Genomic DNA, 54,211 nt, shown 5'->3' with positions numbered 1-54,211 from the left:
CGAGGTCGAGGGTGGGCATGTGCGGATCTACCGGGAACGTGAACTGCTCGGCAAGCTGGCGGCGGCGGGCCTGCGCCGGGTCGGCAGGGATCACGCGCACGCGCTGCACTCGCCCTACTGGTGGCTCAAGTGCGCCGTCGGGGTGGATCGAGAGGATCACCCGCTGCCGAAGGCGTATCACCGAATGCTGGTGTGGGACATGATGCGGGCGCCGCTGGTCACCCGCACCGCGGAACGGCTCCTCAACCCGTTGCTCGGCAAGAGCCTGGTGCTCTACCTGGTCAAGCAGGAGGCTACGGTTGTCGGCCGCTGAGCCTCCCGCCGTCGCGGGGGTGCTCTCCGCCGACGAGGTCGTCGCCACGGCACGGTCGATCGCTCGCGAGCAGGAGCCAACTGGGGCGATCCCGTGGTTCAGCGGCGGGCACGTCGATCCGTGGGATCACGTCGAGTCGGCGATGGCGCTGGCGAGTGCGGGCCTGCTCGCGGAGGCGGAGGCAGCGTACGAGTGGTCGCGACGGACCCAGCGGCAGGACGGTTCGTGGCCGGCGAAGATCGTGCGTGGTCGCGTGGTGGATGCCGCCGCCGAAACCAACTTCTGCGCCTACCTCGCCGTCGGTGTGTGGCACCACGTGCTGCTCACCGGGGACGAGTCGTTCGCGAGGCGGATGTGGCCGTCGGTGCGTGCCGGGATCGATTTCGTGCTGCGGTTCCAGGGCGAGACCGGGCAGATCGGTTGGCTCGGCGGTGAGCGGGAGGCGCTGCTCACCGGGTGTTCGAGCATTCACCACAGCATGCGCTGCGCGTTGGCGCTGGCCGCGTATGTCGGTGTGGAACAGCCGGAGTGGGAACTGGCGCTCGGCAGGCTCGGGCACGCGTTGCGCCGCCACCCCGAGGTGTTCCTCGACAAGGGTCGCTACTCGATGGACTGGTACTACCCGGTGCTCGGTGGTGCCGTGCGCGGCGAGCAGGCGCGTGGTCGGCTGCGCGAGCGGTGGGGTGACTTCGTCGTCGACGGTCTCGGTGCCCGCTGCGTCGACGACCGGCCGTGGGTCACCGGAGCCGAGACGTGCGAGCTGGTGCTGAGCCTTGACGCGATCGGTGAGACCGATCGTGCGCACGAGTTGTTCGCCGCGATGCAGCACCTGCGGGAGGAGGACGGCTCCTACTGGACCGGCCTGGTCTACACCGACGGCAAACGCTGGCCGGTGGAGCGAACCACCTGGACCGGAGCCGCCGTGATCCTGGCCGCCGACGCGCTCTCGGCCACGACACCCGCCTGCCGCATCTTCCGCGCGGACGACCTGCCGAAGGGCATGGCCGTCGACGCCGAGGGCTGCCGTTGCAGGGGCGAGGCCTACGCGACGGGTGTTCCCGGCTGACCGGCGGGGCTTGCTCGAAAAGGCAGCGGGTGTTTCCTTGAGTCGAACAGCTCCGGCCACTACGGGTGGCCGGAAGCCCGGACCGGGGCGCCGATCACCACGGCCATGGCTGGACTGCTCACACAGCCAACGGGACGCCCATGACCAGCATGACCACGAACCTCGATTGGGAAGCACTTGCCGCACGGCTCGCCAATGAGCTGGCCGCGGCGGGCAGCTCACCGACCCCCGTCTCGCCGAGGCGGTCCGGACTGTTCCTCGGCACGTGTTCGTCCCCAACTTTCACCAGCAGACCCCGGACGGCGGCTGGGTCGAACGCGCCTGCGCCGACGACCTTTCAGTGGTCTACACCAATGCCGCGCTGATCACCACTCTCGCTTCGACCGCGGAGGGTTCTACGGCGGTGCTGCCGTCGTCGATCCAGCCAGGGCTGACGCCCCGCATGATCGAAGCCCTGCAACCCGTCGACGGGGCGCGGGTGCTGGAGATCGACAGGTGCCGAAGGCGGACCACGGCGGCTCTGGCACCTGGTTGAACACGCGCATCGCACCTGGGCCGACCTCGGCCGACCCGGCTGGGAATCCTTCGGGCTCACCGTGACACCCGACGCGCACACCGTCTGGTTCGACCAGCCCGGCATCGACCACACCTGGCAGCTCGCCGCCCGCTGACTGCTTCGAACCCGCATCTGGGGCGAGGATTACGCCAGCGGTGTGCCCGGCTGACCGGCGACTCGGCGTAGCACGCGTAGCGAGCCGGTGGCCGACACCTCGGTGAACTGACCGCCTGCCAGCGCGCGGCGGTAGATGTTGTACGGCGGTCTTCCTCCGTCGCGTGGATCGGGGAACACGTCGTGGATCGCCAGCGCCCCGCCTTCGGTGACCCAGGGGGCCCAGCCGTCGAGGTCGGCGTCGGCCGCAGCTTGGCTGTGGCCGCCGTCGATGAACAGCATCGAAAGCGGGGTTCGCCAGAAGTCCGCGACGGCAGGTGAACTCCCGACGACGGCCACGACGTGGTCCTCCAACCCGGCGTCGGCGATCGTGCGCCGGAAGGCGCCGAGGGTGTCCAGGCGCCCGGTGTGCGGGTCTACCAGCGTGGGGTCGTGGTACTCCCAGCCCGGCTGGTGTTCCTCGGAGCCGCGATGGTGATCGACGGTGACGATCCGGCCACCGCACTCGCGTGCGGCCGCGCCGAGGAAGACAGTTGACTTGCCGCAGTAGCTCCCGATCTCGACGGCGACTCCGCCCGCGAGGTGCTCGACGGCCGCCTCGTACAGCGCCAGCCCTTCCTCGGTGGGCATGAAGCCAGCGGCGCGAACGGCGTGTGCCAGCAGTTCCTCGGGCATTCGAGCGGTCGGGGCGCTCATGAGCCGGACTTCTCGTGCTCGCCGACGCGCTTCTCCACCGTCATGTTGAACTTGGTGCCCAGCGGCCAGCCGACGTAGTGGGTGAGAAACAGCGCGGCTTCCTTCAGTTCCTCTCCGGTGAGTTCCTCGTTGCGCAGCGCGGCCTGGACCTGGATGTCGGCGACGTCGTCGAGGCCCTGCGCGGCGAGTGCTCCCAGTAGCAGCAGGCGGCGGTCGCGCAGGGAGAGGCCGGGCCGCGACCAGATGTCGGCGAAGAGGTGGTCGACGGTGGCCGCGAAGAAGTCACCGGGACCGTCCTTGAATTCCCAGCCGTAGACCTTGCGCATCATGTCCAGCCCACGGCTGCGCTTGTCGCTCATCGGGTGCCTTCCTCCGTCCGTTCGGCCACGCCGAGACCTTCCGCGAAGTGTTCCAGTGCGTACCCGGCGAGCGGAAGCTCGACGCCCAGCCGCGTTCCCAGGTCCAGCGCCAGCCGCAGGTCCTTCTCGCCGAGGTCGCGTACATGCGTCAGGATCGGGTACCAGTCGTCGTCGGGGGCCAGCGCAGCGGTGGAGGAGCGAAGCATGATGGCGCCGGGGCCCCCGGTCACCGAGTCGGAGTGCCGGACCACCTTGCCCAGGTCCACCAGATCGATCCCGGCCGCCTCAGCCAGCCGTTGCGCTTCGGCCGCGGCCGTGAACGCGACGAAGTGCAGCAGGTTGCGGGCGAGCTTGGCGCGGGTTCCCGATCCCGGCTCTCCGGTGTGGACGACCAGCTCGGCCCACCGGCGGAATGGTTCCTCGCAGCGCGCGAAGGCGGCTTCGGAGGCTCCGACCATCGTCGCGAGCCTGCCCTGTGCGGCCCCGCCCGCGCCTCCGCTGACCGGCGCGTCGACGATCTCCACTCCGGTGCCCTTGGCGGTCTCGGCAAGGCGCTGCGCGGTGGTGTCGCTGATCGTGGAGTGCACCGCGATCACGGTGCCAGGCGCCGCGGTATCCAGCAGCCCTCGCGGGCCCGCCACGAGCTGTTCTACCTGCTGATCGTCCAGCACCATGATCGAGATAACCTCGGCGGACCGCGCCACCTCCTCGGCGGTGCCCGCGGCCTTCGCGCCCTGTTCTGTGAACGGCAGCATCGCTTCCTGGCGGCTGTCGTGCACGACGAGGCCGCCAGGCCAGTCGAGCAGCGTGCGTGCCATCGGGGCGCCCATCTGACCCAGCCCGATAAAGCCGACGGGTTTCATTTGCTGGCTCCCTTCCTCGGTCAGGACCGCACGACCTGGCCGCCGTCGACGTTGAAGATCTGGCCGGTGATCCAGCTCGCCTCCTCGGACAGCAGGAACAGGCACATTCCCACCAGGTCGCCTGGCGTGCCCATGCGCTTCAACGCGAAGCCCTTCACCATGTCGGCGACAAGCTTGCTCGGCGTGACGGTCCTGGTCGCCTCGGTGTCGATGGGGCCTGGTGCGATGGCGTTGATCCGGATGTTCGAACCGCCGAGTTCGTGCGCGAGTTGCTGGGTCAGCCCGTTGATGCCGACCTTCGCGAGCCCGTAGAAGCCGGAGTAGACCCACGCTGCCGTGGACGACTGGTTCACGATCGCGCCGCCGCCGCGTGCGGTGAGGTGGGGTGCGACCGCCCGCGTGCAGGCGAGCGCGCCGTCGAGGTTCACGCTCATGAACTTCTTGTAGTAGTCCCAGTCCACGGTGAGCAGCAGGTCCAGCTTCATGTCGCCGTAGATGGCGGCGTTGTTCACCAGGTAGTCGATGCCGCCGAATCGCTCGACCGCGAAGGCGGCCATGGCCGCCGCCGACTCCGGCTGAGAAACGTCCACTTCGGTGCAGGCGGCGGTTCCGCCGTCCGCCACGATCTGCTTGGCGACTCGATTGCCTGCCTCGGTGTTGCGGTCGGCGACCACCACGCTCGCGCCTTCCCGCGCCAGCGCGCGGGCGTAGGCCTCGCCGATCCCCTGTGCGGCTCCGGTAACGATCGCGACCTTGCCTTCGAAGCGGCTCATCCCTGCTTTTCCTTTCCCGCGGGCTCGGCGACGAGCTTGGTCTCCAGGTATTCCTCGAACCCGGCCACGCCCATTTCCCTGCCGATTCCGGACTGCTTGTAACCGCCGAACGGCGCGTCGACCGAGTACCAGACACCGCCGTTGATGCTCAGCGTTCCGGTGCGGATACGCGTGCCGACCTCGCGCGCCCGGTCAAGGTCACCGCCGTAAACGGAACCGGACAGCCCGTAAGGCGAGTCGTTGGCGATGCGCACGGCGTCGTCGTCGCCGTCGTGCGGCAGGATCGTCAGCACCGGCCCGAAGATCTCCTCCCTCACAACCCTTGACGTGTTGGGCAGGCCCGCGATCAGCGTCGGCTCGACGTAGAAGCCGTTGTCGAGTCCGGAAGGTCGGTCGCCGCCGCAGACGATCTCGCCGCCCTCGGCGCGGGCGAGCCGCAGGTAGCCCTCCACCCGATCCCGTTGCTTCGCGGAGATGACAGGACCACAGATGGTGCCCGGGTCATCGGGAGGGCCGGGCTTGATGCCGTTCAACGCCGACGCCGTTGCCTCAAGCGCTTCGGCGTAGCGGGTCCTCGGCACGAGCAGCCGGGTGGTGATCGCGCACCCCTGCCCGGCGTGTGTCGCCACGGTGAACGCGGCCAACGCGCAGGCGGAGGCGATATCGGCGTCGTCGAGCACGACGAACGCGGACTTGCCGCCGAGTTCGAGGAAGACCTTCTTGATGGTCTGCGCCGCGGTTGTCATCACCGATCGACCGGTGGCGGTTGACCCGGTGAACGAGATGAGGTCCACCCTGGGGTCCTCGGCGAGTTGCGCGCCGAGCGCGTGGTCCCGCGAGGTGACGATGTTGACCACGCCGGGCGGGATGTCGGTGTGTTCGGCGATCAGCCCACCGACTGCGGCGGCACACCAAGGGGTGTCGGGAGCGGGCTTGAGCACCACGGTGTTGCCGGCGGCCAGTGCGGGCCCGAGCTTGGCGAAGTTGATCTGGTGCGGGAAGTTCCACGGCGTGATGGCGCCGACCACTCCGGTGGGTTCCCGCAGCATCCTTCGGTGGGTCGGGATGCCCATCGGTTCGGCTCTGCCGAGGTCGCTGACCCACTCGTAGGAGGTCGCCAAGTCGGCGAACCACGCCAGATCGGCCACCGGGATGTCCAACTGGGGTCCGTGGGTCAGCGCGACCGGCACGCCCGCTTCGGCGACCGTGATCTCGCGAAGCCGTTCGTTGTGCTCGGTGAGTACCCTGCTCAGTTGGCGCAGACAGTGCGCGCGAAACTCGGTGTCGCGCGCCCAGCCGGACTCGTCGAAGGCCCGCCGCGCCGCCGTGATCGCCCGGTCCAGGTCGGAACTGTCCGCGTTCGCCGCAGTGCCAAGAACCTCCTCGGTGGCAGGGTTGATCGTCTCGAACGATCCCGCGTTGCCGGGTTCCAGTGAGCCGTCGACGAGAAGTGGTGACGCGCTTGTGGGCCAGAGGCTCATGGCAGTCTCCTCATCGTGTTGGACATGTGTCCAGACTCTAGTCTGGCCATTCGCGCCCCGCAAGGGTCCTAGTCGGTAGAACGAGTTCTTCGAGGCTAGGGCATTGCGTCGCTTGTCACGCAAGATATTCTCGCCTGACGATGTGAAACCTGTTCTAGTTGATGGAGTGGTCGGGCAATGACGACACAGCAGGCTCTGCTGGCGGAGGAGATTCGGCGACTCATCGAGGTAGCTGTGTGCACCGGTGCCGACGAGCAGCAGCTGGCAGTGGCCACCGAGCGGATCAGGTCGGTGACGGCTTCCCTCAACGCGCAACGGACGAGTGGTCCTGGCTCGGACGTGCGGTCACTCACCTTTCACAATCCCGTCCAGGGGGCGGGTAACCCGCTCGCGCCGCCGCTGACGCCGTTCGGCGGCGGGGACGGTGTCGTGACCGCGCGGGTGCGGTTCGGCGTCGTTCACCAGGGCGCGCCCGGTCGGGTCCACGGCGGCTGGCTCGCCGCGGTGCTCGACCACGCCGTCGGCCATGCGGTCGCCAGTGCGGGCTGGCCTGCCATGACGGTTTCGCTTTCTGTCGAGTACCACCACGGAACCCCGTTCGACAAGGACCTTGACGTCGAGGCCGCCTTCGTGGGCAAGGACGGCAGGAAGGTCTACGCCACGGCGAAGCTGCGCGCCGAGGGCTCCGTCACTGTCACGGCTTCGGCGGTGATGGTGACCGTCGAGGGACTGCTGGACGGAGGCAATGGAGCAGCCGAGAACGCGGCTCAGGCGTAGCTGATCCGCACGACGTCCGTCACCGGGACCGCCTGGCAGGCGAGCATGTAGCCCTGTTCGAGATCGTCGGCCTCGAGCACCCGGTTGTCGACCATCCGCACCTCGCCTGCCACCACCCTGCACTCGCAGGCGGCGCAGACACCCTCGCCGCAGGACGACGGTGCGTTCAGGCCCGCGGCGCGCAACACGTCGAGCAGTCGAGCGCCCTGCGGCCAGCACAGCTCTCGCGTGCGGCCTTCCAGCTCAACCTCGACAAGCGCGGTGCGCGCCCGGTCTCCGTGCGGCAGGGTATCGCTGCCCGCGAAGGGATTGCCGGACAACGAGGTGAATCGTTCGAGGTGGATGCGGTCGCGGGCCAGACCGCGGTCGGCCATGGCCGTTCTCGCGGCCAGCATGAACGGCTCGGGTCCGCACGCGAAGCACTCGGTCGCGGGCGCGTGGTCGACCAACTCACGCAGGGCCGCCGCGTCGGGCAACCCTCGCTTCGATTCGAGCCAGTGCACGACGGACAGCCTGGGTGCGAACCGGGCACGCAACTCGTCGAGTTCGGCCGCGAAGATGACCGACTGCTCGTCGCGGTTGGCATAGCAGAGGGTGACGTTGCCCGAACCGGCGAACAGCACCGATTTCAGAATCGAAAGCAACGGAGTTATCCCACTGCCGCCAGCGAAGAGTACGAGATCCCCTTCGAGCCGCTCCGGGGTGAACCTGCCCGCCGGTGGCAACACCTCCAGCTCCATGCCCGCTCGGGCGTTGTCGCACAACCAGTTCGAGCCTGTGCCGCCGCTCACCCGCTTCACGGTCACCTTGGGGTCCGCATCGACGTGCGGTGAGCTCGGCCAGCGAGTAGCAGCGTGCTATCGAGCCGGTCTCGGCAGGTACGCACAAGGTGAGGAACTGGCCGGGGCGGTAGAAGAACCACTCCTTGTCTTCCTCCGTCAGGTCGAACACCAGCGAGCACGCGTCGGCGGTCTCGGTGATCACCCGCGCTACCCGCAGGCGGCGAACCGAATCAGTCATGGCGAGACACCTCCGGTTTCGCGGTTGTCCGCGCTTCGTCAGAGATCGAGAAATGAACTGAAACGTGTTACAGTTTTGCCGCGAAATGGTTCGGTGACGAAGGCGGCCAGGGGCTTTCGAAGACCCTGCTGGACTATAGACCAGACAGGTGTCCAGATCGCTGGCAAGGGCTCAGGCGACTGCCCTGTCGCCAGAAGCGGAGCGGTTCATGGTTGAGCAGTGGGATGCCGAGGCGGACATCGTGATCGTCGGTTTCGGCGGCGCGGGAGCCTGTGCGGCGATCGAAGCCACCGATCGTGGCGCGGAGGTGCTGGTCGTCGACCGGTTCCGAGGTGGAGGAGCCACCGAGATCAGCGGTGGCATCGTGTACGCGGGCGGCGGCACCGAGCACCAGGTGCGGGCCGGCTACTCCGACACCACGCAGGCCATGCTCGACTACCTGCGGCTGGAGGTCGAGGACGTGGTCTCGGAGGAGACACTCGCCCGCTTCTGCGAGCAGAGCGTGGAGAATCTGCGCTGGTTGGAGTCCAACGGGGTGCCGTTCGAGGGCAGCATGTCCCCGCGCAAAACCTCCTACCCGACCAACGACTACTACCTCTACTACTCGGGCAACGAACTCGCTCCGCCCTTCCGCGACAAGGCGACGCCCGCGCCGCGCGGTCACCGCACCAAGGGGCGGGGAACGTCGGGGAAGGTGCTGTTCAAGGCATTGCGCTCGGCTGTGGCCAAGCGGGATATCGCCGTGCGGTTCCAGACCAGGGTCACCGAGTTGGTGACCGACGAGTCCGGCCACGTCGTCGGCATCGAATGCCGGGAACTCGCCAACGGCCTGCCCAGGCTGTTTCACCGGCTGCTTTCGCAGTCGAACCGCAAGCTCAACATCTACTACCGTCCGCTCGGCAAACTGCTGGACAAGCCGATCAGGCGGATCGAGCGCAGGCACGGGAAGGTGCGACGGTTCCGCGCCCGCAGGGGCGTGGTGCTCGCCGCGGGCGGGTTCGTGTTCAACAGGAAACTGGTTTCCGAGCACGCACCCGCCTACCGAGGCGGATCGTCGCTGGGCACGATCGGTGACGACGGCAGTGGGATCGAACTGGGCCGTTCGGTCGGTGGCAGGACCGACTGCATGAACCGGGTTTCCGCGTGGCGCTTCTACAACCCGCCGTTGGCGCTGGTGGAGGGCGTGCTGGTCAACACGGCCGGTGAGCGCATCTGCAACGAGCTGTACTACGGCGCCAGAATCGGCGACCACATCGCGCGGCAGGAGGGGGCGAAGGCTTACCTGGTCGTCGACAGCCGGGTGCTGGAGGAGGCGAAGCGCCAACTGCCGAGCCAGACGCTGTGGTTCCAGCGGTTACAGGCGACCTACCTGTTCACCATCGGACACCACAAGGGTGGCCAACTCGAGGAGGCCGCGCGGCGTGCCGGGATCGACCCCGAGGGACTGCGGCGCACGATCGAGGACTACAACGCCGACGCGTGCGCGGGGGCGCCAGACCGGATGGGGAAGGACGGCGACCACGTGCGTCCGCTGGAGCGCGGGCCGTACTACGTGTTCGACTGTTCGCTTCGCGCTCAGCGGGGCTACCCCTGCCCGATGATCACTCTGGGCGGGCTGGCCGTTGACGAGCGCACCGGCGCCGTGCTCGCCACCGATGGTTCGACGGTGCCGGGGTTGTACGCCGCGGGGCGTAATGCCGTGGGTGTGTGCTCACACTCCTACGTCAGCGGGCTCTCCATCGCCGACTGCGTGTTCTCCGGTCGCCGGGTGGGTGCCGCGCTCGCCGGGGCCGACTGACCGTACTCCTCGCTGGACTTTCATCTGGACAGTTGTCCAGCAACGCGAGAACGTGTTACATTTTTCGCGTCGAGGACGACAACTGATGGGATTTCAGTGATGAGTGTTCCCTCGGTTCGGCTCTATGATCCGGACGTCTATCAGCAATCCGTTCCGCACGAATTCTTCTCCGAACTGCGCCGCTGCTCGCCCGTGTACTGGCAGGAGGAGGAGCCGCCGAGCAAGGGCTTCTGGGCGGTAACCCGGCACGCGGATGTCGTAGCGGTGTCCAGGGACGCGCAGACCTTCTCCTCGTACGTGGGAACCACGTCGTTGACGGACTTCTTCGACGAGGAAGTCCTTGCCAAGCAGCAGGCCATGATGGTCAATATGGACGCGCCGGAGCACACCAGGCAGCGAAACCTGGTGAACCGGGGGTTCACACCGCGCATGGTGGACAAGCTGGAGCCACGCATCAGGTCGGTGTGCTCGTCCATGATGGACAGTCTTGAGAGCCGAACCGAGGTGGATTTCGTCCACGACATCGCGGCCCAGTTGCCGCTCGCTGTGATCGCGGAACTGATGGGCGCTCCGCAGCAGGACCGGGAGAAGCTGTACGACTGGTCCAACCGCATGATCGGCTTCGACGACCCCGAGTTCCAGACCACCGAGGCCGACGGCGAGCAGGCCGCCTTCGAGATCTTCGCCTATGCCAACGAGTTGGCCGAACAGCGGCGGTCCTGCCCCCGCGACGACATCGTGACGAAGTTGCTGCAACCCGACTCCGAAGGCGACGTGCTCTCGGAGATGGAGTTCAACATGTTCTTCGTCCTGCTCGTGGTTGCGGGAAACGAGACCACTCGAAACGCCGCGACCGGCGGGATGCACGCGTTACTGGAGAACCCCGATCAGTACCGCAAACTGGTCGCCGACCCCGGCCTCGCGCCGAGCGCGGTGGAGGAGATGCTGCGCTGGGTCAGTCCCGTCATGGACTTTCGCCGCACCGCGACGAGGGACACCGAGATCGGCGGTCAGCCGATCAAGAAGGGCGACAAGGTCGTCATCTTCTATCCCTCGGCGAACCGGGACGAGACCGTCTTCGACGATCCGCACACCTTCGACCTCGAGCGTGACCCCAATCCCCACATCGCCTTCGGTGGTGGCGGGCCGCACTACTGCCTCGGCTCGCACCTGGCCAGGCTGGAGCTTCGCGTGCTGTTCGAGACCATCGCGCAGCGGCTGCCCTACATCGAACTCCTCGCACCGCCGCGCAGGCTGCGTTCCAACTTCATCAACGGGATCAAGGAAATGCGGGTGAAGCTGCGGTGAGCACGACGGGACTCCCAGAGATCGTCGTCGACTACGACATGTGCGAAGCCAACGGTGTGTGCGAGGCGATCGCACCGGAGGTGTTCGAACTGGACGACGACGAGCAGTTGCACATCAGGGCGAGGCCGGACCGGGACAACGAGCACCGGGTGCGGCAGGCGGTCGCCTCGTGTCCAAAGGTCGCGCTGTCGCTGCGTGAGTAGCCACTCGCGACAGTCCAGCGAGCCGACCTTCGAACAGGTGGAGTCATGTCGCGTGCGAATGTCAGTGGAGGCCGGGGAGCCGACGCGGACGAGGTGGAAGGCGACCTTGTCGGCGAGGCCACCCGGCGGCGGCTGAGCAAACGCCAGGCCGACATGGTGCGGCGACTGACCACTGCCGCGCTCGAGGAACTGCGGGAGACCGGGTACTCGAACCTGACCGTACGAGGGGTCGCCGCGCGGGCCGAGGTCGCGCCCGCCACCGCGTACACCTACTTCGCCTCGAAGAACCATCTGATCACCGAGTTGCTGTGGCGGCGGTTGCGGTCGTCGCCACCGGCCGCCGAGGCGGGTCAGAGCACGAGCGAGCGGGTGGTGGGGGTGTTGCGTGAGCTCGCGCTGCTCATGGTGGACGAGCCGGAACTCGCCGCCGCCTGCACCAGCGCCATGCTCGGCGACGACTCCGACGTGGCGCACCTGCGGCTGCGGATCGGGATGGAGATAAGGCAGCGGCTGGAGGCCGCACTCGGGCCGGGGTACGACCCGGCGGTGCTGCTGGCACTGGAGTTCGCCTACGCGGGCGCACTCGTGCACGCGGGCATGGGAGCCGCTTCCTACGAGGCGATCGCCGACGGGCTGGCGGCTACCGCGGAACTGATAACGGAGGGCAGGTCATGAGCAATGTGGCGCGGGCAGAGGCGGTGTCCAACCGGGAGTCGAACCGGGTGTTCAACCCCTACGACTACGCCTTCCACGAGGACCCGTACCCGACCTACCGGTGGCTGCGGGACGAGGCGCCGCTGTACCACAACAGCGAGGTCGGCTTCTACGCCCTGGCCCGCTACGACGACGTCGTCGCGGGATTCCGGGACAACCGGGGGCTCTCGAGCGCCAACGGTGTGTCGCTCGACCCGGCCGCCTACGGTCCGCACGCGTCGAAGACCATGTCGTTTCTGGCCATGGACGACCCGAGGCACCAGCGGATGCGCTCGCTCGTCTCGCGAGGGTTCACCCCGCGCCGGGTGCGCGAGCTGGAACAGCGCATCGTCGAACTCACCAGGCAGCACCTCGACTCCGCGCTGGAGACCGAGGAGTTCGACTTCATCGCCGAGTTCGCGGGCAAGTTGCCGATGGACGTCGTCTCCGAACTGGTCGGTGTCCCGGAGGCCGACCGAGCGCAGACCCGCCGCCTCGCCGACGCCGTGATGCATCGCGAGGAGGGTGTGCAGGACGTGCCGCACTCGGCGATGGACGCGGCGCTGCGGTTGGTGCAGTACTACTCCGACATGGTGGCCGCCCGACGCGCGGAGCGCACCGAGGACCTGACCTCGGCACTGCTGGAAGCCGAGATCGACGGGGACCGGCTGGCCGACGACGAGATCATCGGTTTCCTGTTCCTGATGGTGGTGGCGGGCAACGAGACCACGACGAAACTGCTCGGCAACGCCCTGTACTGGGGCTGGCGAAACCCCGGGGAACTGGCCAAACCGATGGCCGACCCGGGACGGATCGAAGACTGGGTCGAGGAGACGCTGCGCTACGACACTTCCAGCCAGATCATCGCAAGGACCACGACGCGGGAGCTGCGCTACCACGGCGAGGACGTGCCGGAGGGGTCGTTGCTGTTGCTGCTGCCCGGTTCGGCAAACCGCGACGAGCGGGCATTCGACCGGGCCGACGCCTTCGACCTGGACCGCGACAGGTCCAAGCAGCTCACCAGCTTCGGCGGTGGCAGCCACTTCTGTCTCGGCGCGCACCTCGCGCGGCTGGAGGCGCGGATCGCGCTGAGCGAGTTCACCAGGCGGGTGCGCGCCTACGACATCGACGAGCGGAACGCGCAGCGAGTGCACTCCACCAACGTGCGGGGGTTCGCGACGCTGCCGGTGCGGGTGGAGGTGCGCTGACATGCCAAGGTTCGAGCCACATCCGGAGCGCAGGCCCGCCATCGTGAGCGGCGCGTCCTCCGGGATCGGTGCCGCGACGGCAAGGGTGCTTGCCGAGGCGGGCTTCCCGGTGGCGCTCGGGGCGCGCAGGGTGAACGTGTGCGAGAAGCTCGCGGCCGAGATCGTGGAACAGGGCGGCGAGGCGATCGCGCTGCCGCTGGACGTCGGCGACGCTGACTCGGTCAACGAGTTCGTCGCGGGCGCCACGCGCGAACTCGGGGACATCGAAGTCGTCGTGTCGGGGGCGGGCGATCTCGACGCGGCGCTGATCCACGAACTCGACTCCGACACCTTCGCTCACCAGTTGCAGGTGCACCTCGTCGGCGCGCACCGGCTCGTCTCGGCCGTCGTGCCGGGAATGGTGCGCCGCCGCAGGGGCGACGTCGTGTTCATCGGGTCCGATGTGGTCCGTTCGCCCCGGCCGAGGGTCGGCGCGTACGTGCCCGCCAAGTCCGGGGTGGAAGCCATGGCGAGGACCATGCAGATGGAACTGGAGGGCACCGGCGTCCGGGCCTCCGTGGTGCGGCCGGGCCCGACGCAGACCGCGATGGGCATGGACTTCGACGAGTCGAAGGTGGGTCCGCTGCTTGAGGACTGGGTGAAGTGGGGATTCGCCCGCCACCCCTACTTCCTGCGTGCCAGCGACATCGCGAACACGGTGTCGACGATCGTGACGGCGCCTCGCGGCGTGAACATCGCGCTTGTTGAGGTTCAGCCGGAGGCACCCCTTGGGGAGGAGAAATGAACCTTCGTGAACCCGTCGAGGTATCCGGTTCGTCCGGCGAGCACGGCCACCTGGAGGAACTGCGCAACGACCCGATCGGGCTGATGAATCGGGTTCGCTCGGAATGCGGCGACGTTGGCCGCTTCCGCCTCGCCGACAAGGACGTGGTCCTACTGTCCGGTGCGAGCGCCAACGAGTTCTTCTTCCGCTCGCCGGACGAGGAACTGGACCAGGCCGAGGCCTACCCCTTCATGAAGCCGATCTTCGGCGAGGGCGTGGTGTTCGACGCCAGCCCGGAGCGGCGCAAGGAGATGCTGCACAACCAGGCCCTGCGGGGTGAGCACATGAAGGGCCACGCCGCGACGATCGCCGAGGAAGTCGAGCGGATGGTGGCGTTGTGGGGAGATGAGGGACAGATCGACCTGCTCGACACCTTCGCCGAGCTCACCATCTACACGTCCTCGGCGTGCCTTGTCGGCAAGAAGTTCCGTGAGGAACTGGACGAGCGGTTCGCGAACCTCTACCACGATCTGGAGCGTGGCACGGACGCGCTGGCCTACGTTGACCCGTACGCGCCGATCGAGAGCTTCCGCAAGCGCGACGAGGCGCGCAAGGGCCTGGTCGCGCTCGTCAGCGAGATCATGACCAAGCGGGCGGCCGGACCGGCGCCCACCAAGCAAGACCGCGACATGCTCGACGTCCTGATGTCGGTGAAGGACGAGGACGGCAACCTCCGGTTCGACGCCAGCGAGATCACCGGGATCTTCATCTCGATGATGTTCGCCGGTCACCACACCAGTTCCGGCACGGCGGCGTGGACGCTGATCGAGTTGCTGCGCCACCCCGACATCCTCGCCGAGGTGGTGGCCGAACTCGACGAACTCTACGCCGACGGCTCGCAGGTGAGCTTCCGCGCGTTGCGCCAGATACCGCGGTTGGAGTCGGTGATCAAGGAGGCGCTGCGGCTGCACCCGCCGCTGATCCTGCTGCTGCGGATGGCCAAGGACGACCTGGAGGTCAACGGGTACCGGATCCCGAAGGGTTCGCTGGTCGGCGCGACGCCCGCCGTGTCCAACCGGATTCCCGAGGACTTCCCCAATCCGGATGCCTTCGACCCGGACCGCTACGTCGAGCCCCGCCAGGAGGACATCGTCAACCGGTGGACCTGGATCCCGTTCGGTGCCGGGCGGCACCGCTGTGTTGGCGCGATGTTCGCGACCATCCAGCTCAAGGCGATCTTCTCGGTGTTGTTGCGCCAGTTCGAGTTCTCCTTCGCGCAGCCGCGGGAGACCTACCGCAACGACCACAGCAAGATGGTCGTGCAGCTCGCCCAGCCGTGCCTTGTCTCCTACCGGCGCAGGAGCCGCCGATGAGGATCAGCGCGGAGTTGGACCTGTGCCAGGGGCACGCGATGTGCGAGCTGGAGGCACCGGAGGTGTTCACGGTGCCGAAGAAGGGAAAGGTCGAGGTTCTCGACCACGAACCACCCGAGGAACTGCACGCGGACGTGCGCCGAGCCGTGCGGTACTGCCCCACCCAGGCGTTGCGGATCGACTCGTGACCGAGCACCCCGCCCCACCACACCCAGGAGGATGCGATGCCCGCGTTTCCCCGTGCTGAACTCGACGAGATGGTCAGCCGCTGGCTGGCGGAGAACGAACGCTGCGAACAGGCGGGTGACTGGCGCCCGCTGGCGCTGATGTACACGGAGGACGCCACCTACGGCTGGAACGTCGGGCCGGAGCAGGACTTCATGGCTGTCGGTCGGGACGAGATCCGCGACATCGCGCTGGGTCAGGAAATGGAGGGCCTGCAAGGGTGGCGCTACCCGTACCAGAAGATCATCGTCGATGACCGGCAGGGCGAGGTCATCGGCCTGTGGAAGCAGATCGCCGAGGCCACGAGACCGGACGGCACCGCCTACGAGGTGCCCGGCATCGGGGGAAGCTGGTTTCGCTACGGCGGCGACGGGATGTGGTCCTGGCAGCGCGACTTCTTCGACTTCGGCAACGTGTCGGCGATCTACCTGGAAATGATGAAGAACGACGCGCTTTCGGACGGCATGAAGAAGCGCATCGAACGAGCGACGTCCGGCCAGCGTATCCCCGGCTACTTCCGCAGGGGACAGGCGCCGGTCGCGATCTGGTGAGGGCCGATGAGCTTCAACATCGCCGACCTGTTCGAGCACGCCGTTGATCTGATGCCCGACCGGCTCGCCGTGATCGACGGCGAGCGCAGGTTCACCTTCGCCGAACTGGATCGGCGGGCGAACCGGCTTGCCCACCATTTCGCCGCGCAGGGTCTCGGCTGTGGTTCACATATCGGCTTTCAGCTGCGAAACTCGGCCGAGGCGATGGAGACCATGCTGGCCGCCTACAAGCTGCGAGCGGTCGCCATCAACGTCAACTACCGCTACGTCAGCGACGAGTTGCGCTACCTGTTCGACAACGCCGACCTGTCGGCACTCGTGCACGAGCGCCGGTTCAGCGATGCGGTAGCCCCGGTGCTGCAGGATGTGCCAGGGCTGCGTCACGTCGTGGTGGTGGACGACGAGTCCGGCCACGACTACGAGCCCTACGGCGGCGTGGAGTACGAATCCGCGCTCGCGGGCGCGAGTGCCGAGCGCGATTTCGAGGAACGCAGCAGCGGCGATCGCTACATCCTCTACACCGGTGGCACCACGGGTGCTCCCAAGGGGGTGCTGTGGCGGCACGAGGACATCTGGCGGGTGCTCGGCGGCGGGTTCGACTTCCACACCGGCGCGGCGATCGAGGACGAGTGGGAACAGGCCCGCAACGGGGCGGCAGGCGATGGCGCCACCTGGCTGCCGATGCCACCGCTGATCCACGCCGCCGCGCAGTGGCCGTCGCTTTCGGCGCTGTTCACCGGCGGCACGCTGGTGTTCACACCACGGTTCGACCCGGACGAGGTGTGGCGGCTGGTGCAGCGGCAGCGGGTGAACATCGTGGTGATCACGGGTGACGCGATGGCTCGGCCGCTGGCGGATGCGTTGGCCAACGGCGGCTACGACACCTCGTCGCTGGTGGCGATCGGCAGCGGGGCGGCGCTGTTCTCGCCGAGCGTCAAGCGGCAACTGCTCGACGCGCTGCCGAACGTGATGATCAGCGACTCGATCGGCGCGTCGGAGACCGGCTTCGGCGGCATTTCCGTCGCGACCCGGGACGATCTCGACGACGGCGGGCCCAAGGTGCGGCCAGGCAGGGAGACGGTCGTGCTGGACGACGAGGACCGGCCGATCGCGCCCGGCTCGGGGATCGTTGGCAGGCTCGCCCGAGGGGGCCACCTGCCGATCGGGTACTACAAGGACCCGGAGAAGACGAAGTCGATGTTCGTCGAGGTCGACGGCAAGCGGTATGTGACGCCGGGCGACTACGCCACGGTGGAGGCCGACGGCGCGATCCGGTTACTCGGGCGCGGGAACATGTGCGTCAACACCGGCGGGGAGAAGGTCTTTCCCGAAGAGGTGGAGGCCGTGCTCAAATCCCATGCCGATGTCTTCGACGCCGTGGTCATCGGCGTTGCCGACGAACGCTTCGGGCAGCGGGTCGCGGCGGTGATCCAGCCAAGAGACGGCAGGCAGCCCGAATTCGCCTCGCTGGCCGATCACGTGCGGGAGCGGCTCTCGGGCTACAAGGTGCCGCGCACGGTGTGGTTCACCGAGTGCGTCGTTCGCTCCCCGACGGGCAAACCCGACTACCGCTGGGCGCACGGGTACGCCGACAACCACCCCCCGGCACACCGGGAATGACCGCTACTCGCGGACCCGCAACTGGGCGCGGCCGTCCGGCAGCGGCTCTGTGGTCCAGCCCGCCGGTAACTGCACGTCCCGCTCGGGGTTGACAAGCGTGTTGAACAGCGAGACCCCCGCAGGCGCGGTGCGCCAGCGAAGGTCGACGAAGCTGTCGAAGGTGGCCCGCCGAAGATCCAGCCCCGCGGCGAAGGAGGTGTCACGCAGTACGGCGTCACCGAGGAACGTGGCATCGGCGAACCCGGTCTCGCCTTCGAAGCTCGTGCCCGTGAAGTCGGCGAGCGAGTTGAACGTGGTCTTGCTGAACCACGCCCGTTCACGGAAAACGGTGTCGCGGCAGCGGAACCGGCCGGACAGCCTGCCGTCGCCGGTGGTCGTCGAGGTGAACCAGGCGGGTCCGGTGAACTCGCACTCGCTGAGATTGGTGCTGCTGTGCAGGTAGGCGTAGCGCAGCACCACGGTGCCGAGCCTGCGACGGGAAAGGTCGAGGTATTCCAGGGCGGCGCCGGTCAGGTCAAGGTCGTAGGCAGGTGCGTCATCCGATCCCGCCGCCGGCAGCAGGTCGTAGATGAGCCGCTGTGCGGTCAGCCGCACCTGCAACTCGCGTTCGGCTTCGGCATCAGGTGGAGCCTGCGAACCGGTGAAGCGGGGGTGGGAGTAGGGCCTTCGTAGGTAGGAACACAGCACGTCGAGCACGGTCTGGGTGTAGTCCGGTCTGCCGCGAGCGAGGCCGGCGAGCGCGTGCAGCGCGCCGACGCGTACCTGATCGGTCTCGTGGCCGAGCAGTTCGATGGCGCGGGCGAACCGTTCGTCGGCGACCCGGTGACTCTCCAACTCGTGCCTGCTGCGCTCGACTTCCTGGCGTGCCTCCTCGACGCGGCGGCGCCGGTCGTTCAGCCACAACGCGTACAGCGCGACCACGGCCCCACCGGCGAGGCCACCCGTGCGCAGCGCCTCGCTGCGGCTGGTGCCGCTGTCGGTCAGCAGCCATCCGCTGATGGCGACGAGCAGCAGGATCGAGGACAGCACCGTGGCGTACAGCGGGGAGAACCAGCGCCGGGCCAGCCTGCGGAACACCCTCACGCCTGCCCAGTGAGTGTTCGCTGTAGCAGCACGGTGTCCAGCCACCGGCCGTGTTTGAACCCCACCTCGCGCAGCCGTCCCACCTCCGCGAAGCCGCGGCCGGTGTGCAGCGCGGGCGAAGCCGGGTCGCCGGAGTCGGCGATCACCGCCAGCACCTGCCTGACGCCCGCCTCCACGCAACCGGCCAGCAACCGGTCCAGCAGCGCGCCACCTATGCCTCGCCCTCGCGCGTGCGGGTCGAGGTAGACGGAGTCCTCCGCGGTGTGGCGGTAGGCGGGCCTCGCCTTCCACGGTGAGCAATAGGCATAGCCCGCCGGCCCGGGAGGTAGGTCGGGGTGTTCGGCCACGAGGAACGGCAGACCGGCGGTGGTCACGGCGCGGTAGCGACGCAGCCAATCGGCGTGGTCCGGGGGTTCGAGTTCGAACGTGGCGACGCTGTTGGTGACGTAGTACGCGTAGATGTCGGCGATCGTCGGTATATCGTCGCCCGTGGCGGCACGCACGGTGGGACCGGACACCGTTTCCTCTATAGGGGAAGGAATCACTATCATAGTGTAGATGGATCTGGCTGCTCTTGGTCAACGCATTCAGCGCCTGCGGTTGGAGCGCGCTCTGACGCTGCAACGGCTCGCCGAACTGTCGTCGGTGAGTGTCAGCATGCTGTCGGCGGTGGAGCGCGGCGACAAGGCCGCGACGGTGGTGGTGCTCGATCGCATCGCTGCGGGCCTCGATGTCCGGTTGACGGAACTGCTCACTGAGCCGGAGGCCGAGCGGATCATCGTTCGCCGCGCCGCGGAGCAGGACACCGTCGCCGAGCCGGGCGGATGGCACCGCACGATCCTTACGCCCGTGGTGCCGGGCGTGAACTTCGAGTGGGTCCGCTCCACGCTTCCGCCGGGTTGCGTTCCCGCCGACTACCCGCCCTACGCACCCGGGTCACACGAGTTCATCTTCGTGGAGAGCGGGACCGTGACGTTGACCATCGACGGCGACCGCACGGTGGAACTGACCCGCGGCGACTCGGTCTACCTCGCCGCGGACGTCACCCTGCGCTACGCCAACCACACGGCTGAACCGTGCACCTACTACGTTGCCGCGCTCGTGATGCGACCGAGGCGCGCCCGGCAGGCCGCGAGGAGGCCACCTGCTCCGGTGGCCTCCTCGCGAAAGGCGGCTGGAGAAGGTCAGGAGACGTAGAGCGCCGCCACACACAACTCGCCGCTGATCTCGACCACGGCAACCGCGCCGTATGCCTGCTGTCCGTCCACAGTGCCCTCGATGGTCGAGGTGTAGGTGGAGCCTGAAGCGCTCCCCTCCTCGTTCACGGGGTCCGCGCTCAGCTGGGCGGAACCGGTGAAGACCTTGTCCAGCGAGCTCTTGCTCATCTCTCCCGCACCCGAGCACAGCATGCCGGTCGCGGTCGCCTCGTCGCCGTTGTTGATGGCGTCGATGAACTCCTGGATCAGTGTTTCGGCGTCGGCTGCACCCCCGCTACCACCTGAGGTGTCGTCGCCGGTTCCGGCTGGCTCACTCGGATTCGTGGTGGGTCCTGCGGCCGTGCCACCCATGCTCAGGTTCTGCCAGCACCAGTTGCCGCCGTTCTTGGCCAGTTCGCTGACCACGTCGTACTCGTCGCCGGATACAACGACTTTGGCCTTCGCGGTCGCGGTGTTCCCCGACTCCTTGACCTCTCCCAGGGTCGCCTTCTCGATGTCGTTGACCGAACCGATGGCTTCCGAGACGTCCTCGTCGGCGCCGGAACAGGTCAGCTGGTTGAGCGAGGCGGTGTCCTTGTTGTTGAGACCGTCGATGATCTGTTGCGCGACCGCGGCCGCGCCGCTACCGCCCGCGCCCCCACCATCCTCCTTGTCGGACAGCAGGAAGCCGGGCGCCACGAACGCGGTGATCACGAACGCGATGACCACAACAGCACCCGCCGAAAGCCCGACCCACAGGCCCGTCTTCTTCTTCTTCGGTGGTGGCGGGCCGAACCCGCCACCCTGCGGGTAGCCGAACTGCCCGCCCTGCTGGTAGTAACCTTGCTGGTACTGGCCCTGCTGTGGGTAGCCCGCCGTCGGGGGGTACTGGGCACCTTGCTGGGGGAACCCTCCGGATTGGGGATAGCCACCCTGGCCGTAGGGGCCCGGCTGTTGCCCGTAGGGCGGCTGGCCGGGTTGCGGTGGATACGTCATGGTTATGCCTTCCGTGGATCGCGGCGCCCCCAGAGGTGCGCTCTCCCGCCAGTTCCGACGCGCGCACTACGGGTGCTGGTTCCCCAGACGCGATGTCGACCTGGAATTCTGCCTCGCGATCAACACGGCACGGCGATGGGCTCCCACCCGGCCACCACCTGAACGGCCGGGTGAGAGCCCGCATACGCTCAGCTCAGCCTGCGGCGAGGACCCGCAGCCGGTCGTAGCTTCCGTTGAAGGAGTTCTGGTCGATCGGACTGGAGGTGTACTGCCAGAAGGTGTGGTAGTTCCAGCCGTTCGGCAGCGTGCCCACCGATGACGCGTATCGAGCCACCCAAAGCGGGACCGTGCTGCCGAAGCTCTGCGCCGTGCCGACGCACTGGTTCCACCAGCTCGTGGAGGTGTAGATCACCGGCCAACGGCCGGTCCTGGCTTGGTAGGTGTCGTGGAAGTCCCTGATCCAGGCGGCCATGGCGGATTGGCTCTTGCCGTAGCAGGTGTCGCCGTAGGGGTTGTACTCCATGTCGAGCGCACCGGGCAGCGTCTTGCCGTCCGGCGACCAGCCACCACCGTTGTCGACGAAGAAGTTGGCCTGCGCGGCACCGGAGGAGCGGTCGGGTAGTGCGAAATGGTAGGCGCCACGAATCATTCCGACGTCGTACGAGCCGTTGTACTGCTGGGCGAAATACGGGTTCTCGTATCCGGTGCCCTCCGTCGCCTTGACGTAGGCGAACCGCTTACCCTGGTTCCACCAGTCGGTCCAGTCGACATTTCCCTGCCACCCACTGACGTCGATACCGGGTACCGTGGCCATCGCCCGCATCCCATCCGAATCGCGCCCCTGCGGTAGCAGCGCCATCCGCTTGCTCTCGTCGGTGGAGTGGTCACCTTCCACTCTGGCAATCTGTGACCCCATGGGGTGATCGTTTGTTCTGATGTACTCGTGCAGCCGGTCGTCGCCCTCGGCTGCCGCGGTCACCGGGGACAGCGCGCCGAGCAGGAGCGCGCTGGCCGAGCCGAGCGCCGCGGCGGCGATCAGCCGTTTCCACATTCTTCGTCCGGTGGACATTTGCAGTTATCCCTTCACGATCAACAATGTGCCCTCGCTGTGAACGGCTTCATGGGGAAGCCATTCGGGCGCGTTTTCTATCGCAGGACGGCGGAGTTTGTCACTACTTGTCGTGAAATAACTGATATGAGTGGGTGATTCACGACCGAAACCATTCGCTGGATGTGGCCCGAATGGCGCATCCGACATCAGCCGGTTGCCAACGTGGCCAGTTGCTCGACCGCACCGTTGAAATAGTTCTGATCACCAGGAAGGCGCCCGGAGTCGGAGAACTGCCAGATGGTGTGAGTGCCCCAGCCGGGCGGCAGTGGACCGATCTCAGGGGCGTAGCGTGCGAGCCACAGCGGATTGGTGTCCCCGAAAGCGGCGCTGCCCCCGGTGCAGCGTTGCCACCAACTCGTGCTGGTGTAGATCACCGGAGCCGTTCCGGTGCTGCGCGTGTAGGTGTCGGAAAAGGCCTTGATCCAGGCGACGAGTTGGGCAGGCGACTTGCCGTAGCAGGCGTCGCCGTGGGGGTTGTACTCCATGTCGAGCGCACCGGGAAGGGTCCTGCCGTCCGGGCTCCAACCGCCACCGCCTGCGACGAAGTACTCGGCCTGTTCGCCTCCACCGGAGACATCGGGGCGCGCGAAGTGGTACGCACCGCGCAGCATGCCGACCTCGTAGGAGCCGTTGTACTGCTGAGTGAAGTGTTCGTTGCGGTAGCCGGTACCTTCGGTGGCCTTGACGTAGACGAACCGCGCGCCACCTTCGCGTGCCGAAGGCCAGTCCACATCGCCCTGCCAGCCGCTGACGTCGTGACCGAGTACCTGTTCGCCCGCCATCCTCGCGGCGGGCCGGGGTTGTCCGTGGACCCCCTCGTGCAGGGCGATCTGGGATCCAGCATGTCTGTCTGCCGCGCCCGCGTACTCGTCGGCCGCCGATGCCTGCGCGCCCGTGGCGACGAGACTCGCCGAGGCGAGCACCGTGCAGGCGAGCCAGGCGAAAGGTCTGCGAACTGTCACGTTGACTCCCGCTTCGTTGGCGTCCCCACAGGCACCATGCCTGTGGGGGCTACCGCCCGCGAACCGGGTGTCACACGGCAGAGTCGGAAATGGTGCGCGGTCAGCCTCGCCCGCGCAGCGCCTCCTCCAGGTCCTGCGCAGGCACGACGGCCGAGACGAGGTCGTGAGGGTTCAGCACGACCGGGTGACCGCCGAGCAGCTCGACGAGCTCGCGGCCCAACACCGCTCGCGCATGCGGCCAGTCGGCCGGGACCAGAGATTTGGTCGTGTACGCGGGCACCGCCACATCGCCATCGGCGCCGTGGAAACCGACCACCGTCCGCTGCGCGGGTGACCACGCGTAGACGAACAGCGTCGAGTCGAGCACGGCGCGCGGCAGGTCCTCGGCGGGGCGGTGCCGGGCATACACGAGTTGCAGCAGCCGCTCCAGGTCGTTGCGCGGCTCTGGCAGGCCGAGCGCCTTCGGGGAGGGGCGGTAACGGTCGTTGGGATGAAAGTCCTCGATGATCTCACCGTCGGAGTTGACCGGGTATGCGCCGACGACCGCCCAGGAAGGGACACGCCCACTGGGATCGAAAGCCTCGTCGATGACGTAGAGCCAACTACCGGGGTTCGCCCTCGCGTTGGCCCGCATCTCAGGCGTGATCTCCGGCGTCCTGATGACCGCGGTCCCGTCGGGCACCAGGCGGTCTGCGTCATCCCGCTGCGCCATGTGCTTCCCCACGTCGTGCCGTGTGTTCGTACCTAGGTGGCCACTCTACTGTTGAGGCATGCCCACTTCGCGCCAGGTGGACCCCGGCGAGTTGAGAGCCGCGGTGGCGGCTGTTTCGTCCTGGCTGGACGGTGCGGACCCGGCTCCCTCGCGTGCCGAGCTGGCCTCGGCCGTACGGCTGAGTCTGCGCACGCTAGCCATGATTGCCCCCGGACGAAGCGTCGAGGTAAGGGTTCCGCCGTTCGCCGCCGTCCAATGTGTAGCCGGTCCTCGCCACACCAGGGGCACACCCGGCAACGTGGTCGAGACCGACGCCCGCACGTGGCTCGAACTCGCCACCGGCCGTCTGGAGTGGACCGAAGCTGAGCGGCAAGGACGGGTCAGCGCCTCCGGTACCCGCGCCGACCTGTCCCGCTGGCTTCCCATCGTGCGGGTGTAGCAGTCCGAGGCCCGCGTGCGGTCAGGGCTTGCGGCCGACCGCTCCGACGATGCAGTGCCCGGCGGCGGGAAGCGGCTTGATCCTCGGTCCGTCCGGCCACCAGTCGTCGTTGACGACAAGGCCCGGTTCGACCAGTTCCAGCCCCTCCAGCATCTTCATGATCTCGCCTCGGGTTCGGAAGAAGCCCTTGTTGATGCTGGAGTTGAGGATGCTCTGCACCCGGTGGGCCACCTCGCTGTGCTCGTCCTCCGGGTCGAAGAAGTGAGTGAAGGCGACGTAGGAGCCGGAAGGCAGCGCGTCGATGTAGTACCGCATCACTTCGGCGGGCGCGAGGCCGAAGTCGGCGCTGTGGTGGTGCAGGGTCGCGACCTGGAGCAGGCCGAGCGGTCGGGTTAGGTCCAGCAGGCGCCGCACGGGTTCGGCCTCGAGCACTTCCTGCGGGTTGAAGATGTTCGCGCCGAGGAAGGCGGTGTTCTCGTTCTCCTCGAGCAGCGCGCGGCCGTGGGCGAGGACGACGGGGTCGTTGTCCACGTACACCACACGCGCCTCCGGATTGAGACGCTGTGCGACTTGGTGGGTGTTCTCGGCAGTGGGCAGGCCAGAGCCACAGTCGAGGAACTGGTCGATGCCCGCCTGCATCGAGAGGAACCGGACGGCTCTGATCAAAAACGATCGGTTGGTGATCGCGATGCTGGCTACCTCGGGCACCGCGGCGTTCAGTTGCCTGAGCAGCTCGCGGTCGACCTCGTAGTTGTCCTTCCCTCCGAGGGCGTAGTCGTAGGCTCGTGCGATGCTCGGCATCGTGGTGTCGATCGCCGTCGAAGGGGGACGCTCGGATTCCGGAATCGTGGCGGGCATCGGTGGGGTACCTCGCAAGGCGTCGGATGATCGTTGTCGCCGGACACACGTAGCGTATGCGTTCGGTTCGCTCGGGTAAACGGCGGTATCTCCTTGACTGCTCGCGGCCTCGGTGTACTTTCGGTGATCGGGCGGTTTTGCTCCGGTACGATGTCCCGCCACGTGTCTTAGCTGGTAGTGCGTTACTGGTAGTGAGAGGGATGGACTGCGGACATGGCAGCGCATGAGGCGTCCGCCGGCGAGCACGCCACGGGCCCCACTGCCCGGCGGATGATCCTTGGCGCTCAGCTGCGCCGCCTCCGCGAGCAGGCCGCTGTCAGCAGGTCTGACGCTGGCTACCACATCCGCGCTTCGGAGTCCAAGATCAGTCGGCTCGAACTCGGTCGCGTCGGCTTCAAGGAGCGCGACGTCGCCGACCTGTTGACCCTCTACGGCGTCGGGGACCCCGCCGAGCGCGAGAGCTTCCTTCGCATGGTGAAGGAGTCCAATCAGCCGGGCTGGTGGCAGAAGTTCAACGACTACATGCCCAAGTGGTTCGACGACTATGTGGGTCTGGAAGAGGCGGCCTCGCGAATCCAGACCTACGAGCTGCAGTTCGTGCCGGGGCTGTTGCAGACCGAGGACTACGCCAGGGCAGTCGTAACCCATGGGCTGCCGGAGACGGCGAGTGACGCGGCCGAGGGCAGGGTGGCGTTGCGCATGCGGCGGCAGAAGGTGCTGTTCCGCCCGAACGCCCCCAAGCTGTGGGCGGTCATCGACGAGTCGGTGCTGCACAGGCCCATCGGCGGCAGGAAGGCGCACAGAGCGCAGCTGGACCGGTTGCTCGAGTTGACCTCGCTGCCGCACATCTCCGTGCAGGTCGTCCCCTACGAGCGCAGCGGCTACGCCGCCGAGGGGGCGTTCACGTTGCTGCGGTTCGCCGAGCCGGAGCTGCCGAACATCGGCTACATCGAGCACATCGCGGGCGGGCTGTACCTGGACCGTCCCGACGAGATCGAACTCATCGGCCGCTCGCTGGATCGGCTCGCCGTCGACGCCGAGACGCCCGACAGGTCTCGGCAGTTGCTGACGAAGGCTCGCGCCGAAAGCTGAGCTCATAGGGCCCGATCACCGAAGGCCTGTACCCCCGATCGGAGAGGTACCGCCTGTCCGATCGTGCGACGACGATCACATGATCGAGCATCTGCACGTGCATTCACACCTGCATGGGCACGTGCTACGGTCTGTGCACGATCGGTTGCACGTGCAGATGCATCCTCCAGCGGTTTGGTCGGGAAGGTGAGGATCATGGCGAAGCGGATTCCCAACGGGGTCTCTTCGGAACTGTTGACGGACGCGGCCTGGCGCAAGAGCACCTACAGCGGTGCGATGGGAAACTGCGTCGAGCTGGCGCCACTCGGTACCGGTGAGGTAGCCGTGCGCAACTCGCGTGATCCCCGAGGTCCCGCGCTGGTCTACACGCGCGCCGAGGTGGAGGCATTCCTCGCGGGAGCGAAGGACGGCGAGTTCGATGACATTGTCGCCTGAACTGACGGTCGAAGAGGTTTTGGGAACCCTGATTGCCAGGGGCTACCGGTTCGTACATCCGCGCGACGCCAACGGTGAGGTCGTCACCGTGGTCGGCATTCGGGCTCACGGCACGGTGATCGACGTGGTCCGCCTTGACGGCGAGGACGACGTGACCGCCATGCGGATGCCGCACGACGAGGACGACGTTCTCCAACCGGAGACGGTGCTGTGGAGCGCCTCCGGTGCGATGCATTCCGTCGTCGGCGACCTGCTCGCCCTCGGCGACCACGACTACGCGCAGCGCTACTCGCACCGCGGCGGCGGCTGCTGGGTGCGGGGTGAGTCGGGCCGGGCGAAGTGGTTGATGGCCACGGCGTGAGCCCTACGTCACCGGGTCGGGCCACTACCGTCGACCTACACTGGTAGTGGCCCGTTCTCTTGTTCAGGGGAGCCATTCGGTGAATCAGCTCGAGGCCGAGCCTCGCGAGGAGTGCGGCGTGTTCGGCGTCTGGGCGCCGGGCGAGGACGTCGCGAAACTCAGTTATTACGGCCTTTACGCCCTCCAGCATCGAGGGCAGGAGGCGGCGGGCATATCCGTTTCCGACGGCAGCCAGATCGTCGTGTTCAAGGACCTGGGCCTGGTCAGCCAGGTCTTCGACGAACAGGTGCTCTCGTCGTTGCAGGGTCACGTCTCGATCGGGCACTGCCGTTACTCCACCACCGGAGGCGGTAGTTGGGAGAACGCCCAGCCGACGTTTCGGACCACGGCGGCAGGCACCGGCCTCTCGCTGGGCCACAACGGCAATCTCGTCAACACCCACGAACTGCACGAGCGGGCCCGTGAACTCGGTGTAATGGACTCGGCAGGGGCTACGACGGATTCCGACCTGATCTGTGGCCTGCTTGCCGCTGCCGCCGCGGACAAGGGCATTGAGGCCGCGGCCGTCGAACTGCTGCCCACCATCCGCGGTGCCTTCTGCCTCACCTTCGCCGACGAGAACACGCTCTACGCCGCCCGCGATCCACATGGGGTGCGCCCGCTCGTGCTTGGCAGGTTGGAGCGGGGCTGGGTTGTCGCGAGTGAGACCGCCGCACTCGACATTGTCGGCGCCTCGTTCGTCCGCGAGGTGGAGCCGGGTGAGTTGATCGCCATCGACGCGGGTGGGCTGCGGTCCACGCGGTTCGCCAACCCGGAGCCGAAGGGCTGCGTGTTCGAGTACGTCTACCTTGCCAGGCCGGACACCACCATCGCCGGTCGCAGCGTGCACGCCACCAGGGTGGAGATCGGTCGCAAGCTGGCCGAGGAACATCCGGCCGATGCCGACCTCGTCATCCCGGTACCGGAGTCGGGAACTCCGGCGGCCATCGGCTACGCACAGGCCTCCGGCATCCCTTACGGCTCGGGACTGGTGAAGAACGCCTACGTCGGCCGCACCTTCATCCAGCCTTCGCAGACCATCCGGCAACTGGGCATCCGGCTCAAACTCAACCCGCTGCGCGAGGTGATCCGGGGCAAGCGACTCGTCGTGGTCGACGACTCCATCGTGCGCGGTAACACGCAGCGTGCGCTCGTGCGGATGCTGCGTGAGTCCGGCGCGTTGGAGGTTCATGTCCGGATCGCCTCACCGCCGGTGCGGTGGCCCTGCTTCTACGGCATCGACTTCGCGTCCAGGGCCGAGCTTGTCGCCAACGGAGCCGACCTCGACGGGATCAGGCGCTCCATCGGCGCGGACTCGCTCGGCTACCTCTCGCTCGACGGGCTCGTCGCCGCCTCCGAACAGCCGAGGTCGAGGCTGTGCACGGCGTGCTTCGACGGCAATTACCCCATCCCGCTGCCCGAGGACGCCTTGATCGGCAAGCACCTGCTGGAGAACCTGGGCAGTGGTGCGGCTGGCTCGGCGGGCAGCGGGTCCTGCTTGCCGCAGACCTCGGCCGGGTACGGTGCCGAGGATGCCGTCAGGCGTCCATAGCCGTCGCAGCCCCAGGATGGAGACCGCTTCGTGAGCGAGCCCACGAGCGCTACGTACGCCGCCGCCGGTGTCGACATCGACGCAGGTGATCACGCTGTCGAGTTGCTCAAACCTCACACCGCTCGGGCAGCAAGGCCCGAGGTGGTCGGCGGTGTCGGCGGGTTCGCCGGACTGTTCTCCCTGAAGGCGGGACGCTGGAAGGAGCCGCTGCTCGCGGCGTCCACCGACGGTGTCGGCACCAAGATCGCCGTGGCCAGGGCGCTGGACAAGCACGACACGGTGGGCATCGATCTCGTTGCCATGGTGGTGGACGACCTTGTCGTCACCGGTGCGGAGCCGCTGTTCCTGCAGGACTACATCGCCGTGGGCAAGGTCGTTCCTGAGCGGGTTTCCTCGATCGTCTCCGGGATCGCCGAGGGCTGTGTGCAGGCAGGCTGTGCGTTGCTCGGCGGGGAGACAGCCGAGCATCCGGGAATGATGGGTGAGCACGACTACGACATCTCGGCCACCGGGGTCGGTGTGGTGGATGCCGCCGACGTGCTCGGCCCGGCCAAGGTGCGCCCCGGTGATGTCGTCATCGCAATGGGTTCGACCGGGCTGCACTCCAACGGGTACTCGCTGGCTCGTCACGTGCTGCTCGACATCGCGCGGATGCCGCTGGACGGGCACGTCGAGGAGTTCGGACGCACGCTCGGCGAGGAGTTGCTCGAGCCGACCCGCATCTACGCCAAGGACTGCCTCGCGCTGGCGGCCGAGGCCGAGGTGCGCACGTTCGCGCACATCACCGGTGGCGGGCTGGTGGCCAACCTCGCCCGTGTGCTGCCGCGCGGCCTCGTTGCCCACCTCGACCGGCACACCTGGACACCCGCGCCCGTGTTCGCGCTGATCGCGCACCGGGGCAAGGTGGAATCACAGGAGATGGAACGTACCTTCAACATGGGCGTCGGGATGGTCGCCGTTGTCTCCCCGGAGGATGTCGACAGGGCGCTGGCCGTGCTCACCGCCCGGCACGTACCCGCATGGGTGCTCGGTGACGTTCGGCCAGCCGATGACCCCGACGGCCCGAAGGCCACGCTGACCGGTGACCACCCCCGGTTCTGACCTCCGAGTCAGCAAGCGGCTGGTCATCCCGGACGCTGAGCTGACAGAGCGGTTTTCCCGCGCCTCCGGGCCAGGCGGGCAGGGCGTCAACACCACCTCATCGCGGGTGGAACTCTCGTTCGACCTCGCCCGCTCGCCCGCCGTACCTGAGGACCTGCGGCCACGGCTGCTCGCGCGCCTCGGCAACCGGTTGAGCGGCGGAGTGCTCACCATCGCTGCGAGCGAGCACCGAGCACAGCTGGCCAACCGGCAGGCCGCCCGCGAGCGGCTCGTCGCGCTGCTGCGGGAAGCCGCGGCTCCACCCCCACGCAAGCGTCGCCCGACGAAACCCACAAGGGGTTCGCGGGAGCGGCGAATCTCGGCGAAGAAGCGGCGGGGAGAACTCAAGCGCGGGCGTCGCGGGAAGTTCGAGGACTGAGCCGAGGGTGCCGACGGTCGGTGTCGCCGTTACGGCAGCCGACGAAGGCAGTCGGCGATCACCCGTTGCAGGTGCACCCCTCGGCGCACGTCGCACGGGTGGTCCAGGGTGGCGCTGGCGACCATGGCGGCGAAGTCGTCGAGCAGTGAGGTGTAGGAGTCGGCCTGCGAGTGCGGCTTCCCGGCCAGCGATCGGAACCCAGGTTCCCCGTACACGGCGAACTCTACGACCGTCGGTCGTATCGGCAGCCGGTTGGTGAGGGTCACCGTGCTTGTCGCGCCACCCGAATGTTCGAGCAGCACATGCCACAGGTCGTTGCTGTCGCGCCTGGCGGCGAGCACGCAGGTGATCTCGCCGAGTGCGGCGTCGAGCAGGTCGAAGGCGTGCGGTCCGATGTCGGCGAGTGCGCCTTCGGCGTGCCGCCACGGCGAGTTGCCATACACCTCGCCCAGCAGCGCGCCGGAAAGCCAGCGCGCGCTACCGCCCGCCCAGCCGCCCACCTCGGCCAGACCGGCCAGCCAGTCACGAGTCTGTAGCGCGTAGCGCAGGGTGAGCATCATCAGCGCGACCACACCGTGCTCGCCGACCGAGTCGGCGATGCGGCGCGCGCCGTCGAGGTCGGTGGCGAGCGGCCTCTCCAGGATCAGGTGCTTGCCCGCTGCCGCCGCCTGCGGCGCGAGTTCGGCCTGTATCGAAGGCGGTACCGCGAAAGCGACGGCGTCCACCGAGTCGAGGAGTTCGGCGAAGGAGCCGAACACCCGCGTGCCGAACCGCTCCGCGAGTGCGGCTGCCGGGTCGGGTCGGCGGGTCCACACGCCGGTCAGTCGCATGCCGGGGTGGTCGGCGAGGCCAGGGGCGTGCACCGTCCGTCCCCATGCTCCCGCGCCGACGAGTCCGACTCCTAGCCGCGCCCGCACGCCGCGCAACCTAGTCGTAGCCGTAGAAGCCCCTACCGGTCTTCTTACCGAGCAGTCCGGCGTCGACCATGCGCAGCAGCAGCGGAGGCGAGGAGTACAGCGGCTCCTTGAACTCGGCGTACATCGAGTCCGCGATGGCCTTGATCGTGTCCAGCCCGATCAGGTCGGCCAGCCGCAGCGGACCCATGGGATGCGCCGTGCCCTTCTCCATGCCCTGGTCGATGTCCTCGGCCGAGGCGAAACCGGACTCGAACATCCGGATCGCGGACAGCAGGTACGGCACGAGCAGCGCGTTGACGATGAATCCGGCCCGGTCCTGCGACCTGATCACCGTCTTGCCCAGCGCGTCACAGATGTGCGCCTCGGCTCGGTCGGCCGTCTTGTCGCCGGTCAGCAGTGAAGGCACCAGTTCCACCAGCGGCAGTACCGGCACCGGGTTGAAGAAGTGGATGCCAACCACCTGTTGCGGCCGCTCGGTGGCCATCCCGAGCTTCATGATCGGGATTGAAGAGGTGTTCGACGCCAGTACCGCGTCCTCCCGCTCGACGATCTTGTCGAGCGACCTGAACACCTCCACCTTGGCCTGCTCCTGCTCGAGGACGGCCTCCACGACGAGGTCGCGGTCGGCGAACGCGGCGGTGTCCGTTGTGAACGTGATCCTGCCGAGCGCCGCGTCGGCCTTCGCCTCGGTGAGCTTGCCGCTGCGGACCGCGCGCCGCAGTGACTTCTCGACGCGGCCCTTACCCGCATCGAGCGCGGGTTGGCTGACCTCGGTGACCACCACGTCCAGCCCGGCCCGGGCGTGGACCTCGGCGATACCGGAGCCCATCAGGCCCGCGCCGACGACACCTACCCGCTGGATGTCAGGCATGACAGCTTCTCCTCACGTTCCGGGCCGATGCCGCGACGGGCACCTCCCGGTACGCGACATCAAACCGCCTGCGCGACGGCACCGACATGACCACAGGCGGAACGCGAGGGTGGAGTCGGGGCTGTTCGGCCCCACCCCACCCTCGCGTCACGCCTGTGTCAACGGCGGTAGTCGTCGTACCCGTCGTCGTACGGGTCCTCGTACCGGTCCTCGTTCTCGCGACTGTCATTGGATGAGTTACCCGACAGCTCGCGCTGTAGTGCATCGAAGTCCGTGGTGGGAACGCTGTACTTGAGCTCCCGGGCCACTTTCGTCTGCTTGGCCTTAGCTCGGCCGCGCCCCATGGCTCGACCCCCTTGCACAGGGGCGGGGCGGCCGGGGGAAACGGCGGCCCCGCGTCGTCTCGACAACTATTTCCTGCACACACCGTACCGTGCCGGTGGGCCTCTGTGCGACGTGGCACGGTGTGCGAACCGTGACAGTATCCCCATCGAGACACGCGACGGACCAGCCGGTGCGGGCACATCCGGAAGGCCGTGCCACGATTCATGAGTGCTTCGTCCGTTCGTGGCCTACCTGCGGGTGTACGAACCGCTTTCGGTGTTCGGCGACCCCCCAGATGAGCTGTTGGTCAAGGCCGTCGAGGCGGCGGAGTTGAGCCGTGCCGGCGCGGCCGAACGGGAGCACCTGCTGTGGCTCAAATCACAGATTTCAATACCGGTTCGGTTGCTGCCCGCTGAGCGCGCCGACCGCAGGCCGTCGCCGAGCGCGAAGACGGATGTGCTGGTGCTCGATCCGGCCGAGGTGCCAGGACGCGAGGGCTCCGACCGGGGCGCCGAGCCGCTCGTGTGCCCGCTCGAGCTGCGGGCGCGGTCGGCGGCCGCTCTCGTTGGCTTCCTCGACGAGGCGCATCCGGCACTACGGGCCGCCGTACTGGAGGCGTACGACCTGTCGGCTGAGACGGTCAAGGTGCGGGCCAACGGAGCGCTGCGCGACCTGCACGGCCCGACCATGCACGTGCTTTCGACCACCTGGACGGTGCCACTGCCCTGGTTCTCTCTGATCGAGCCGGACCAGCGAAGGCTCGTTCTCGGCTCCGGTCCCAGTGACCCGGCAAGGGAGCTTTCGTGGCGGGCGACCATGGAGGACGCCCGCAGCCGGATCGCCGAGGCGGAGGAGCTCGTTGAGGGCGCCCTCGGCGACGCGGGCCCGACCCGAATCCTGGCCGAGACCAGCAGGTGGCTTTCCAACTTCCACCCCGGCTCGGCTGTCGAACTGGACTACGGCGGTCTCGTGCAACTCATCGAGGACCCGGTGTTGGCGATGGACACCTCGGCCGACGAGGTACACGCCATCTTGAACGCACTCCGGCAGGAGGCGGTCGAGGAAGTGGCGGAGGCGTTCGAGACGCTGCGGGACTACTGGGGCGAGCTTGCCGCGCGGGAACGGTTCAACTGACAACCCGGTCAGCCGCTGCCCGGCGCGGTGGTGGGCTGAGCGGCCGACTCAACGGCGGCCTCGAGTGCGGCAAGGCAGTGTCGGGATACGCGCAACTCGCCGACCTCGCGCCCGCCACCGAGTACGGTGCCCGCTGCGTTGCCCAGTCCTTCGACTACCGCCCGTGCGGCCGGGTTCTCGGGCAGCCAGCCGAACGCCCGCAGCGCCGCGACCAACAGCGGAGCCCTGCCCCTGCCAGCGCCGTCGTCGATCTTGAGAGCCACGGCCGAGCCGTCGGGCAGTGCCATGGCGTGCACGCCCTCGGCGCCGCCCTTGGTTAGCAGGCCCGGTACCGCCAGCATGAGTAGGGTGTCCTCGCGGCCGGTGCCAGCGACGAGCCACGGGTAGGACCGCATGGCGTCACCCACCCGAGTACTGCTCGCCGAGGAGAAGGCCCGCGCCAGACCCGTCAGGGAGAACGCGAAGAGTGGGGCGCCACAACCGTCCACACCAGTTGCCGCGATGGGCTCTCCGGTGAGCTCCTCGATCGTCGCCGCGATGGTGCGCTGAAGTTCGTGCGCCGCCTTGGTGTAGCCGGCTGTGGCCCAGCCGCGTTGCACACAGGTGGTCAACATGCCCGCGTGCTTGCCGGAACAGTTCATCGCCGCGCGGCGCGGCTCCGGCGGGCAGCGCAGGTCCGCCTCACCAAGCCCCACCCGCTCCAGCATCGCCAGCGCACGGGCCACATGACCCGTCTCGCCGCTGTGTGATGCGCAGACCAGGGCCAGCGCGTCGTCGGTCACCCGCAGGCCCGCGTTCAGCATGCCGAGCGCTTGCAGTGGCTTGTTCGCCGAGCGCGGGAAGATCGGCCGGTCCACATCGCCGAGCGCCACGCGCACGGTGCCGTCCGGGGCGGTCACCACGAGCGCGCCGCGGTGCACGCTTTCGACGAACCCTGAACGGACGACCTCGACGAGAACCGGCGAGGGTCCGTCGTCAGCCATCGTCGGCTTCGTCCCCGCCTCGCTGGCTGGCCAGCAGCTCGTCCACCGATGCGGTGCCCTGCGCGTAGCGCTTGGCGATCTCGGCGTTGAACGCGTCCACGACGGCCTGCACCTGCCTGCGTCGCGACGAAACGGAAGACTCGTGGTCGCGTAGCGTCCGCAGCGTTACCCGCAGCCGCTCCTCGGTGAGCGAGGAGACGTCGGAAAGATCGGCGTCGCCGAGCAGTTCCTCGGCCTTGCGCCGGTACTCGCCCGCGCGCGAAGGCTCAAGCGTCTGGTGCCGTCCCGAGCCCATGGCGGGACCAAGCGCGTTCTCGGCGAGGATCGTGGTCAACTGCTCGACGATGCTGGTGGCGCCGCCCGACTGCCTGCGCTGCTGCTCGGCGCGCACGATGTCGATACGTGCGTGCAGCAGCCTGCGCAGGTACGACAGGTCCGTCTCCTCCTGTGCGGCCTCGTCGCGGCGCTCCCGCAGTGTCGGCAGCGGCATCGTCTCCAGGTCACGCGCATAGTCGGCGGCGAGGACACGGTCGATGCGACGGCGTCCGCCTGGCCGGACTTCGATCACGGGATCATCCTGCTCTACGACGGTCTGTGGCACCAGGGTGGGACACGATCATGTCATCTTCTCACCCGCGCAGGCGCTGGACCGCCTCACGTCCGGGCGCGGCGCGTTCCTCGGGGACCGAATCGGGGTCGATGGCGGCCTGCACGGCGCGATCGTCCTCGCCCGCGATCAGCTCCGCGTCCACCGGGGTGGACCGTTTGACCAGTGCCAGGGCGATCGGCCCCAGCTCGTGGTGTTGTGCCACGCTGCCCACCCTGCCGACATTGCGCTCACCCAGCAACACGGGGTCGCCGGGCTCGGGGTAGATCTCCGGTGATCCGTCCAGGTGCAGCAGCACCATGTGGCGGGGTGGCTTGCCCACGTTGTGAACTTTCGACACCGTCTCCTGGCCTCGGTAGCAGCCCTTGGCTACGTGCGCAGCCGTGCCGATCCAGTTCACCTCGTGCGGAATCGTGCGTTCGTCGGTGTCGACGCCGGTCCTTGGCCGCAGCGACTCCACCCGCAGCGCGTCGAACGCCCACGTGCCCGCGGGGCGAGCTCCCGCACCGGTGAGCTTCGCCCACACCTCGGCCAGCTTGGCCCTGGGAACGATCAGGTCCATGGCCGCCTTGCCTGGCCACGGCATCCTGCGCGCGAAGCCCCCTTCGAACGCGGTCACCGAGTACGGCTGCTCACCGACCTCGACATCGAGCACGGCGGGGATGTCCGGGCCGAGCAACGTCAGCACGGCCAGCTCCCCGGTCGCGTCGTGCAGGTCGACCTGTGACCAGAACTTCATGGCCTCGAAGTACGCGAGCAGACTCTGCTTGCCACCCTTCGGCAGCGCACTCGTGGCCTGCGCTCCCGGATCGGTGTCGAGGTACACGGTGCCGCCGGTGTAGCCGAGCACCATGTGGGCGTCGACGCGCCCGTAGCTGTCCAGCACCAACGCCTCCGTGCCGGACCCCTCGGACAACTCGGTGACGTGTTGCGAGATCACCAGGTGCAACCAGGAAAGCCGTTCCTGGCCGCTGACCGTGATGAGTTCCCGGTGTGACCTGTCCACCACGACCACACCGCGTACGGCGGCGCGCTGCTCAGCGAACGGATCGCCCCAGTGCCACGGCACCCCCGACTCGGGGTGACCTTCGGGTGGCGCTACCGCGCCCGGTCGGTGCAGCAGCGGAGACTCGTAACTCATGGCGTCGATCGTAGGTGAGTACGGTGGTGCCATGCGCGTGCTCGCTTTCCTGGACGGCACACTGGCCGACCCCGATGCCGCCCACGTCCGTGTCGACGACCTCGGTTTGCTGCGTGGCGACGGGATCTTCGAGACGATCCTCGTCGTCGACGGCAAGCCGAGGGAGTTGGAAGCGCACCTGGACCGGCTGGCCCGCTCGGCGGCGATGATGGACCTGCCGAGGCCGGACCGGTCGGCGTGGGAGCGCACGACCAGGCAGGTGATCGACAACTGGCCGGACCCCTCTGAGATCGCGATCAAGCTCGTCTACACCCGAGGCATCGAGGGCGACCCCGACTCCACTCCGACCGCGTTCGCCCTCGGCATGGAGATCGACGACAAGGTCAGGCGTGCGCGCGCGGACGGCATCGCGGCCGTCACGCTCGAGCGTGGCATCGACGCCGGGCTGGCCGATCGGGCGCCCTGGCTGCTGCTCGGGGCGAAGTCGCTCTCCTACGCCATCAACATGGCCGCCGTGAGGGAGGCCAACCGGCGTGGAGCCGCCGACGTGATCTTCACTGCGACCGACGGTTCGGTGCTCGAAGGACCCACCTCCAGCGTCGTGGTGGCAAGGGGGCGCACTCTCTACACGCCACCACCGGCACTGGGAATCCTTCCGGGCACGACGCAGGGCGCTGTGTTCCGCGCCGCCGAGAGTGCGGGTTGGACCACGAAGGTCGAGCCGGTGGATGCCGCCGAACTGCGTTCGGCCGACGGGGTGTTCCTAGCTTCATCTGTGCGCAAGCTCACCCGCGTGCACACCCTGGACGGCGAGCGACTGCCCGACTCGACTTCGCTGCACGCGGAGTTGGCGAGGGCCTACGACGCGTTGTACGAGTGAGCGTCGTCAGCCGACGACACGGTGCAGCAGCGCGGAGACGTGTGGGGTCATCGGCTGACCGACCATCGCACGCTCCTCGACGTAACCGAGGTCGCCGCCCGCGACGATGCCGTACAGCCGCTTCGCCGCGGTGACCTCCTTGGCCGTGGTGGAGCGCACCACCGCGTCGGTGCCGAGTTCCCATGCCGTCTGGCTCCTGGGCCTGCCATAGAACAGTTCCAGGATGCCGCTGGAGTGGCATAGCAACAGCTCGATGGTGTCGTCGGCCTGTGGCCGCCACCATCCGGTCTCGCGTGCGGCGGGACGGATGACGTTGCCTTCGGCGTCGAGCAGCCAGGAACGTGCTTCGTGGTGCAGGAACGGCCTGCCGTCGTGGGAGATGGTCAGTTGCTGGGCGAAGCGGTAGGGCCCGTCGATGGTCGGGTAGTTGACCTCGCCCTCCCCGCGCCAGACCCCGACGAGCGGTAGCAGCGCCAGGCAGGCGTCGTTGAGTTCGGGGCCCTCGCGCAGGTTCGCCGTGTCGCCGGGAATCGGCAGATCCGCCAGCTGCGGGATGTTGCGCTTCGCCGTGGTCTCGGCGCGTTCCGCCGCCGCCCGAATCGCCTCGTCACCACTCGTGGGCATCAGTGCTCAGCGGTTCCTCAGCGGTGGTCGGAGTACAGCCGGTAGACGACGTAGCCGCCGAACCACAGCACGCCCACCACGGCCAAGATCAGCAGCGTCGTAAACAGAATCTCCACGGCGAAAGGATAACCCCTGGCACGCGAACGCCCCCGAGGCCACCGGGTCGGCGGTGCCGGGGGCGTTCGTCGCGGTCGGCTCGCGTGCGTGGCGAGTGACTCACCCCACGGCGATCGGTACCCGGTGCACACCCGGGCCCTCCGCGATGATCGACGCCTCCCCGTTGCCGCTGCGGTGCAGCGCGCGCACCGTCCAGCTGCCGGGTGCGGCGTAGAACCGGAAGTCGCCCTCCGCGGAGGCCTGCACCTCACCGGCGAACTCGCCGTCGGCGTTGAGCAGCCGCACGTAGGCTCCGCCGAGTGGGCCGTCCCCGCCGGTGACCTTGCCAGCCAGCACCACCTGGCCGCCGGTGTCGGCGGCAGCGGGAGTCGCCTTCTGCTCCGGCGCGCCGCATCCGTCGGTCATCACTTCGCGCCCGTCTCGATCGGCACGCCGACCAGCGAGCCGTACTCGGTCCACGATCCGTCGTAGTTCTTCACGTCCGGCAGCCCGAGCAGCTCGTGCAGCGCGAACCAGGTGTGGCTGGAACGTTCCCCGATCCTGCAGTAGGCGATGGTGGGCTTGGAGGTGTCCAGGCCCGCGTCGCTGTAGAGCCGCTCCAGTTCCTCGTTGGACTTGAAGGTGCCGTCCTCGTTGGCCGCCTTGGACCACGGCACGTTCACCGCGCTGGGGATGTGGCCAGGGCGCTGCGCGGTCTCCTGCGGCAGGTGCGCGGGTGCGAGCAGCTTGCCGGAGAACTCGTCCGGTGAGCGCACGTCCACCAGGCTCCTGGTGTTGATGGCCTGCACGACCTCGTCGCGGAACGCCCGAAGCGAGCGGTCCTGTTCGGCCGCCTTGTAGTTGGTGCGCCCGCGCTCGACCTCGCCGGTGCTCAGCGTGCGGCCGTCGAGTTCCCACTTCTTCCGCCCGCCGTCGAGCAGCCTGACCTTGTCGTGGCCGTAGAGCTTGAAGTACCAGTAGGCGTAGGCGGCGAACCAGTTGTTGTTGCCGCCGTAGAGGATCACCAGGTCGCCGTTGCCGATGCCCTTGCTCGACATCAGGTTCTCGAAACCGGCCCTGTCGACGAAGTCGCGGCGGATGGGGTCCTGCAGCTCGTTCTTCCAGTCAATCTTCACCGCGCCGGGGATGTGCCCGCCGTCGTAGGCGGTGGTGTCCTCGTCCACCTCGGCGAACACCGCCCCTGGGGCGTTGAGATTCTGCTCCGCCCAGTCGGTGGTGACCAGAACATCTTCACGGCTCATGGAGCTGGCACTCACTTTCTTGTCGTGGGAAAGGAAGCTGGGAAAGAACGCGTCGTCGCCTTACGCGCGCTCGGCACGGCGGGTGGACCGGCGCAGCAGCAGGTACACCTCGCAGCCGAGGCAGAAGTTGAAGGCCGCGTTGAGGAGAGCGGCGAACAGGGCGAACGCCGTCGCGACGAGGGCGAGCGCGCCGACGCCCGTCGCGTAGCCGACCGTGCCCGCCAGGGCGAACGCGAAACCCACCGCCTGGGCGAACCGAAGCGGTGCCGCTTCCTCACGTTCGGCGGTCGGCTTCAGGCGTGGTGCGACGAGCAGGCGGTACAGCAACGAGTACGGGGCCGCGCGCGGCCCAACAAGCGCGCCTGCCGCGAAAACCACCGTCTGCGCTGCGAGCAGCGGCCACCATCCGGTGACCAGGACCAGCGCCAGCACGACAGTCGTGACTGCGGCCGCGAACCGGGGACCACGAGGGTCCACCGCAGCGCCTGCGGACATCCATCCTCCTGGGGTGATCGCCGGGCCGGGTTCAGCGGCTGGGCGAACACAGGCTGCTGCGCACCCTGCACAGGTCCACAGCGCGTCGCTGCGTCAGAAGGTGGGGAACGAGCCTGTCCACGGCGGCAAGGCTACTCAGGCCGATTCGGGGTGGGAACCGTGTTCATTCTGTGAGACAAGGTGTGTCCGCAGTGCGGTGAGCAGCTCATCGGTCTTCGGCACGCCGCTGACCCGCAGCAGTTCTTGCCCCGCCGCCGTGAACGCCACGGTGGTAGGTGTGCGCAGCACCCCGATGGCCCGTGCGACCTCCGGCTGGTCGGTCACATCCAGGTTCACGTACCGCAACCCGTCGGTTCGCTCGGCGAGTTCGGACAGCACCGTCTTGGCGTGCCTGCACGGCGCGCAGTAGCTGGTCGACACCTGCAGGAGGGTCACCGTGCCCTGCTCGCTGGGCAGGGCCGCCGCGACGGGAGCCGGCAGGTCTTGCCTTGACTTGTGCCCCGCCCGCGCGCGCTTGGCGAAGCGGTAGCGAATCCGACCTTCCCTGGTCGCCACCAGTACACCCACGAATAGGGCAGTGCCGATAGCACCCACCGTTAGCCATACGCCGGTCACCGCATCCGCTCCTTACTACCGCCCGGTCGCCGGTGTCCCCGTGGAGGAGAACCGCACGTTCTTGGCCTCGCCCTTCACCGTGATCGAGCCCGAGTCGACGTGCACCGCCGTCGGGGTCACCGTGAACGGAAGCTGGCCGGTGTTGATGTCTGCCTCGAAGTTCGGGAGCAGGGCGCGCTGCACGTCCTTGGGAACCACGGTCGTCTCCTGATCATTCCCGAACTGCAGCCGGTGTGGTGTGATGCGGATGGTGGTGCCGTCGAGCTCGATAATGGCGAAAGCGAAGATCTCCATCCGTTCGCCCGCGATCTGCACCTTCCCGGCCAGCCGCACGCCTGCCGTCGAGTCGTCCTGCTGCTGGCCGTCCTCACCTTCGGCTCCACTGCCGCCGTCGCCGTCCTCGGTGGCGTTGCCCGCATCGGGGTCGGTTCCCTCCCCGTTGCGCACGTAGGACTCGGTGGACGGATCGATGCGCAGATCCTCGATGTTCGTCAACGGAGGGACGCGGGCGATGTCGCTGGCCTTCAGGGTGACCTGGGCCTCCAGGTCTGCGATGGTGATGGCCTGCACGTTGCCGCCCGCGAGGTCGGAAAGCGGTGCCTTGACGTCTCGCAGCTCCGCGCTGAGCGAGACGTCCCTGAGCACGTCCTGCACCGGCACGCCGTCCGCGGAGACGCTGATGTGGTCGTACTCACCAGACAGCGCCTGGGTGGTGAACGGGAAGCCGTGGACGGTCACCGCGGGGTCCTGCGAAAGCCCGAGCTGCTCTCGAGCCTGCTGCGAAACCGTGTGTTCGGCGAACGCCGCCGCGGCGAAATCCGCGCCGACGAGCAGCCCGAGCAGCACCACGAGGACGATGACAATCCTTTTCCCGCGGCGTCCGCGCTTGCGCCCCTGCTGCGGTGTCACGGTTGTGCCCACGATTGCGTCCGTTCTGTTAACTGCATGTTTCCGGTGTTGCGACCTGGTGTGATGCGGGTTTCAGGACTAGGGCCGTCCGGTACCCAGCGGTTATCGTCGATTGGGTAGCGGCCCTGATTCTCCGTGAGGGCGAACCGAATACTTGAGGTGGTGGCGATGAGCCTGGATTTGCTGGTACTCACTGGAGAATCCGATGCCACCTCGGTGCTGCCCGCTCTTGATCTGCTGCCGCATACCGTACGCGTGCGCGCGCCGGAGGTCACAGCCCTCCTGGACGCGGGTCACCGCGATGTCATCCTGCTCGACGCCCGAAGCGACCTGGCCTCGGCCAAGAGCCTGTGCAGGCTGCTGAAGGGCGCGGGCGACGACGACGCGACGACGCCCGTGATCGCGGTGGTCGGCGAGGGCGGGCTCGTGGCCGTGAGCTCGGAGTGGCGCACCGACGACATTCTGTTGCCAACGGCCGGTCCTGCCGAGGTGGACGCCCGGCTGCGGCTGGCGACGACCAAGGACGGCGCCACTTCGCACGTTGATGCCGAGCTGCGGGTCGGCGACCTGGTGATCGACGAGGCGACCTACACCGCGCGGTTGCGCAAGCGCACCCTCGAGCTGACCTACAAGGAGTTCGAGCTGCTCAAGTATCTCGCACAGCATGCGGGCAGGGTCTTCACCCGGGCCCAACTGTTGCAGGAGGTGTGGGGTTACGACTTCTTCGGAGGCACCCGCACCGTCGACGTTCACGTGCGGCGGTTGCGTGCCAAGCTCGGCCCCGAGCACGAGCAGATGATCGGCACCGTACGCAACGTCGGCTACAAGTTCGAGCGGCCAAGCAAGTCGGCAGGCGCGGCCAAGACCGGCATGCCCTCGGCGATGCGGCCCCCGGAGTCCGAGGAGCTTTCCGCTCACTGAGCGGGCCCGCTGACGTAGCCTCGACGCATGCTGAAGCTGGTGTGGGTCGACGAGCTCGACCCCGCGCGTACCGACGACGTGCGCCGACTGCTGCTGGCGGCGCGCGAGTCCGACGGCAGGCCGCAGGTGCGGCCGACGGGGCCGTTGCCGGAGGAGTTCCACGGCGGACGGCACCTGCTCGGACAGCTCGACGCAGCCGAGGACGACCTTGTCGGCTACGCGCATCTGGACACCGCTGGTGACGCGTTCGGCAGGCAGGTGGCCGAACTGATCGTCCACCCATCTCACCGTGGCCGTGGCCACGGCGCCGCGCTGCTCGACGAGCTGCTCCGGACGGCGTCCCGCCCCCGGGTGTGGTCCCACGGCGACCACCCGGCCGCCGCCGCACTCGCCAAGCGCTTCGGGCTGGAAAGGGCGCGGGAACTGCTCGTGATGCGAGCCTTGACGACCGGCGCCGACTGGCCGGAGCCGAAACCGATGCGGGGCCTGAGGTTACGCACCTTCGTGCCCGGCGAAGACGAGCAGGGCGTCATCGACGTCAACGCGCGTGCCTTCGACTGGCACCCCGAGCAGAGTGCCTTCGGGGTCGAGGACCTGCGGCGAGCCGAGCAGGAGGACTGGTTTGATCCGGACGGGTTCTTCCTCGCCGAGAACGAAAGCGGGCGGATCGTGGGCTTTCACTGGACGAAGGTCCACGAGGCCAACCCCGACCGGTTCGGTGGTGAGCCGGTCGGTGAGGTGTACGTGGTCGGGGTGGACCCGAGCGCGCAGGGCGGTGGCCTTGGCAAGGCGTTGACGCTGGCCGGTCTGCGTCACCTGCGGGCACTGGGGCTGCGCCAGGTGATTCTCTACGTCGAGGGCGACAACGCGCCCGCGGTGGCGGTCTACCGTGGCCTTGGCTTCGAGACCGTCGAGACGGACGTGCAGTACGCCCCGTGAGCGTGCGGCCCGGCGATGATCCCCGCCGGGCCGCCGCGTCCAGCAGGTCAGCCGAAGCGTCCGGAGATGTAGTCCTCGGTGGCCTTCTGGCTGGGGGTTGAGAAGATCTTCGCGGTCTCGTCGATCTCCACCAGCTCACCGGGCTGGCCCACACCACGCAGGTTGAAGAAGCCCGTGGTGTCGCTGACCCGCGCTGCCTGCTGCATGTTGTGCGTCACGATCACGATGGTGTAGTTCGCCTTCAACTCGAGCATCAGGTCCTCGATGGCCTGTGTCGAGATCGGATCGAGGGCCGAACACGGCTCGTCCATCAACAGCACCTCCGGCTGCACCGCGATGGCCCTCGCGATGCAAAGACGCTGCTGCTGCCCGCCGGAAAGGCCAGAACCGGGCTTGCCGAGCCGGTCCTTGACCTCCTCCCACAGGTTCGCCGAGCGCAGCGATCGCTCCACCAGGTCGTCCAGTTCGGATCGCTTCATGCGCCTGCTGTTCAGCTTCATGCCCGCGGCGACGTTGTCGTATATCGACATCGTCGGGAATGGGTTGGGGCGCTGGAACACCATGCCGATCTGGCTGCGGACCCGCACCGGGTCTACCCCGGGCGCGTAGAGGTCCTGGTCGTCCATGAAGACCTTGCCCTCGACGCGGGCGTTCGGCACCAGTTCGTGCATCCGGTTGAGCGTGCGCAGGAACGTCGACTTGCCGCAGCCGGAAGGGCCGATCAGCGCGGTGACCGCCCGTGGCTGGATCGTCATCGACACGCCCTGCACGGCGAGGAACTTGTCGTAGTAGATGTCGAGATCCTTGACCTCGATGCGCTTTGCCACAGTGCTTTCCTATCCTGTGTCCCGCTCACCCGCGGGTCTTCGGTGCGAACAGCCGGGAGATGAGCCGCGCGACAAGGTTGAGCAGCATGACGATGATGATGAGCAGAAGCGCTGCCGCCCATGCCCGCTCCAGTGCCGGTTCCGGTGGGTAGCCAGGTGTCACGTACTGGTAGTACGAGAATACCGACAGGGTTGCCATGCGGCCGTCGAACGGATCGAAGTTGTCGCTGCTGGTAATGCCCACCGTGACCAACAGCGGTGCGGTCTCGCCGATGACCCTGGCGATGGCCAGCGTCACACCGGTGGCGATTCCGGCCAGCGCGGTGGGCAGCACCACTTTGAGGATCGTTCGCCACTTCGGCACCGCTAGCGCGTAGGACGCCTCCCGCAGCTCGTTGGGCACCAGCTTGAGCATCTCCTCGGTGGATCGGACCACCACGGGAACCATCAGCACGCTCAGCGCGATGGCACCCATGATGCCCATGCGTATCCCGGGGCCGAAGATCAGCGCGAACAGCGCGTACGCGAACAGACCTGCCACGATCGAGGGGATACCGGTCATCACGTCGACGAAGAACGTGATGGCCTTGGCGAGGCGGCCTCGCCCGTACTCCACCAGGTAGATCGCGGTGAGCATGCCGACGGGCACCGAGATGACGGTGGCGAGCCCGGTGATGATGAGCGTCCCCATGATGGCGTGGTAGACACCACCGCCCTCGCCGACGACGCCGCGCATCGAGTAGGTGAAGAACTCCACGTCGAAGCGGGCGATGCCCTTCGAGACCACCGTGACGATCACGGAGATCAGCGGCAGCAGCGCCAGCAGGAACGCGCACGTCACAACGGCTGTCACCAGCCGATCGACGGCCTTCCTCCGACCCTCGACGGCACGCGACCACACGTAGATCGCGACGGTGTAGGTCACGGCGGCGAGAACCGCGGTCGCCGCCACGTTCCAGTCGCCGAACAGCACGAGAGCGCCCGCCGCCAGCACCGTCGCGGCGAGCGTGCCGACGGATGCCCCTCTTGGCAACTGACCGTGGGTCAGTGGGACACCGGTCAGTGGCGCGTACAGGTCGGGTTGCCCCGGTTCGCGGGAGGTTGTCGGAGTGGGCATCAGTTGGCTCCCGAGAATTCCTTGCGCCGCTCGATCACCGCACGGGCAGCCATGTTGACCACCAGCGTGAGGGCGAACAGCACGAGCCCGGACGCGATCAGGGTGTTGACGGCGATGCCTGTCGACTCGGGGAACTGCAAAGCGATGTTGGCGGCGATGGTCGAGGGGTTACCCGTGCCGATGAGGTTGAAGGTGACGCCGCCCGACACCGACAGCACGATCGCCACCGCCATGGTCTCGCCGAGCGCTCGGCCGAGCCCCAGCATGGACGCACCGATGATGCTCGACCTGCCGAAAGGCAGCGCCGCCATCTTGATCATCTCCCAGCGGGTCGCACCGAGGGCGAGCGAGGCTTCCTCGTGCAGCCGAGGTGTCTGCCGGAACGCCTCCCTGACCACGGCGGTGATGATCGGCAGGATCATCACCGCGAGCACGAGGATCGCCACCAGCATGGTGCGGCCGGTCGCGGAAGGTGGTCCCGCGAAGAACGGGATGAAGCCGAGGTTTTCCGAAAGCCAGGTGGTCGGTTCGACCGTCAGCGGCGCGAGCTGGGTGAACCCCCACAGGCCGTAGATGATGCTGGGCACGGCGGCGAGCAGGTCGATGAGGTAGCCCAGCGCTTGGGAGATCCGGCGAGGCGCGTAGTAGGTGACGAACAGCGCGATCGCCACCGCAAGTGGCGCGGCCAGCAGTAGCGCGAACATCGCGGAGAGCAGGGTGCCGAACAGCAGCGGCCACACGTAGACCGCGACTCCCTCGCCGCCCGGGATGTCCTGCGCGGGAGCGGTCAGCGAGGGCCAGGCCTCCACGAGCAGAAACGCGGCGACCCCTGCGAGGACGATGAGGATAAGGACGCCCGCTGCGGTCGAGGCGCCCGCGAAGATGCGGTCCCCTGGCCGCTGCGGCACTTTTCGTGCCCGCGACCTCTCCGCTGTGCTGGGGAACACGTGCAATCCCTTCTTACGCGGATGTCCGGGTGGTCACCCAGCGGGGTGGCCACCCGGACAGTGTGGAACCGATGTCGATGTCAGCTACCGGAGCCGATCGCGTCCACCGCGGGCTGGATCTCCTGACGCAGCTGGTCGGAGATCGGCGCCGACCCCGCGGACTTGGCGGAGGCCTGCTGGCCCTCTTCGCTGATCATGTAGTCGAGGTAACCCTTGACCAGCTTGGCCTTGTTCGCGTCGTCGTAGTTGGTGCACGCGATCTCGTAGGACACCAGCACGATCGGGTAGGTGCCCGACTCGGTGGTGTCACGGGCGAGGTCGTAGGCGAAGCTGTACTCGCCGCGACCCTCCACCCGCTTGGAGACCTCGAGCACCTTGGCCGCCGCCTCCGGGGAGTAGCCGACGAACTCGTCGCCGACACCGACCTTGGCGGTGCTGAGGTCGCCCGCCTGGCTGGCGTCGGCGTAGCCGATGGTGCCGTTGCCGTTGGTCACGGCCTGCACGACACCAGAGGTGCCCTGCGCGGCCTCACCACCCTTGACCGGCCAGTCGCCGCTGACTTCGTGCGGCCAGTCCTGCGGCGCGGCGGCCTTGAGGTACTCGACGAAGTTCTCGGTGGTACCGGACTCGTCCGAGCGGTTCACCGGCGAGATCGCCGTGTCCGGCAGCTTCGTACCCGGGTTGTCGGCGGCAATTGCCGGGTCGTTCCACTTCGTGATCTTCTGGTTGAAGATCTTGGCGATCGTGGCGGGCTTGAGGTTCAGCTCGTCGACGCCTTCGACGTTGAAGATGACCGCGATCGGCGAGACGTAGGTCGGGATCTCGACGACCTCGCCGCACCGCTTCTTGGCAGCCGCGAGTTCCTCCTCGTCGAGGTAGGCGTCGGTGCCACCGAAGTCGGAACCCCCCGAGGCGAACTGCTCGCGACCACCGCCGGAGCCGATCGGGTCGTAGTTGACCGTCACATCAGGGTTCTTGCCGATGAAGCCCGCCTGCCAGGCCTGCTGTGCGGCGTCCTGCGAGCTCGCGCCCGCGCCCGAGATCGTGCCCGAAAGGCCCGAGCCACCGTTACCGGACTCGTTGCCCCCGCCTTCCTCGTTCGCCGAGCCACAGGCCACAAGGCCGAAGGTGAGCGCGGCCGCCGCTGGGAGGGCGAGAACGCGGCCCAGTGGGTAACGCTTCACAGTAAACCTCTTCCGAGTCTCGCGGCCGGCAGCAGCCGACCACTGGGGATGCTCACGCGGCTGGACGCTAGGGCGGCGACATGACACGGCAGGGCAGTGCTGGTGAACGAAACATGAACGCAACTTGACATTGGAAGTACGTCACAGCGACATTACGGAGTCGTGACGCAGTGTTAGCGCGCAGCTCTACCGTAGTGGTCCGGAAAATGGCCGGTTGGTGCTGCTCACGCCGGTCATGTGCGCTCATACCTCGCTCACGCCTCGGTGGCGGAGTACCCCGGCATCCGGCCAGTGACAACGAACACCATCCTCTTGGCGACCGAAACGGCGTGGTCGGCGTAGCGCTCGTAGAACCGCCCGAGCAGGGTGACGTCCACGGCCGCGGCGACCCCGTGCGGCCAGTCCTTGTCCATCAGCACGCTGAACAGGTGCCGGTGGATGTCGTCCACCTGGTCGTCATCGGTCTCGATAGCCCTGGCCGCCTCCACGTCCCTGGTGCGGATGACCTGCTCGGCGCGCCGGGCGAGGCGAACCGCGGCCTTGCCCATCTCGGCGAAGTACGGCCGCACGTTCTCCGGCAGCACCGGGTCAGGGTGACGCCTGCGGGCGGCCTTGGCAACGTGAAGTGCCAGGTCACCCATCCGCTCAAGGCTTTCCGCGGCGTGGATGGCGGCGAGCACGACCCGCAGGTCTGTCGCGACGGGGGCCTGTAGTGCCAGCAACGCGTATGCCTGCTCCTCGCAGTCCGCGCGTGCGTCGTCCACCAGGGAGTCGCTACTGATGACCCGCTCCGCCAATTCGAGATCGGACTCGAGCATGGCCTTGGTCGCTCGCTCCATGGCGTCGGCGACCTGGCCGGACATGCCCGCGAGCCGTTCGGCCAGATTCTCGAGTTCAACGTGGTAAGCCTCGCGCATGCCGGCCACTCTACGTCCGGTGCGGCACCGTGGGAGCATCGCGAAGTGAACCCAAGGTGAACCCGGGCTTATATGTGGGCTACATGGGTGCGGCCTGCGAGGTGCCGGAGGAAGGCGTCGTCTGTTCGGGACCGGACTTGCCGCGCTTCGGCTCCTCGCCGGGCATCGGCGTGTTCTCGATCAGCGCTTGGAAGAGGTCACGAGTTTCCCGCTCCAGCAATACCTCGTTGCCGCGTTCGTTGGCCTCGCCGACGGTAGGCACGGTGAGGAACTGGACGCTGCCCGCGTCGAGCCCCCGCATCGACTGAGCGAGGGTGAGCAGTTCGTCCACACCGATGTTCTCGCCGAACGTCGAGGAGGCGAACGCGTTGACGAAGTCGTTCAGCCTGCCCATGTCGAGCAGCACGTTCCGTGACAGCGTCGCCTTCAGCAGCGACGACATGAACTGCTGCTGCCGCTGCATCCGGCCGTAGTCGGAGAATGTCGGGTCGCCGTAGACCTTGCGTGCCCGAACGAAGTTCAGGGCCTGATCGCCGCGCAGCACCACGTCACCGGTCTCGGCGACGATGAGGCCGAGTTCCTGGTCGCGCATCGGCTCGTCGAGGTGCACGGTTACGCCGCCGACCGCGTCGACCATGCCCTTGAAGCCGTGGAAGTCGATGCCGACGAAGTGGTTGATCTTCATTCCGGACAGTTGCTGGATGAGCTTGGTGACACAGCGGGGGCCACCGACGGTGAATGCCGAGTTGAGCTTCACCCGCTCGGCTGCCTCGATGACCTCGCCGTACTCCCCCGTGGCTGAATCCCATCGCTCGCACGCGGGGCGGCTCACCTCGAGGTCCCTCGGGAACGAGACGACCACGGCGCGCCTGCGGTCCTTGGGGACGTGCGCGAGCATCACCGTGTCGGAGCGTGCGCCCGGGATGCCGTCGGCGTCTCCGACGTTCTCCTCGGCTGCCGCGCCCTCACGGGTGTCGGAGCCGACGATGAGAAAGTTCTCGTCGCCGAGTTGGGCGGAGGCGTTGCGGATGTCGGCCGAGTTCTCGTCGAGCGCCGCGATCTCGTTGAACTTGGAGTTGAACCAGGTCTTGGCGCCCCAGGCGACTCCGGTGGCGAGGAAGACGAGCACGGCGATGACGATGCACGTGGCCCGACCGGCCAGCGCGCGGTCAAGCCGTCCGAGCTTGGTCCGCGTCGTGACGCCAGCCTGCCGCTCGGCCTTGTTGTCTCCGTCGGCTGACTCTTCCTGCTCCAGGTCCGGCTCAGCAGCCCCTTGAGCATCCTCCTCAGCGTCGTCGGGGTCACCGTCACGCCGTGGCGTGCCGGAACCCCGCGCGGTGGAGACCACGCGCTGTAGCTTCGTCCTGGTCTGCTCGAGCCGGGCCACCAGCCGGCTGCGACGCCTGCGGCGCTCCTGTTCCTCGGCTTCCAGTTCGTCGTGCGCCGCGGAGAACCGGGCAAGCGAATCGTCGATCTTGCGCCGGTACTTGGTCGCGTCGTCGACCGGCTCGAGTTGATCGGTCATCGTGAGCCGGTCTTCGAGAGACCGTTCCGGCGGCGGCGGTGGTGCCTGCCTGGGCCGGGGAGGCGGCGGTGGCGCCGCCTGCCCTGACCGCTTCGGGGGAGGCGGCGGTGTGCTGGTCAGCCGCGCGTCGCCGTCGTCGAGCAGAGCCGCCACCTGCGCGGTCGGCGGGGCGGGCGGCGGCACGGCGGGCACAGGTGGCCGCTCGGCGCGCGCGGGCGGTCGGCGGGGCGGCTCCACTTGCGGCTGCCCTGGCCTCGGCAGCGACCTGTGCTGCTCGACGCGCGGTGGTGGCTCAACCCTCGCGAACTCCGGCCGTGACCGCTCGACGCGTGGTGGCTCCGCTCGTGGCGGCTCCGGCCGCAGCGGTTCGACACGGTGTGCTTGCAGTGCCTGTTGTGGGTGTGGTGGTGGCTCTGGTCGTGCTGGTTCCAGCCGTTGTGGTTCCGCACGTAGTTGTTCGGGTCGGGGAGCTTCGGGGCGGGGTTGCACCGAGGGGGGCGGTGGTTGCCTTCTTGGCGGCGGTGGCGTGGCCTGCGGGCGCGGGGACTGCCGGGGGAACGGTCCCGAACCCATTGGTTCTCGGCTCGGCGCCACCGGTGGAGGCGGGGGATCCTCCCTCGGCCGCGAAGGGGCCTGGCGACGGGGCCGCACCGGTGGTGCCGGAGGGGCCTCCGCCGCCTTGGGTTCAGGCGGTCTGCCCTGCTGTCTGGGCGGCGCCGGGCGCTCGGCGGCCTGGAAACGAGGCCGCTGACCGGTGTGCCTCGCTACAACTTCGGAGACACTGATACCGCCCTGCGTGTCGAGCGAGCGCCTGCGCCTTCGCTCGGCGTTCTTGCGATTGAGCTGGGCCTGTGCCCGCCACTTCGCGGCCTGGGGAGTGATGCCGGGAGCGTCGTGGTCGTCGGACACGCACTCTCCCTTCGCACTCGGGGTGGGCGCCACTCGGCGCACCACCTGCTACTTGATCGCCGCGTGGGCAGCGTTCGTTATCGTACGGATATACGCCGTTCGTGACGACATCACGGCTGTACTTTTTTACGCAGAGTTGTTCCTACACCTGTCCAGGGGCACCTGAGTGGGCGCAGCCTACCCATCATGGTGCATGGACCAATGAAACGGGCACGGAAAGTGTGGGTAACGGCACGCATTGCGACTCCTCGTCCGCGCTCGCGGACGGATGTGGGAGCTCCGGTGCATCATTGCGGCTCATGGGGACCGCTGGCCTCGAACAGGCCGAGACGTACCGGGTCGAGTTGCGCGGCTACTGCTACCGGATGCTGGGCTGCGGGTTCGAAGCCGAGGACGCGGTGCAGGAGACGATGCTGCGCGCGTGGCGGAACCGGGACGGTTTCGACAGCGACCGAGGGAGCCTCCGCAGCTGGCTCTACGCCATCGCCACCAACGTGTGCCTCGACATGCTCCGCGGTTCACAACGCCGGGCACTCGCGATGGACCTCGGCCCGGCGGCCAGGCCAGGAGCGGAGCTGGGCGAGCCGCTGCCGGAACACAGGTGGGTTCAGCCGGTTCCGGACGCCCACGTGCTCCCGGCTCACGGCGATCCCGCTGAGTTGACCGCGTTGCGGGCGAGCGTGCGGCTGGCCTTCGTGGCCGCACTGCAGTACCTGCCGCCTCGGCAGCGCGCGGCGCTCATCCTCCGAGACGTGCTGCGTTGGCACGCCGACGAGGTGTCGCGGCTGCTCGGGTGCACCGTCGCCGCGGTCAACAGCGCGCTGCAGCGGGCCCGTTCGACCCTGGCCAGCCGCGACACCGCCCGCCCTGGCGAGCCCGCAGGGACTCGGCAGCGGGAGTTGCTGGCTCGCTACCTGAAAGCATTCGAGAACTATGACGTCGCGGCACTGACGGCGCTACTGCACGAGGACGCGACGATGTCGATGCCGCCGTTCACCTGGTGGCTGCGGGGTAGAGAGCACATCCGCCAGGTGTTGCTGGCAGCCGAAGCCGACAAGCCGTGCGAGGGCGCACGGTTGCTCCCCACTGCGGCCAGCGGTGCTCCCGCCTTCGCCCAGTACCGCGACGGCGAACCGTTCGCGCTGGTGGTCGTGGACCTTGTCGACGACCTCATCGGCGCAACCACCACGTATCTGGGCGCTCGGTTGTTCGGGTTGTTCGGCTTGCCGATGAGTTTCGAAGAGCCGCCTCGTACCAGTGGTGTGCCGTTCTCGAAAGGCACATCCGATACGACAGGAGGCTGAGTATGAGTGTCGAAGCTACGGTGCGCGACCGTGCCGAGCAGCCGTACGTCGGTGTACGGGCGACGATCACGATGACCACGTTCGGGCTGGTCGCCGACCGCATCCCGGAGATCTTCGCCTGGCTCGGCGAACGCGGCATCGCGCCCGCGGGTCCGCCGTTCTTCCGCTATTACCTCATCGACGTCGAGCGGGAACTCGAGGTGGAAGCCGGTGTGCCGGTGGCGACACCGGTCGAAGGCGGCGACGGCTTGTGCGGCGGTGTGTTGCCCGCGGGCAGGTACGCGACCATGACCCATGTCGGCCACCCGGACAAACTGTCCACCAGCATCAGCGCGCTGCTGGGCTGGGCGCGGGAGCGGGGCCTGGAGTGGGACATGGAACGCGCCCCGGATGGTGAGCGTTGGGGGTGTCGCCTCGAGTGGTTCAAGACCGACCCTCGGGCTGAGCCCGATCGCGACAAGTGGGAAACCGAGCTGGCGTTTCGGCTAGCCGCCTGAGTGCATCAGGTCGGCGCCCTCGGGAACTCGGGGATCGTCGGGGTCGGCGAGCCAGCCGTGCGGCAACGTCACCTTCCCCGGCGATCCTTGCCTGCCGCGTGGGCCGAGCGCGTCGGTGGGGAACGGGGCGTCGCTGTCGAGCTGGCCGATCAGTTCGTCCAGTTCCTCGAGCGAGGACACCATGGCGAACCGCCTGCGCAACTCGGAGCCGACGGGGAAGCCCATGAAGTACCAGGCCATGTGTTTGCGCAGATCGCGCATGGCCTTGCTGTGCCCGTCGTGCTGCACGAGTAGCTCCGCGTGCCTGCGCAGCACCCGTGCCACCTCGCCGAGTGTGGGCCCTTCCGGCACCGGCCTGCCGCTGAACGCGGCCTCGAGTTCGCCGAACAGCCATGGCCTGCCCAGGCATCCCCTGCCAACGACGACGCCGTCGCAGCCGGTTTCGTTGACCATGCGCAACGCGTCGTCCGCGCTGAAGATGTCGCCGTTGCCCAGCACCGGGATGGTGTCGACGGCTTCCTTCAGCCGGGCGATGTGGGACCAGTCGGCGTTACCGGAGTATCGCTGCGCGGCTGTGCGGGCGTGCAGCGCCACGGCCGCCGCGCCTTCCGCCTCCGCGATGCGCCCGGCGTCGAGGTAGGTGTGGTGGTCGTCGTCGATGCCGACGCGGAACTTGACGGTGAAAGGCACGCCCGCCGCGTCGGCGGCCTTCACCGATGCGGCGACGATGCGGGAGAACAGCTTGCGCTTGTACGGCAGAGCCGCGCCGCCGCCCTTGCGGGTCACCTTCGCGACTGGGCAGCCGAAGTTGGCGTCGATGTGATCGGCGAGCCCCTCTCCGACGATGATCTTGACGGCCTCACTCATGGTGGCTGGATCGACGCCGTACAGCTGCATCGAGCGCGGATATTCACCCTTGTCGAAGCTCATCATGTGCATCGTGCCGGGGTGGCGTTCCACGACGGCACGGGCAGTGATCATCTCGCAGACGTAGAGACCAGCGCCGTACTCGCGGCACAGCCCGCGGAACGCGATGTTGGTGATGCCTGCCATGGGAGCCAGCACGACGGGAGGATCGACCTCGTAGGGGCCAATCTTCAGTGCGGGCTTGGTAACGGGCGCGGTCACGCAACTCATTGTCACCGATGGCGCTGACCGGCGACGAAGCCCCTGGGGTAGCGGGTGGGCATCGTCCATTTGCCCACTCGTCAGGTACGTGAGGTCACGCGCCTTCGTCAGAGGGATGCGTGCGAGCGAAACTTCGCCGTGGCACCCGGTGCGGCTGTCGAGCAGCAGGTTACGACGCCGCACCTCGACATGATCATCCCGCATGGCGACGAGGCGGCGGTGAGCAGCACCGTCGAGTTCCCCACAGGCAGCCGGTTGCACTGCTGCGACGTCTACAAGTTCAGCGGCCACGGCAAGACCGCGAAGACCAAACGAGTCACTTCCTACTGGATTGAGGGCTGACCGTGAAGGGGCGCGCTCGGTCGAGCCGGAGGTCGGTACGGATCGGCGGCGGGTGTGGTCGGTTGGCGGTGGTCAGAAGTTGACGTTGACGCAGGCCAGCCTCTCTCCGGCCTCGCCTGCCACCCCCGTCCCGGTCGAGGTGTGCCGCTCATGGATCACGACCGACCTCGGCCTCGGGTCCTGGAAGACCCAGTCCACCTCGGACACCGCGCTCGCGGAACCCTCGCTGTCGGTGGTGAAGTCCAGCCAGATCTCGTTGGCGGGGTTGGCGTAGGCGGGATCGGTCGACGGTGGATTCGGGTCCGGCACGTTCTGGTAGTGCGGGCCCGCGTCGGCCCCGGTCGGGCCGCACCGGTCGGTGTGCACGTGCGCTCCGTACGCCCGGTTCGGCACGAGACCGGAGACGGCGAGCTTGGTCACCGTTCCGGTCATCGACTGAGAGGCGGACACCACGCCCGCCTCAGCGCCTGCGGGCACGAGCGTCGGGTAGTAGGTCAGCGCCGCGGCGTCGAGGCTGTACTCCTCCTCAAAAGTGCCCTTGACGATTCTGACTTCTGCGTCGTCGGATTCCGGCGCGGCGATGGCGCCCTGCGTGCCGGTGAGCACGGCGGCCGAGGCGACGGCGGTGGTGAACAGCAGGGTTGGAAGATTTCGGGGTCGCATATGTCGTGCTAACCAGAG

At 67.8% G+C, this 54,211-nt stretch carries 62 protein-coding genes (1 of these 62 only partly in view); 29 read left to right on the top strand and 33 right to left on the bottom strand.

Annotation, left to right across the window (positions count from 1 at the left end; translation table 11 throughout):
* The 3 genes from FHU38_RS26030 to FHU38_RS27605 form a co-directional block, all read left to right on the top strand.
* A protein-coding gene (locus tag FHU38_RS26030; RefSeq protein WP_167177417.1) for a class I SAM-dependent methyltransferase crosses the window boundary here: on the top strand, positions 1-313 show its final stretch. It extends 419 nt beyond the left edge of the window; the window shows 313 of its 732 coding nt (coding positions 420-732); the start codon falls outside the window, past its left edge; the stop codon is at positions 311-313.
* Positions 300-1,379, top strand: a complete 1,080-nt coding sequence (locus tag FHU38_RS26025) for a prenyltransferase (RefSeq protein WP_167177415.1) — start codon at positions 300-302, stop codon at positions 1,377-1,379. Before FHU38_RS26030 ends, FHU38_RS26025 begins: the two co-directional genes overlap by 14 nt.
* A 265-nt stretch (positions 1,380-1,644) precedes the next feature.
* On the top strand, positions 1,645-1,914 hold the full coding sequence (locus FHU38_RS27605) for a hypothetical protein (protein ID WP_243852810.1): 270 nt from the start codon (positions 1,645-1,647) through the stop codon (positions 1,912-1,914).
* A 165-nt stretch (positions 1,915-2,079) separates the two neighbouring features.
* On the opposite strand, the gene FHU38_RS26015 is transcribed toward FHU38_RS27605, so the two are convergent.
* From FHU38_RS26015 to FHU38_RS25995, 5 genes are read right to left on the bottom strand one after another with little or no spacing between them, the layout of a single operon-like run.
* Positions 2,080-2,745: a class I SAM-dependent methyltransferase gene (locus tag FHU38_RS26015; protein ID WP_167177413.1), complete on the bottom strand. Its 666-nt coding sequence runs from the start codon at positions 2,743-2,745 to the stop codon at positions 2,080-2,082.
* On the bottom strand, positions 2,742-3,104 hold the full coding sequence (locus FHU38_RS26010; protein WP_167177411.1) for a carboxymuconolactone decarboxylase family protein: 363 nt from the start codon (positions 3,102-3,104) through the stop codon (positions 2,742-2,744). The genes FHU38_RS26015 and FHU38_RS26010 overlap by 4 nt, the downstream gene beginning before the upstream one ends.
* On the bottom strand, positions 3,101-3,967 hold the full coding sequence (locus FHU38_RS26005; protein ID WP_167177409.1) for an NAD(P)-dependent oxidoreductase: 867 nt from the start codon (positions 3,965-3,967) through the stop codon (positions 3,101-3,103). The genes FHU38_RS26010 and FHU38_RS26005 overlap by 4 nt, the downstream gene beginning before the upstream one ends.
* Positions 3,968-3,987: 20 nt before the next feature.
* Positions 3,988-4,740, bottom strand: coding sequence for an SDR family oxidoreductase (locus FHU38_RS26000; protein ID WP_167177407.1), 753 nt, complete (start codon positions 4,738-4,740; stop codon positions 3,988-3,990).
* The gene (locus FHU38_RS25995) at positions 4,737-6,221 is read right to left on the bottom strand and encodes an aldehyde dehydrogenase (RefSeq protein WP_167177405.1); all 1,485 of its coding nucleotides are present in this window, start codon (positions 6,219-6,221) and stop codon (positions 4,737-4,739) included. Before FHU38_RS25995 ends, FHU38_RS26000 begins: the two co-directional genes overlap by 4 nt.
* 177 nt (positions 6,222-6,398) lie before the next feature.
* Between FHU38_RS25995 and FHU38_RS25990 the strand changes: the two genes are divergently transcribed.
* Positions 6,399-6,998 carry a PaaI family thioesterase gene (locus tag FHU38_RS25990; RefSeq protein ID WP_167177403.1) on the top strand — a complete coding sequence of 200 codons (600 nt, stop codon included), beginning with the start codon at positions 6,399-6,401 and terminating at the stop codon, positions 6,996-6,998.
* On the opposite strand, the gene FHU38_RS25985 is transcribed toward FHU38_RS25990, so the two are convergent.
* A complete protein-coding gene (locus FHU38_RS25985) occupies positions 6,989-7,789 on the bottom strand; it encodes a 2Fe-2S iron-sulfur cluster-binding protein (RefSeq protein ID WP_449314283.1) in 801 nt (266 codons plus the stop codon). The genes FHU38_RS25990 and FHU38_RS25985 overlap by 10 nt on opposite strands.
* Before the next feature lie 437 nt (positions 7,790-8,226).
* On the opposite strand from FHU38_RS25985, the gene FHU38_RS25980 reads away from it, so the two are divergent.
* The 10 genes from FHU38_RS25980 to FHU38_RS25935 all read left to right on the top strand — a co-directional run bounded on the left by FHU38_RS25980 (position 8,227) and on the right by FHU38_RS25935 (position 17,760).
* Complete coding sequence (locus FHU38_RS25980) at positions 8,227-9,816, top strand: FAD-binding protein (protein ID WP_167177401.1); 1,590 nt, start codon at positions 8,227-8,229, stop codon at positions 9,814-9,816.
* 99 nt (positions 9,817-9,915) lie between these two features.
* Positions 9,916-11,124 carry a cytochrome P450 gene (locus tag FHU38_RS25975; RefSeq protein WP_167177399.1) on the top strand — a complete coding sequence of 403 codons (1,209 nt, stop codon included), beginning with the start codon at positions 9,916-9,918 and terminating at the stop codon, positions 11,122-11,124.
* The gene (locus tag FHU38_RS25970) at positions 11,121-11,327 is read left to right on the top strand and encodes a ferredoxin (protein ID WP_167177396.1); all 207 of its coding nucleotides are present in this window, start codon (positions 11,121-11,123) and stop codon (positions 11,325-11,327) included. Before FHU38_RS25975 ends, FHU38_RS25970 begins: the two co-directional genes overlap by 4 nt.
* A 45-nt stretch (positions 11,328-11,372) precedes the next feature.
* Positions 11,373-12,002 carry a TetR/AcrR family transcriptional regulator gene (locus tag FHU38_RS25965; protein WP_167177394.1) on the top strand — a complete coding sequence of 210 codons (630 nt, stop codon included), beginning with the start codon at positions 11,373-11,375 and terminating at the stop codon, positions 12,000-12,002.
* A complete protein-coding gene (locus tag FHU38_RS25960; protein WP_167177392.1) occupies positions 11,999-13,228 on the top strand; it encodes a cytochrome P450 in 1,230 nt (409 codons plus the stop codon). Before FHU38_RS25965 ends, FHU38_RS25960 begins: the two co-directional genes overlap by 4 nt.
* Position 13,229: 1 nt before the next feature.
* Positions 13,230-14,012 (top strand): SDR family oxidoreductase, encoded by a 783-nt coding sequence (locus FHU38_RS25955; protein ID WP_167177390.1) that lies wholly within the window; start codon positions 13,230-13,232, stop codon positions 14,010-14,012.
* Positions 14,009-15,364: a cytochrome P450 gene (locus FHU38_RS25950; protein ID WP_167177388.1), complete on the top strand. Its 1,356-nt coding sequence runs from the start codon at positions 14,009-14,011 to the stop codon at positions 15,362-15,364. The genes FHU38_RS25955 and FHU38_RS25950 overlap by 4 nt, the downstream gene beginning before the upstream one ends.
* Positions 15,361-15,552: a ferredoxin gene (locus tag FHU38_RS25945; protein ID WP_167177386.1), complete on the top strand. Its 192-nt coding sequence runs from the start codon at positions 15,361-15,363 to the stop codon at positions 15,550-15,552. Before FHU38_RS25950 ends, FHU38_RS25945 begins: the two co-directional genes overlap by 4 nt.
* Before the next feature lie 36 nt (positions 15,553-15,588).
* Positions 15,589-16,140 (top strand): nuclear transport factor 2 family protein, encoded by a 552-nt coding sequence (locus tag FHU38_RS25940; RefSeq protein ID WP_167177383.1) that lies wholly within the window; start codon positions 15,589-15,591, stop codon positions 16,138-16,140.
* A gap of 6 nt (positions 16,141-16,146) precedes the next feature.
* Positions 16,147-17,760 carry an acyl-CoA synthetase gene (locus tag FHU38_RS25935; RefSeq protein ID WP_167177381.1) on the top strand — a complete coding sequence of 538 codons (1,614 nt, stop codon included), beginning with the start codon at positions 16,147-16,149 and terminating at the stop codon, positions 17,758-17,760.
* A gap of 3 nt (positions 17,761-17,763) precedes the next feature.
* Here the strand turns inward: FHU38_RS25935 and FHU38_RS25930 are convergent, their stop codons facing one another.
* Complete coding sequence (locus tag FHU38_RS25930) at positions 17,764-18,837, bottom strand: pentapeptide repeat-containing protein (protein WP_313886922.1); 1,074 nt, start codon at positions 18,835-18,837, stop codon at positions 17,764-17,766.
* 2 nt (positions 18,838-18,839) lie between these two features.
* Positions 18,840-19,394 (bottom strand): GNAT family N-acetyltransferase, encoded by a 555-nt coding sequence (locus tag FHU38_RS25925; RefSeq protein ID WP_167177379.1) that lies wholly within the window; start codon positions 19,392-19,394, stop codon positions 18,840-18,842.
* A 7-nt stretch (positions 19,395-19,401) separates the two neighbouring features.
* Here FHU38_RS25925 and FHU38_RS25920 point away from each other — a divergent pair, with 7 nt between their 5' ends.
* Complete coding sequence (locus tag FHU38_RS25920) at positions 19,402-20,040, top strand: helix-turn-helix domain-containing protein (RefSeq protein ID WP_167177377.1); 639 nt, start codon at positions 19,402-19,404, stop codon at positions 20,038-20,040.
* Here the strand turns inward: FHU38_RS25920 and FHU38_RS25915 are convergent.
* The 4 genes from FHU38_RS25915 to FHU38_RS25900 form a co-directional block, all read right to left on the bottom strand.
* Positions 20,028-21,035 carry a hypothetical protein gene (locus FHU38_RS25915; protein ID WP_167177375.1) on the bottom strand — a complete coding sequence of 336 codons (1,008 nt, stop codon included), beginning with the start codon at positions 21,033-21,035 and terminating at the stop codon, positions 20,028-20,030. The genes FHU38_RS25920 and FHU38_RS25915 overlap by 13 nt on opposite strands.
* Positions 21,036-21,228: 193 nt before the next feature.
* A complete protein-coding gene (locus FHU38_RS25910) occupies positions 21,229-22,104 on the bottom strand; it encodes a lysozyme (RefSeq protein WP_167177373.1) in 876 nt (291 codons plus the stop codon).
* A 188-nt stretch (positions 22,105-22,292) separates the two neighbouring features.
* On the bottom strand, positions 22,293-23,108 hold the full coding sequence (locus FHU38_RS25905) for a lysozyme (RefSeq protein ID WP_167177371.1): 816 nt from the start codon (positions 23,106-23,108) through the stop codon (positions 22,293-22,295).
* A gap of 100 nt (positions 23,109-23,208) precedes the next feature.
* Positions 23,209-23,820, bottom strand: a complete 612-nt coding sequence (locus tag FHU38_RS25900) for a type VII secretion system-associated protein (protein ID WP_167177369.1) — start codon at positions 23,818-23,820, stop codon at positions 23,209-23,211.
* A 58-nt stretch (positions 23,821-23,878) separates the two neighbouring features.
* Here FHU38_RS25900 and FHU38_RS25895 point away from each other — a divergent pair, with 58 nt between their 5' ends.
* Positions 23,879-24,259: a sterol carrier family protein gene (locus FHU38_RS25895; protein ID WP_167177366.1), complete on the top strand. Its 381-nt coding sequence runs from the start codon at positions 23,879-23,881 to the stop codon at positions 24,257-24,259.
* Positions 24,260-24,280: 21 nt separating this feature from the next.
* On the opposite strand, the gene FHU38_RS25890 is transcribed toward FHU38_RS25895, so the two are convergent.
* Positions 24,281-25,117: an SAM-dependent methyltransferase gene (locus FHU38_RS25890; RefSeq protein WP_167177364.1), complete on the bottom strand. Its 837-nt coding sequence runs from the start codon at positions 25,115-25,117 to the stop codon at positions 24,281-24,283.
* A gap of 213 nt (positions 25,118-25,330) precedes the next feature.
* Between FHU38_RS25890 and FHU38_RS25885 the strand changes: the two genes are divergently transcribed.
* The 6 genes from FHU38_RS25885 (at position 25,331) to arfB (ending at position 30,115) form a co-directional block, all read left to right on the top strand.
* Positions 25,331-26,209 carry a helix-turn-helix domain-containing protein gene (locus tag FHU38_RS25885; RefSeq protein ID WP_167177362.1) on the top strand — a complete coding sequence of 293 codons (879 nt, stop codon included), beginning with the start codon at positions 25,331-25,333 and terminating at the stop codon, positions 26,207-26,209.
* 195 nt (positions 26,210-26,404) lie between these two features.
* Positions 26,405-26,644: a DUF397 domain-containing protein gene (locus tag FHU38_RS25880; protein WP_009157017.1), complete on the top strand. Its 240-nt coding sequence runs from the start codon at positions 26,405-26,407 to the stop codon at positions 26,642-26,644.
* Entirely contained in the window at positions 26,628-27,005 is a 378-nt protein-coding gene (locus FHU38_RS25875; protein WP_167177360.1) for a hypothetical protein, read from the top strand. The genes FHU38_RS25880 and FHU38_RS25875 overlap by 17 nt, the downstream gene beginning before the upstream one ends.
* A gap of 79 nt (positions 27,006-27,084) precedes the next feature.
* On the top strand, positions 27,085-28,596 hold the full coding sequence (gene purF, locus FHU38_RS25870) for an amidophosphoribosyltransferase (protein ID WP_167177358.1): 1,512 nt from the start codon (positions 27,085-27,087) through the stop codon (positions 28,594-28,596).
* Positions 28,597-28,626: 30 nt separating this feature from the next.
* Entirely contained in the window at positions 28,627-29,697 is a 1,071-nt protein-coding gene (gene purM / locus FHU38_RS25865) for a phosphoribosylformylglycinamidine cyclo-ligase (protein WP_167177356.1), read from the top strand.
* The gene (arfB, locus tag FHU38_RS25860; RefSeq protein ID WP_167177354.1) at positions 29,678-30,115 is read left to right on the top strand and encodes an alternative ribosome rescue aminoacyl-tRNA hydrolase ArfB; all 438 of its coding nucleotides are present in this window, start codon (positions 29,678-29,680) and stop codon (positions 30,113-30,115) included. The genes purM and arfB overlap by 20 nt, the downstream gene beginning before the upstream one ends.
* Before the next feature lie 29 nt (positions 30,116-30,144).
* On the opposite strand, the gene FHU38_RS25855 is transcribed toward arfB, so the two are convergent.
* The 3 genes from FHU38_RS25855 to FHU38_RS25845 all read right to left on the bottom strand — a co-directional run bounded on the left by FHU38_RS25855 (position 30,145) and on the right by FHU38_RS25845 (position 32,247).
* Positions 30,145-31,032, bottom strand: coding sequence for a Gfo/Idh/MocA family protein (locus FHU38_RS25855; RefSeq protein WP_167177352.1), 888 nt, complete (start codon positions 31,030-31,032; stop codon positions 30,145-30,147).
* 10 nt (positions 31,033-31,042) lie between these two features.
* Positions 31,043-31,903: a 3-hydroxybutyryl-CoA dehydrogenase gene (locus FHU38_RS25850; RefSeq protein ID WP_167177350.1), complete on the bottom strand. Its 861-nt coding sequence runs from the start codon at positions 31,901-31,903 to the stop codon at positions 31,043-31,045.
* A gap of 158 nt (positions 31,904-32,061) precedes the next feature.
* Positions 32,062-32,247 (bottom strand): DUF3073 domain-containing protein, encoded by a 186-nt coding sequence (locus FHU38_RS25845; protein WP_167177348.1) that lies wholly within the window; start codon positions 32,245-32,247, stop codon positions 32,062-32,064.
* A 208-nt stretch (positions 32,248-32,455) separates the two neighbouring features.
* On the opposite strand from FHU38_RS25845, the gene FHU38_RS25840 reads away from it, so the two are divergent.
* Positions 32,456-33,361, top strand: coding sequence for a hypothetical protein (locus FHU38_RS25840; protein ID WP_167177346.1), 906 nt, complete (start codon positions 32,456-32,458; stop codon positions 33,359-33,361).
* A gap of 8 nt (positions 33,362-33,369) precedes the next feature.
* Here the strand turns inward: FHU38_RS25840 and FHU38_RS25835 are convergent, their stop codons facing one another.
* From FHU38_RS25835 to ygfZ, 3 genes are all read right to left on the bottom strand, one after another.
* On the bottom strand, positions 33,370-34,344 hold the full coding sequence (locus FHU38_RS25835; RefSeq protein WP_167177343.1) for an asparaginase: 975 nt from the start codon (positions 34,342-34,344) through the stop codon (positions 33,370-33,372).
* Positions 34,337-34,912: an RsiG family protein gene (locus FHU38_RS25830; RefSeq protein ID WP_167177341.1), complete on the bottom strand. Its 576-nt coding sequence runs from the start codon at positions 34,910-34,912 to the stop codon at positions 34,337-34,339. Before FHU38_RS25830 ends, FHU38_RS25835 begins: the two co-directional genes overlap by 8 nt.
* Before the next feature lie 61 nt (positions 34,913-34,973).
* On the bottom strand, positions 34,974-36,092 hold the full coding sequence (gene ygfZ / locus FHU38_RS25825; RefSeq protein WP_167177339.1) for a CAF17-like 4Fe-4S cluster assembly/insertion protein YgfZ: 1,119 nt from the start codon (positions 36,090-36,092) through the stop codon (positions 34,974-34,976).
* A gap of 31 nt (positions 36,093-36,123) precedes the next feature.
* Here ygfZ and FHU38_RS25820 point away from each other — a divergent pair, with 31 nt between their 5' ends.
* Positions 36,124-36,972: an aminodeoxychorismate lyase gene (locus tag FHU38_RS25820; protein ID WP_167177717.1), complete on the top strand. Its 849-nt coding sequence runs from the start codon at positions 36,124-36,126 to the stop codon at positions 36,970-36,972.
* 6 nt (positions 36,973-36,978) lie between these two features.
* On the opposite strand, the gene FHU38_RS25815 is transcribed toward FHU38_RS25820, so the two are convergent.
* The 6 genes from FHU38_RS25815 to FHU38_RS25790 form a co-directional block, all read right to left on the bottom strand.
* Positions 36,979-37,596, bottom strand: coding sequence for an FABP family protein (locus tag FHU38_RS25815; RefSeq protein WP_167177337.1), 618 nt, complete (start codon positions 37,594-37,596; stop codon positions 36,979-36,981).
* A gap of 216 nt (positions 37,597-37,812) precedes the next feature.
* Positions 37,813-38,118 carry a DUF1416 domain-containing protein gene (locus FHU38_RS25810; protein ID WP_167177335.1) on the bottom strand — a complete coding sequence of 102 codons (306 nt, stop codon included), beginning with the start codon at positions 38,116-38,118 and terminating at the stop codon, positions 37,813-37,815.
* Positions 38,118-38,954 (bottom strand): sulfurtransferase, encoded by an 837-nt coding sequence (locus FHU38_RS25805; RefSeq protein WP_167177333.1) that lies wholly within the window; start codon positions 38,952-38,954, stop codon positions 38,118-38,120. The genes FHU38_RS25810 and FHU38_RS25805 overlap by 1 nt, the downstream gene beginning before the upstream one ends.
* Positions 38,955-39,014: 60 nt before the next feature.
* Positions 39,015-39,449: a DUF4395 domain-containing protein gene (locus FHU38_RS25800; RefSeq protein WP_167177331.1), complete on the bottom strand. Its 435-nt coding sequence runs from the start codon at positions 39,447-39,449 to the stop codon at positions 39,015-39,017.
* Positions 39,450-39,584: 135 nt separating this feature from the next.
* Positions 39,585-40,064 carry a TlpA family protein disulfide reductase gene (locus FHU38_RS25795; protein WP_167177329.1) on the bottom strand — a complete coding sequence of 160 codons (480 nt, stop codon included), beginning with the start codon at positions 40,062-40,064 and terminating at the stop codon, positions 39,585-39,587.
* 15 nt (positions 40,065-40,079) lie between these two features.
* On the bottom strand, positions 40,080-40,985 hold the full coding sequence (locus FHU38_RS25790; protein WP_313886910.1) for an LmeA family phospholipid-binding protein: 906 nt from the start codon (positions 40,983-40,985) through the stop codon (positions 40,080-40,082).
* Positions 40,986-41,141: 156 nt separating this feature from the next.
* On the opposite strand from FHU38_RS25790, the gene FHU38_RS25785 reads away from it, so the two are divergent.
* The gene (locus FHU38_RS25785; RefSeq protein ID WP_167177327.1) at positions 41,142-41,894 is read left to right on the top strand and encodes a winged helix-turn-helix transcriptional regulator; all 753 of its coding nucleotides are present in this window, start codon (positions 41,142-41,144) and stop codon (positions 41,892-41,894) included.
* 27 nt (positions 41,895-41,921) lie between these two features.
* The gene (gene mshD / locus FHU38_RS25780; protein ID WP_167177325.1) at positions 41,922-42,833 is read left to right on the top strand and encodes a mycothiol synthase; all 912 of its coding nucleotides are present in this window, start codon (positions 41,922-41,924) and stop codon (positions 42,831-42,833) included.
* Positions 42,834-42,880: 47 nt separating this feature from the next.
* Here mshD and pstB read toward each other — a convergent pair whose 3' ends face one another.
* The 6 genes from pstB to FHU38_RS25750 form a co-directional block, all read right to left on the bottom strand.
* The gene (gene pstB, locus FHU38_RS25775; protein ID WP_167177323.1) at positions 42,881-43,660 is read right to left on the bottom strand and encodes a phosphate ABC transporter ATP-binding protein PstB; all 780 of its coding nucleotides are present in this window, start codon (positions 43,658-43,660) and stop codon (positions 42,881-42,883) included.
* Positions 43,661-43,685: 25 nt separating this feature from the next.
* Positions 43,686-44,777: a phosphate ABC transporter permease PstA gene (gene pstA, locus FHU38_RS25770; RefSeq protein ID WP_167177322.1), complete on the bottom strand. Its 1,092-nt coding sequence runs from the start codon at positions 44,775-44,777 to the stop codon at positions 43,686-43,688.
* Positions 44,777-45,724 (bottom strand): phosphate ABC transporter permease subunit PstC, encoded by a 948-nt coding sequence (pstC, locus tag FHU38_RS25765; RefSeq protein ID WP_167177319.1) that lies wholly within the window; start codon positions 45,722-45,724, stop codon positions 44,777-44,779. Before pstC ends, pstA begins: the two co-directional genes overlap by 1 nt.
* A gap of 80 nt (positions 45,725-45,804) precedes the next feature.
* Positions 45,805-46,908, bottom strand: a complete 1,104-nt coding sequence (gene pstS, locus FHU38_RS25760) for a phosphate ABC transporter substrate-binding protein PstS (RefSeq protein ID WP_167177317.1) — start codon at positions 46,906-46,908, stop codon at positions 45,805-45,807.
* Positions 46,909-47,162: 254 nt separating this feature from the next.
* The gene (gene phoU / locus FHU38_RS25755; RefSeq protein WP_167177315.1) at positions 47,163-47,825 is read right to left on the bottom strand and encodes a phosphate signaling complex protein PhoU; all 663 of its coding nucleotides are present in this window, start codon (positions 47,823-47,825) and stop codon (positions 47,163-47,165) included.
* A 79-nt stretch (positions 47,826-47,904) separates the two neighbouring features.
* Positions 47,905-49,587 (bottom strand): LCP family protein, encoded by a 1,683-nt coding sequence (locus tag FHU38_RS25750; RefSeq protein WP_390623345.1) that lies wholly within the window; start codon positions 49,585-49,587, stop codon positions 47,905-47,907.
* A gap of 971 nt (positions 49,588-50,558) precedes the next feature.
* Here FHU38_RS25750 and FHU38_RS25745 point away from each other — a divergent pair.
* Together FHU38_RS25745 and FHU38_RS25740 are read left to right on the top strand one after the other, a co-directional pair.
* Complete coding sequence (locus FHU38_RS25745) at positions 50,559-51,563, top strand: sigma-70 family RNA polymerase sigma factor (RefSeq protein WP_167177313.1); 1,005 nt, start codon at positions 50,559-50,561, stop codon at positions 51,561-51,563.
* A 2-nt stretch (positions 51,564-51,565) separates the two neighbouring features.
* Positions 51,566-52,060 carry a GyrI-like domain-containing protein gene (locus FHU38_RS25740; protein WP_167177311.1) on the top strand — a complete coding sequence of 165 codons (495 nt, stop codon included), beginning with the start codon at positions 51,566-51,568 and terminating at the stop codon, positions 52,058-52,060.
* Here the strand turns inward: FHU38_RS25740 and dusB are convergent.
* Positions 52,049-53,197, bottom strand: a complete 1,149-nt coding sequence (gene dusB, locus FHU38_RS25735; protein WP_167177309.1) for a tRNA dihydrouridine synthase DusB — start codon at positions 53,195-53,197, stop codon at positions 52,049-52,051. The genes FHU38_RS25740 and dusB overlap by 12 nt on opposite strands.
* Before the next feature lie 129 nt (positions 53,198-53,326).
* Here dusB and FHU38_RS25730 point away from each other — a divergent pair, with 129 nt between their 5' ends.
* Positions 53,327-53,530 (top strand): hypothetical protein, encoded by a 204-nt coding sequence (locus tag FHU38_RS25730; protein WP_167177308.1) that lies wholly within the window; start codon positions 53,327-53,329, stop codon positions 53,528-53,530.
* A 72-nt stretch (positions 53,531-53,602) separates the two neighbouring features.
* Here the strand turns inward: FHU38_RS25730 and FHU38_RS25725 are convergent, their stop codons facing one another.
* The gene (locus tag FHU38_RS25725) at positions 53,603-54,193 is read right to left on the bottom strand and encodes a superoxide dismutase family protein (protein ID WP_167177306.1); all 591 of its coding nucleotides are present in this window, start codon (positions 54,191-54,193) and stop codon (positions 53,603-53,605) included.
* Between the last annotated feature and the right edge of the window lie 18 nt (positions 54,194-54,211).

Source organism: Saccharomonospora amisosensis (genome assembly GCF_011761185.1).
Classification (GTDB): Bacteria; Actinomycetota; Actinomycetes; order Mycobacteriales; family Pseudonocardiaceae; genus Saccharomonospora_A; species Saccharomonospora_A amisosensis.
The sequence above is the reverse complement of the archived record's forward strand: the minus strand, read 5'-3'. Positions and strand labels throughout refer to the sequence as shown.

Excerpts from the sequence above, each read along its gene's own strand:
- FHU38_RS26015 (WP_167177413.1), bottom strand. The coding sequence starts at position 2,745 with ATGAGCGCCCCGACCGCTCGAATGCCCGAGGAACTGCTGGCACACGCC.
- FHU38_RS26010 (WP_167177411.1), bottom strand. The coding sequence starts at position 3,104 with ATGAGCGACAAGCGCAGCCGTGGGCTGGACATGATGCGCAAGGTCTAC.
- FHU38_RS26005 (WP_167177409.1), bottom strand. The coding sequence starts at position 3,967 with ATGAAACCCGTCGGCTTTATCGGGCTGGGTCAGATGGGCGCCCCGATG.
- FHU38_RS26000 (WP_167177407.1), bottom strand. The coding sequence starts at position 4,740 with ATGAGCCGCTTCGAAGGCAAGGTCGCGATCGTTACCGGAGCCGCACAG.
- FHU38_RS25995 (WP_167177405.1), bottom strand. The coding sequence starts at position 6,221 with ATGAGCCTCTGGCCCACAAGCGCGTCACCACTTCTCGTCGACGGCTCA.
- FHU38_RS25990 (WP_167177403.1), top strand. The coding sequence starts at position 6,399 with ATGACGACACAGCAGGCTCTGCTGGCGGAGGAGATTCGGCGACTCATC.
- FHU38_RS25980 (WP_167177401.1), top strand. The coding sequence starts at position 8,227 with ATGGTTGAGCAGTGGGATGCCGAGGCGGACATCGTGATCGTCGGTTTC.
- FHU38_RS25975 (WP_167177399.1), top strand. The coding sequence starts at position 9,916 with ATGAGTGTTCCCTCGGTTCGGCTCTATGATCCGGACGTCTATCAGCAA.
- FHU38_RS25965 (WP_167177394.1), top strand. The coding sequence starts at position 11,373 with ATGTCGCGTGCGAATGTCAGTGGAGGCCGGGGAGCCGACGCGGACGAG.
- FHU38_RS25960 (WP_167177392.1), top strand. The coding sequence starts at position 11,999 with ATGAGCAATGTGGCGCGGGCAGAGGCGGTGTCCAACCGGGAGTCGAAC.
- FHU38_RS25955 (WP_167177390.1), top strand. The coding sequence starts at position 13,230 with ATGCCAAGGTTCGAGCCACATCCGGAGCGCAGGCCCGCCATCGTGAGC.
- FHU38_RS25950 (WP_167177388.1), top strand. The coding sequence starts at position 14,009 with ATGAACCTTCGTGAACCCGTCGAGGTATCCGGTTCGTCCGGCGAGCAC.
- FHU38_RS25945 (WP_167177386.1), top strand. The coding sequence starts at position 15,361 with ATGAGGATCAGCGCGGAGTTGGACCTGTGCCAGGGGCACGCGATGTGC.
- FHU38_RS25940 (WP_167177383.1), top strand. The coding sequence starts at position 15,589 with ATGCCCGCGTTTCCCCGTGCTGAACTCGACGAGATGGTCAGCCGCTGG.
- FHU38_RS25935 (WP_167177381.1), top strand. The coding sequence starts at position 16,147 with ATGAGCTTCAACATCGCCGACCTGTTCGAGCACGCCGTTGATCTGATG.
- FHU38_RS25925 (WP_167177379.1), bottom strand. The coding sequence starts at position 19,394 with ATGATAGTGATTCCTTCCCCTATAGAGGAAACGGTGTCCGGTCCCACC.
- FHU38_RS25920 (WP_167177377.1), top strand. The coding sequence starts at position 19,402 with ATGGATCTGGCTGCTCTTGGTCAACGCATTCAGCGCCTGCGGTTGGAG.
- FHU38_RS25915 (WP_167177375.1), bottom strand. The coding sequence starts at position 21,035 with ATGACGTATCCACCGCAACCCGGCCAGCCGCCCTACGGGCAACAGCCG.
- FHU38_RS25910 (WP_167177373.1), bottom strand. The coding sequence starts at position 22,104 with ATGTCCACCGGACGAAGAATGTGGAAACGGCTGATCGCCGCCGCGGCG.
- FHU38_RS25900 (WP_167177369.1), bottom strand. The coding sequence starts at position 23,820 with ATGGCGCAGCGGGATGACGCAGACCGCCTGGTGCCCGACGGGACCGCG.
- FHU38_RS25895 (WP_167177366.1), top strand. The coding sequence starts at position 23,879 with ATGCCCACTTCGCGCCAGGTGGACCCCGGCGAGTTGAGAGCCGCGGTG.
- FHU38_RS25890 (WP_167177364.1), bottom strand. The coding sequence starts at position 25,117 with ATGCCCGCCACGATTCCGGAATCCGAGCGTCCCCCTTCGACGGCGATC.
- FHU38_RS25885 (WP_167177362.1), top strand. The coding sequence starts at position 25,331 with ATGGCAGCGCATGAGGCGTCCGCCGGCGAGCACGCCACGGGCCCCACT.
- FHU38_RS25880 (WP_009157017.1), top strand. The coding sequence starts at position 26,405 with ATGGCGAAGCGGATTCCCAACGGGGTCTCTTCGGAACTGTTGACGGAC.
- FHU38_RS25875 (WP_167177360.1), top strand. The coding sequence starts at position 26,628 with ATGACATTGTCGCCTGAACTGACGGTCGAAGAGGTTTTGGGAACCCTG.
- FHU38_RS25850 (WP_167177350.1), bottom strand. The coding sequence starts at position 31,903 with ATGCCTGACATCCAGCGGGTAGGTGTCGTCGGCGCGGGCCTGATGGGC.
- FHU38_RS25845 (WP_167177348.1), bottom strand. The coding sequence starts at position 32,247 with ATGGGGCGCGGCCGAGCTAAGGCCAAGCAGACGAAAGTGGCCCGGGAG.
- FHU38_RS25835 (WP_167177343.1), bottom strand. The coding sequence starts at position 34,344 with ATGGCTGACGACGGACCCTCGCCGGTTCTCGTCGAGGTCGTCCGTTCA.
- ygfZ (WP_167177339.1), bottom strand. The coding sequence starts at position 36,092 with ATGAGTTACGAGTCTCCGCTGCTGCACCGACCGGGCGCGGTAGCGCCA.
- FHU38_RS25820 (WP_167177717.1), top strand. The coding sequence starts at position 36,124 with ATGCGCGTGCTCGCTTTCCTGGACGGCACACTGGCCGACCCCGATGCC.
- FHU38_RS25815 (WP_167177337.1), bottom strand. The coding sequence starts at position 37,596 with ATGCCCACGAGTGGTGACGAGGCGATTCGGGCGGCGGCGGAACGCGCC.
- FHU38_RS25810 (WP_167177335.1), bottom strand. The coding sequence starts at position 38,118 with ATGACCGACGGATGCGGCGCGCCGGAGCAGAAGGCGACTCCCGCTGCC.
- FHU38_RS25805 (WP_167177333.1), bottom strand. The coding sequence starts at position 38,954 with ATGAGCCGTGAAGATGTTCTGGTCACCACCGACTGGGCGGAGCAGAAT.
- FHU38_RS25800 (WP_167177331.1), bottom strand. The coding sequence starts at position 39,449 with ATGTCCGCAGGCGCTGCGGTGGACCCTCGTGGTCCCCGGTTCGCGGCC.
- FHU38_RS25785 (WP_167177327.1), top strand. The coding sequence starts at position 41,142 with ATGAGCCTGGATTTGCTGGTACTCACTGGAGAATCCGATGCCACCTCG.
- mshD (WP_167177325.1), top strand. The coding sequence starts at position 41,922 with ATGCTGAAGCTGGTGTGGGTCGACGAGCTCGACCCCGCGCGTACCGAC.
- pstA (WP_167177322.1), bottom strand. The coding sequence starts at position 44,777 with ATGCCCACTCCGACAACCTCCCGCGAACCGGGGCAACCCGACCTGTAC.
- phoU (WP_167177315.1), bottom strand. The coding sequence starts at position 47,825 with ATGCGCGAGGCTTACCACGTTGAACTCGAGAATCTGGCCGAACGGCTC.
- FHU38_RS25745 (WP_167177313.1), top strand. The coding sequence starts at position 50,559 with ATGGGGACCGCTGGCCTCGAACAGGCCGAGACGTACCGGGTCGAGTTG.
- FHU38_RS25740 (WP_167177311.1), top strand. The coding sequence starts at position 51,566 with ATGAGTGTCGAAGCTACGGTGCGCGACCGTGCCGAGCAGCCGTACGTC.
- dusB (WP_167177309.1), bottom strand. The coding sequence starts at position 53,197 with ATGAGTTGCGTGACCGCGCCCGTTACCAAGCCCGCACTGAAGATTGGC.
- FHU38_RS25725 (WP_167177306.1), bottom strand. The coding sequence starts at position 54,193 with ATGCGACCCCGAAATCTTCCAACCCTGCTGTTCACCACCGCCGTCGCC.